Origin of the sequence: Spelaeicoccus albus (assembly GCF_013409065.1) — a bacterium.
GTDB lineage: Bacteria > Actinomycetota > Actinomycetes > Actinomycetales > Brevibacteriaceae > Spelaeicoccus > Spelaeicoccus albus.
In genome coordinates this window covers 517421-573701 of record NZ_JACBZP010000001.1, presented here as the reverse complement: position 1 = coordinate 573701, position 56281 = coordinate 517421, and the positions used below count along the sequence as shown (strand labels likewise).

The following is a 56281-nucleotide window of genomic DNA, read 5'->3' as shown; positions in this document are numbered from 1 at the left end:
ACTGCCCAGGCAAAAGAGCATGAGCGAATCCGTCGCGAACAAGGCGATGGCCAGGCCGGACAGTCCGACGCCGGCCGCCATCGTCGTTTCGAGTCCGACGAACTTGATGACGCGGCTCGCGGTGAGGCCGCCGGCCACGGCGAGCACGCCCTGCAGGCTGACGATGACACTGATGAATTCGGGCGGCTTGTGCACCCCGTACTCGATGGCGGCGAAGGCGACGGCGTTGATCATGCCGGTTGCGGCAATGCAGATGAACACCGTCAGGAGAGGCCCGCGCAAGCGGACATTCGCAGTGAGGAACCGCAGTCCGGCCGTCGTCCGGCGCCAAAACGTCTCGTCCGGATCCGGTTCCCGGGCCGGTTCGTCGACCTGCAGAGTCACGAGAACGAGTCCGGTGGCAAGGAAACACGCGGCAGTGAGCAGGACGACGGCGTCCATGCCCCACAGCGCGTACAGGCCCGCACCGATCAACGGGGAAATGATGCGCAAACCCTGATCGATGCTGCTCAGCAATCCATTGGCCGGGGCGAGCAGCCGGTCGGGAAGCATGGCACGGATCAGCCCGGATTGAGCCGCGGCAGTGAGATAACCGGTATTGGCGTAAAGGAAGATCGACACGAAGATCAGCCACAGCAAGCGGGAATCGTGCACGAGCAGGAGCGGTAGGACGATGGCGGCCGCCGCGAAGTTGTTGACCACCAACACGTTCTTGCGTGGAAAACGGTCGGCGAGCTGGCCGGTGAGCGGGGCGAACAGTGCAGGCAGGCCGAGCGCCACGAATGTCAGACCGGCGGCCGAATTGCTGCCGGTGAGGTCTTTCATCCAAATGGCCGCCGTGATGTAGAGAGCCGAGTCGCCAAAGTTGCTGACCACCCATGCCCCTGCGAGCCGGCGGAATGGACGGACGGCCAAGGCCTCACGGTTCGTGCCGACGTCGTTTTCGGCCGTCGCCGTGTCGTCCGTCATCACCGGCCACTCGTTTCATCGTGCGGGTCGATGTTCAAGACCCCGAACAGGTTGACGTGTCTGGCGCCGTCGGGTCGAAGCTCGGGATTGGCGGTACGACCGGCAAAGCGCTCGCCGAGGCGCAGCAGTTCTTCCCGCAGCTCGTACATTTCGTCCAAGGTGAGGTAATACGAGGCGCCGTAAACTGAAGCCGCTTCGACCTCCTCAATGGGCTGGCTCGGGGCAACGCGCAACCACTCGTGTATCCGCTCGGTCTGGACGCTGACGGACATCGACGCGAGTGACGACAATGCGTGCGCGGCACCCGGGGCATTGCGATCGATCACCTGCGAACGGCGGTGCGAGACGACTTTCCACGGCTTTTCGCGACCCCGGCGTTCGGCCGGCTCGATGTATCCGTGCTTGGCGAGGGTGCGCAAATGGAACGAGCAACTTGCCACTGACTCGCCGATCGCGTCGGCGCACTCGGTTGCCGTGGCCTCGGAGACGTCGTCGAGATAGCCGAGCAGCCGAAGACGGACCGGATGGGTCAGCGCGCGAATATGGACCGGGTCGGCGACGACTTGCTCGCCTTCGTGGGTCGGATAGTGAATATCGCCAGTCTGATCCTCGGCTTTGGTCATGCGCTCAAATTACATTCTAAAGAGAGTTTTAGCAAGAGATCTTTAGAATGTAAATCATCGTGTGTGCTCGGAGACGAGCACTGCGCTGGTACCGCGTTCGAGTGCTTGAAACGTATGTGCCACGTCGCCGGGATACGAAATGTAATCGCCGGGTTCGAGTTCCACTGGATCGCTGGCGATTCCGACCAGCGCACGGCCCGTGCCGAGTACGACGTGTTCGACAACTCCCTGGGCGTGAGGGTCGGCTTGCCGCGAGGCGCCCGGCTCTGCGGTGAGGCGGAAAACGTCCCGCCGTGCCAGCGGTGGGCACGCGGATAGTAGCGTGGCGCGGTATTCCGCTTGATCGGACTGTAGCTCGGGGCCGTCGCCGGCCCGGATGACTTGGACGCGCGGCTTCGGGGCGTCGAATAGCACCGAGATTTGAATGTCCAATGCGATGCAGAGTGCCCACAGCGTTTCGACACTGGGGTTGCCCCCTCCCGATTCCAGCTGTGACAGCGTGGATTTAGCCACGCCCGCCTTGCGGGCCAGCTCGGAGAGGGAGAGCCTCGCGCGTTCGCGTTCGCGGCGGAGGGCTCGGCCGATCGCATCGAGGCGGCTTTTGCTGTCGGTAGTCATGTGTCCAGTTTACCGGACGGCGCGTTCGGTTTGACGAACACTTGACGACCGTTCAATATTGTGAGGTATGCGTTCGTTATGGCGAACACTGAGTCGCCCGATATTGCGAAACATCGCGTTGGTCTGTTTGGCGGACGGCGTGGTGGGCCTCTCGTATGGGGCGATCGCAGTGAGCAAGGGCTTTGAACTCTGGGTGCCGGTGGTGTTGGCGATTGCCGTGCTGGCCGGTGCGGCCGAATTGTTGTTCGTGGGAATTGTGGCTTCCGGCGGCAGTGTCTTCGCCGCCATGGCGGCCGGACTGTTAGTCAATGCCCGCCATCTGCCGTTCGGGGTCGCCGTTCGAGACGTGATCGGCAGTGGGTGGCGCCGCGTGCTTGGAAGTCACGTCATGAACGACGAGTCGGTGGTTTTCGCGCTGAGTCAGCAACAAGCCGACAAGAGGAAAGCGGCATTCTGGATATGCGGCGTCGGCATCTTGATCTGCTGGCCGGTGGGCGCATTCGTCGGCGGGCTGATTGGCGGTTCGATCGGGGATACCGACGTATTCGGGCTCGACGCCATGTTCCCGACGGTCCTGCTCGCGCTCGTGCTGCCGTCGCTCAAAGACCGCCGTACGAGGCTTGCCGTCATTGCCGGAGCGGTGATCGCCGTGGCCACGACGCCGTTGCTGCCTGCCGGCATGCCCGTGCTGCTTTCGCTGATCGGACTGATTTTCACTGCCGGAAAGAACCGGGGATCATGAGCACGCTGACGCAATTGTTGATAGCCATCGGCGGACTCGCAATTGGAACTTTCGCGTTTCGTGTTGCCGGCCCGCTGCTGGGGAAGAACGCAAAATCGCCGGACGGCGAGGGTGAGCCGTGTGCCGGCGCCGAGGGCGAACGGCGCGGGCTCCCGCCGTGGCTCGAGGCATTGATGTCGCGCGGGGCCGTCGTCTTACTCATTGCGGTCGTCGCAAGCACGGCATTGACGGAGGAACAGGGGTTTGCCGGCATCGCCCGGCCGGCCGGAGTACTTGTCGGCGGAGTGCTCGCGTGGCTGAAGGTACCGTTCATCGTGGTGATCCTTGCGGCCGCCGCGGTCGCCGCCGGCTTGCGGTTGATGGGCGTGGCCTAGTGGTACAGGGTTATCCGGTGGCGAGGTGTCGGATGGTTGCGGCGGTGTGTTTGGCGTGGTTCAGGGCGTCGAAGTAGGTGTTGCGGATCCATCCGTCGGGGGACACGGCGGTGCCGTAGATCGCCGGCGTGCGGCCGCCGGGCGCGGGCCGGGCATAGGGGATGCCATCGATCATGGTCATGGTCCATTGTCCGGTATGGATCAGTGAATGGTGCGCCGGACAGAGAAGGGCCATGTTGTCGATGCTGGTCGGCCCACCGCGGGAGAACCAGATGACGTGGTGGGCGTCGCACCAGGATGCGGGTCTGTTGCATCCGGGGAAGGTGCATCCTTTATCGCGTGCTTCAAGTGCGCGTCGCTGGGCCGGGGTGGCAAGGCGCACACCGGTGCCGAGGTCCAGGATCGCGCCGTTGGCGTCCAGGATGATGCGTTCGAATACCGCGTCGCAGGCGGTACGGGCCACCATCCCGGCGTCAACGAGCCCGAGGCCGGGGCTGAAGGAGCGGGACGGATCGTCCGGCCCGTACCGGCATTCCGGTCCGTCCGGCGGTTCTTGTCCTGGGCTTGTTCCCGGGCTTGTTCTCGGGTTTGTTCCCGGGCGAGGGGTCCGGGTGTCGCGGTCGCGGCGGCGGGCCCGGACCTGGTCTTCGGTGGTGACGATCACGATGCGTGGCGCGCGCCGTCCGGGACGCAGGCGTCCGGCACGCGACGTGCCGGTGGCCTTTCCTGCCCGCTCGGGCAGATCGAACAGTCCAAGGTTTGGCGCGTCGTCCGGATTATTGCCATCGGTGCTTTTGGGATCGGTGTTGGCCGCTGCGGTGTCCTCGGTGGTGGGTGCTGTGTGGATTTGCAGGCGTGCTGCGGCCAGGCGGATGATCTCGGTCAATGCGTCCGCGCGGCGTTGACCGGGTTTGCGCGGATCGCGGACCGTGACTTCGCCGGTGTCGTCACTGGTCTGCGGGAGCGGGCCCGATAATGCGTCAATGATCGCGGCAAACAAGCCTCCGGCATTCGCATCGAGCTGGTAGCGGCCGTGGACCATGCCGGCCAAATCCGTGCTGATCGCAAGATCGCGCCGGTTGAACGCGTCCGGATCGAAAAGGTCATCGGTGGGCGGGGCGATTTGGCGGAGGAGCTCGTCACTGAGCTCGGCCATCTTCCGCGGACTCATGGTCGGCGCGTGGGTAGCGAAAAAACCAACCAGCACCTTGGAAACTTCGTCGTCCGCCCCGGCCAGATCGTTATCGACTGTCGTGTCCGGGCCCGCGTCGGGGTCGTTTTCACGCGCGCGCAGGAAGTGTTCGGGGATCCGGTCAAGAGCACGCACGGCGGTATCCACATGGGCCAGGCGAATCGTGCCGTCTTCAAGCATGCCGGCCATCCCGGCCAACGGGCCCGGCCGGCACGTCGGCACCAGCGCGGACGTTTCGACAGTGGACGTATACAAAGCGTGCGCGGCATCCAGATCGGCTTTCGCCCGACCCGGCGACGCCCCACACCCGGCAGTAAGAAGATTCGCCGTCGACACCGCCCCAACCCGGCTACCCGGCGCCGCCCCGCGCGCATCGACTTCGGCAACCAGCCGCAAATACGCGGCATCCGAAGCCCGACGCAACCGATCGACCTCAACCAGGTGATCCGTCAATTGCCGATCCGACAATGTCGCACACGGGGCGTCGACCAGGCCCCGCACCGACGCGCCCCACCCGGCCAACAACCCCGGCACCGAATCGTCTAAGCGAGTAGCCTCGCCCGGCCCGCCGTCGCGCGTGCAAGCACTATCAGTCACGGCCATGCCCGAATCGGTACCGGTGCCGGTGCCGGTGTCGGGCGGAGGATCGACGTGACCGGTCTTGGCAATCAGCGCATTCAGGATCGACTGCGCGTTCTCCGGCGTGATGTCGACCATGTTCCCTGTCGCCTCCCGCCCCTTCGCGGTCGTGCCGGTCGAACGAGTGGATGACCAGAATATATCGATTCGAAACGATCATCCATGTCCGCTTACTCATATCAGTATACGCTTAAAAGCAAGCAATGAACGATTATTGTTCGGATTGATTCCTATTATTTTCGTGTTTTTGTGACGCGTTTTGCGGGGTCGAATTCACTTGTTTCCCACGCCCACCACCAGCACCAGGACAGCTATCGATACGGCGGGTGTGCGGCTGATATTCAACGTTCCAGCAGGCCGAATATGCCCCAGCCGAGCATGTCGCGCTGGTATCGCGTGTAGCTCAATTGGCTGTTCGTCAGTTCGGCGCGCACCTCGTCGAACATCGGATCGTGCGGATTGTCTTCCAGCCAACGGCGCATCGTCAGCCATTTCGGTGCGACGTATCTGTCCCAGTCGTCTTCACTCGATATGAACATCTCGACGACGTCCAAATCGCACGCCGTAAAGCGCGCGACAAGTTCGTGCAGCGACGATGAGAACTCGTCAGCCGAGAATCCCATCTCGACCGACTCCTCTGCTGTGGGAGCCTTTCGCCAGAACGGTTCGCCGATCAGCATGAGCCCTTGCGTCGTCACGCTTTGCCGCAACAGCTCGATGGTCCCCTCGACGCCATTGCCGATCCAGGTGGCGCCGATGCAGCACGCGACGTCGAAACGCTGCCGGGGCGAAAAGTTGCGGGCGTCACCGTATTCGATAGTGATCCGGTCGGCCACGCCAAGTTCGCGCACCCGGTCACGCGCATCGGCCACAAAGACCTCACTGAAGTCGACACCGAGGCCGGAGATTCCGTAGTCGCGAGCCCACGTCGCCAGCATCTCGGCCTTTCCGCACGCCAGGTCGAGGACGGTCGTCGAATCATTGAGACCGATCGCTTGCCCGAGTCGATGCAGCTTCTCCGGTGAGAAGGCATTGAGGATCCGCTGGTCGGCCTCCATGATTTCGTGGATCCGTGGTATCGGCATGTCGGTTCTCCGAGCGTGTGGGAGTATTTCCCCCACACGGTATGGTCATCCGCCCGTCGCGTCCATTGATTTTGCGCGAGAAAATGCTCCGATCACCGGTGCCGGCCCACACGCGGAACGGTCGGTGCGAGGTCGCGGCAGGGTCAACGCCCGATGCCGAAGAGCGGCAACAACACGTCGTCCACGACCTCTTTCAGGAAATCGTTCGTGACGGCGTCGTGGCCAAAGAGGAACTGCTGCCGGAGTAGCGCCGGCCCGGTCTCCACCTTCCGCTCGTTCACGAGCGCCGCATCGATCTCGCCGCGTTCAACCGCGCGTTGTACGGCCGATCGGATCGTGGTCGCGGTGCGCCCCTCCGTCAGCTTCCGGAAGCGTTCCCTGCGAACCGGATCCAGCAGGGACTCGCCGATGAGCCCGCGCATCGCGGAGCCCACGCTGCCGGACAACTCCACATTGGCGGCCTTCAATGTGCGCAGCAGATCTCCGCGCAGACTGCCGGTGTCGAAGGCTTCCGGCCCGGGCATCCGGTGATAGACAGTGTCGCGGACCAGTGCGATCTTGTCCGGCCACCGGCGGTACAGCGACGCTTTGCCGGCGTGAGCACGGATCGCCACGGACTCCATGGTCATGCTTTCGTAGCCGACGTCGTCGATCTCGGCCAGCACGGCTTCGAAGATCGCGTGCTCCAGCACGGCGCCGCGCCGGCGGGGGAGCGTCCGGTGGTCAATGGTGCGTCGGCCCACCTTCGCGCTGCGCACGTCGGCGACGCGACTGCTCCCGCTCACGCCGGCCCCGCCTGTGCGTCGGTGGCGTCTTCGGCATTCACCACGAACCCGAGGTCCCCGTCAACGGTGATCCGTTCGCCGTCCACCAGCACGGACGTGCCCGACCCGGTGCCCATCACCGCCGGGATTCCGTATTCGCGGGCGACGATAGCCGCATGCGATCCGAGCCCTCCGGTGTCGACGACTACCGCGGCAGCTCGCTGGAAAAGCGGCGTCCAGGCCGGATTTGTGTATGGGCAGACCAGTATGTCGCCGGAACGCAGCTCGCCGAACTCGGACGGGGCACGAATCACCCGGACCGGTCCGGTCGCCGTGCCGCCGCTTGCGGGTGTCGCACTGAGCCGGACGCCGTCCGGAGCCGTCCGATCCGGAGAGAAGCTCAGCACGTTGATCAACGGGACGCCGGCAAAACCCGCCATGATCGCGGTGCGGCGCATCGCCAAGTCGCTCAATCGGCCTACGTCGGAGGCGGTCAATTCGTCGACGTCGTCGATGGCCTCGAGCTCGTCGAGTTTGAACAGGTACACCTCTTGCGGAGCTTCGATGACGTGCCGGGCGACAAGTCGCCGTCCGATCTCCGCAAAAACGTCTTGCAGGATCGGGAGCACTTGCGTGCCGTAGAAATGCGAATCCTCACGGAACGCCAATCCGAGCCGAGCCGCCTCGATGGTGTCCAGCACCTGCCGGCGGCGCTTGGGATTCCGCAAAGCCGGATGCCGGGCGAGCTCGGCGATGGCGGTGGCGGTCCGGTCGACGGTGTCGTCCGGCGGAGTGTCCGCAAGTACCTTGACGAGACCGAGCACGACAGTCGGATCCGACCTCCACGTCGGCTCCGACACGAGCAGCGGACTGACGGTTTCGCGGTGCCCGAACCGATCGAGCAGCGCCGTCAACGCAGTGTTGAACGCGTCGAATTCGGGGGCGCCCCGCAGTAATTTCAGGAGTTCCGCGCCCTGCAGCTCGGTGAAAGCCTTGCTCAAGCGCTCGTCATCGCGCACCATCTCGGCCAGGGCATTCAGTGCATCGTTGGCGGCCCGCGTCTGCGTGGGAGCACCGGCAACCAGGGCCGATGCCAGATCGGAACGCCGAAGCGCTGCGAGCTCGGCGCGCAGCTTGCCGGCCGGGGCGAACGAGCCGGGAAGGTAATCGATGCGCAGCTGCGTGATGACGTCCATGGCGGCGAACAACTCGCTGGGCATCGCGGTGAGGTCGCGCCACGAAAGTGCCCCGACGTCGCGCCGTCGCAGCTCGGCGACGGCCGAGAGGAATTTGGCGAATCGCGCGTCCCGCTGCCAATGTGCCGGCTTGTATCGTTTGATGCGGCGGGCCAGCGATGCCGGCGCCCCCAGCGATCGCAACGTCGGGCGCGGGACCGGAGGGATGAAACTCTCTATGACGCCGTCCGTCTCGGGGAGGAAATCGGGCATGTCGGGGAATCGCACTGCGACGCTGGCCGCCATGTCGCGCACCATTTTGACGATGCCGCGGTCCATCCACCCGGAGGCATCGAGCGGAGTCGGACGGGTCTGCAGCATTTCAAAGAAGAATGGCCCGACCTTGCGTTGGAACGCGTTCAGGTCGACCTGCTCCGGTGGCAGCGCAGTCATCGGGCGGGCCTGCACGAGCCGGACCTCGCCGTCCGCCAACGCCCATTCCATGTCCTGCGGCCGCCCGAAATGCGATTCGACGGACCGCCCGAGTTCGGCAAGCCGCGTCAGCGCCGAGTTCGGCAACTCTTGCGTCGCCGACGGTGTTCCGGCCACCTCATCGGTGCCGCCGTCGTCCAATCCGCTGATGACTGCTTCGTTGCCGCCCGCCCGCCACTCGTCGATTTGATTGTTCGAGTCCAGGACGAAGTGCTCGGGCGTGACAAGCCCGGACACCACGGATTCGCCGAGGCCGCGGCTCGCATCAACGACTATCTGACTGCGGTCGCCCGTGACGGGATTCGCGGAGAACATCACGCCGGCGAATTCGCTCGGCACCATGCGCTGGACGACTACTGCAATGCTCACATGGTCGGCCGCGACGCCCTGCCGCGCCCGGTACGAGATCGCGCGGTCCGTCCACAACGACGCCCAGCATCGTGCCACGGCGTCAATCACGTCGTCGGGGCCCTTGATGTTCAAATACGTGTCCTGCTGCCCGGCGAATGCCGCGCCGGGCAGGTCCTCGGCGGTGGCGGACGATCGAACGGCAACGGCTCCCTCGCCCAGACCGGCATAGGCGGCGCGGATGCCGTCCGCCACGGCCCCGGGCATGGCAGACGACGCGATCTCGCGGCGGAGTGCGGAACCGTCGCCGTCCGCTCCCACCCGGGTTTTGAGATCAGCTCCGATGCCGGTCTCGGTGAGCATCAGGTCGTAAGCCGCGGTGGTCACCACGAATCCTCCCGGCACCGGGAATCCGGCGCGGGTGAGCTCGCCCAAATTGGCGCCCTTGCCGCCGGCGATCGGCAGATCCTTGGCGCCGAGGCTGTCGAGCGAGGCGATAAGCGGTGGGCGGGCTTTCGTCCCGAGAGGCGAGGCGCTCGGCGACGAACGACGGGGTGTGAACTCGGGATCGTCCGCTCCGGTGTGCCGGGTGATTGTCATTCGATCCTCCAGGGAACGAAGTTAAGAAACTTTCAGTTCTTTAAAAAGCTACACCCGCCCATTAGAGAACACAACGTTTACTAAATGATTTTTCGAGGCATTGACTATTGTGGCTAATAGTATTAGCTTTAGAGCTATGACAACTAGCCAATCCAATCAATCACATGCCATTCGCTATTTGAACAGGGATGAGGGGCGCATTGCTTATGAGGTCAGCGGATCGGGGCCGCTGATTGTGGGTGTTCCGGGCATGGGCGACTTGCGTTCCACTTTTCAATACCTCATGCCGGTGCTCGTCGGTGCGGGATTTCGGGTTGCGGTGATGGACCTTCGCGGTCACGGGGACAGTGACGCGACATTCGCCTCCTACGACGATGAGGCGGCCGCTGGCGACATTGCCGCGCTGATCGCCGAGCTGGGAGGGCCGGCTGTCGTGATCGGCAATTCCATGGGTGCCGGTGCTGCCGTCCTGGCCGCCGCTGCAGCCCCGGACACGGTCAGCGGGCTGGTGTTGATCGGCCCGTTCGTCCGTGACCCGCACGTCGCGCCGCCGGTCAAAATGCTCATGCGGATCGCCATGACACCGCCGTTCGCCCGCCTGGTCTGGAATGCGTATCTGCCGTCGCTTTATGCCGGGACGAAGGGGGAGGGATTTGGCGAGCATCGACGGGCGATCATGGATTCAATGAAGCGCCGCGGACGTGCGACGGCCTTTTCGCGGACCACCGCGACCTCGCATGCGCCGGTCGAAGCCGTGATCGGTCGCGTGCAGTCGCCAACCCTCGTTGTGATGGGGAAGCTCGACCCGGACTTTCCCGATCCTTCCGTTGAAGCCGATTGGGTCGCCGACGCCGCGTCCGCCGATGCTGCGTCCGGCCAAGTCGTCATGATCGACGATGCCGGGCACTACCCGCAGTTCCAACGACCGGACCTGGTGAACCCGGCGATCATCGACTTCGTGCGTGCGGTGAGAGCCGGTGCCTAGAGCAGGTCTCACCCCGGCACGCATCGTCGACGAAGCCGCGATCCTCGCTGACGAGGTCGGCTGGGAGCAACTGACGCTCGCCGCCCTCGCCAAGCGTCTCGGCGTCCAGCTTCCGAGCCTCTATAAGCACGTGGCGGGTCTGCCGGCGCTTCGCCGCCTGTTGGCCGTGCGTGCCAAGACCGAGCTGGCCACCGTGCTCACGCGCACAGTTGCCGGCAAATCACGCCGGACGGCTCTTGGGGCATTGGCCGAAGCGTTCATGGGATGGGCCCGGCGACATCCGGGCCTCTATCCGGCGACCGTCGTTGCTCCCGTTGTCGGTGATGTCGAGGACGAGCGGGCAAGCGCGGACGCCGTCCAGGTCATTTACGCCGTGCTGGAGGGGTACGGCCTCGACGACGAGCGAAAAGTCGATGTCACCCGAAGCCTGCGCGCAGCACTGCACGGCTTCGTCGGTTTGCGCCAAGCCGGCGGATTCGCCATGGAACGCAGCGTCGATGACAGTCTCGGGTGGTTGATCGGCACGTTTGACAATGCGTGCAACTCACGATGACGGTGCCCGACTTTGCTTATCCGACGCCGAGTAGGCCGATAAGGGCTCGCTCAATCAGGTGTTCGAATGGCCGGGTGTTCGCCGTCGGAAGCCGGATGCGCAAGATACGCGTCGTCGCGGCGCCGGAGTGGTCGGCGAACTCGCCCGGCTGCGGTAGCGGGCCCTTGGCTCGTCTGCGGCAACCTACCCGCGCTGGGTCATGATGATCGGGTCGCCATCGGTGATTGCGATCGTGTGCTCCATATGCGCGGCGCGCGAACCGTCGGCGCTGCGTAGAGTCCAGCCGTCGTTATCGGTGTAGATCTTATCGGTGGTGTGCATCAGCCACGGCTCGATTGCAATGACGAGGCCCGGCTTGAGCTTCAGGCCGCGCCCGGGCCTTCCGTTGTTGGGCACGTGCGGATCGCCGTGCATGATGCGCCCGACCCCATGACCGCCGAAATCCGTGTTGACGCTGAAGCCGTTGTCCGTTGCGATCTTGCCGATGGACGCCGAGATGTCGCCGAGCTTGTTTCCGGTCCGGGCCGCCGCGATCCCGGCCGCCAACGCCTCGTCGGTCACGTCGATCATGTGCAGGTCCTCTTGACGCGGCGTGCCCACGACGAAGCTGAGTGCCGAATCGGCGACCCAGCCGTCGACGGACACCGCGAAATCAAGGCTGACCAAGTCGCCGTCCTGCAGCTGATAATCGTGCGGAAGCCCGTGCAGCGCGGCATCGTTCACCGACGTGCAAATGACCTTGCCGAACGGCGACGCTCCGAACGACGGGTGATAATCGACGTAGCAGCTGACTGCCCCGCGCTCGCGAATCATTTTTTCGGCCATCGCGTCGATCTCGAGCAGGTTCGTGCCGACGCCGACCTCGCCCTGCAACGTGGACAGGACGCGTGCGACGAACTTTCCGGCCGGGCGCATTTGTTCGACTTCGGTAGCCGTAAAGAACTCGATCACTAGCGACAACTTTCATGCGACGGGATAATCGGCGCTCCGGCGGCGGGCCGCGCGGGACGCTCTCTACGAAACTCTGCCACTTCGCCTCCGGCGTCAATGACTCGCCCCGGTATTCGCGGGCCGCGGCACGGCCGCCGCATGCCGTGCCGCCGGGATGAGTACGAGCCCCAGCGCGGCCAGGGCAAAGAAGAGGAACCCGACCGAGCGGCCGCCCCAGGCGGCCGTCATCGAGACGAGAGACGTGGTGGTGAGCGTCGTGAAAAGCGCTGCCGCGACCGATTCGGCCAACACGACGGCCGTGGCGGCCCGCGCCTGGCCGATCCCATCGTCCGTCGGCTCGACAATGCGGTTCATGATGTCGATATATCCGAACCCCATCCCGACGCCGGCAAGCAGCCAGCCGATGACGAAGATGGTTCCGGACGCCGTCCCGGACGGCAGTTGCATCGCTGTTCCTACCAGCACAAGCCCGGACAGCAGTCCTCCTATCGCTCGGGTCAGGCGAGCCGTGAACGCTGCGCCGGACGCCGCCGGACGCCGTCCGCAATGGAATCCGACGACTGCCCACCCCAGTCCTCCGGCGGCCAGGAGCACGCCGATTTGCGGGGCCGAAAATGCAAGAGTGTCGTGAGCGGCTATCGCGATCAGGCCGGATGCGCCGAAGTACACGCCGCACAGCACGAACATGGCCGCGATGGCGCCGGGGCGGCCGCGCGCCAAGCGCGCGACGCCGCTCGGCAATAGCGCGCGGACTGCGATCAGGACTGCTGTCACGCCCGCGCCGCATGCCGCGATGCGCCACCACGATGTGTCGGTGAAAAGCGAGACAAGTGTGATCCCCGCGGCTAAAAGCAGGGCCGAGGGAATCGAGAGGCCGGCAGCGTCGTCGGCCCGCACCGGCGAATGTCGCAACTGCCGGGCAATCATCCCGCGCGCCGCGAAGAGGATCGGCAGGTATGCCACGAGCGCCCATCGCCAGCCGGCCACCACCGAAATCCACGACGCATAGGCCGGACCGATGATCGACGCGAACACCCAGACCCCGGACAGCGCCGCCAGGACGATCCGACGCCAGTGTTTCGGCATCTCGGTGACGATGACTCCCATGCCGACAGTGGCAAGCGCGCCCGCGGCCAGCGCGCGTATGGCGGTGCCGACCAGGAATGTCGGCATATCCGCTGCCAGGGCGCACAATGCGGACCCGAGCGCCGTCACCGGCAGCAGCAAAGTCAACAGGGTCGACGAGCGAAAGCGCGTGAGTAATGCCCCTCCGATCGGCATCGTGATGAACGTGCCGATCTGGCTGACGGCCGTGATGATGCCGTACAAGTGCCGCCCGTCCAATTCGGCGGCCATGAGCGGTTTGACGGTTTGCGTGACGTAGGTCTGCATGCCCGCAATGAGCTCGATCACCACCATGGCGACGGCTATCCATCCGATCCTGGTGCCGACGGCGTTTCGCCAGCTGACCGGCAAATCGTGCGCTGCGGACATTGACTGCCTCTTTCTCTTACTAAAATACAAGAATGCTAGCATGATTGCAGAATTATGTCGGGGGACGTGCACCCGATAGTGTCGCGCTCATGACACCGAGCGACCTCATCATCCGCGAGCCCGTGCCCGCCGACGGGCCGGCGATCGGCGCCGTGCACGTCGATGCGTGGCAGTACGCGTACGCCGACCTGATGCCCGCCGAATTTCTTGCCGGCCTGGACGCCGAGGAGCGGGGCAAGTGGTGGCAGCGAACCCTTGGGCTGCCACCGGACGGCAATACGGTTCTCGTGGCCGAACTGGACGGTCGGATCGTCGGGTTCGTGGTATTTGGAGAGCCGCGCGACGACGTGCCGGCCGGCACGGGCGAAATCGCCGCCATCAATTTTGCGCACGATGCGTGGGGCAGCGGATACGGATCGGCGTTGTTCGCCCGCGCCGTGCAGGGGCTGAAGGCACGCGGGTTCACCGGTGCCTACCTCTGGGTGGCCGCCGGCAATAAGCGCGCCATCGGGTTCTACCGGCATCACGGGTGGAGCGACGACGGCTTCGAAGAGGCCGACGAACAACGCGGATTCACCATCCGCGAGCGCAGATTCTCGATCGAGTTCTGAGCCGGGCTTCCGGCTCAGGCAAAGCCGAAGAGCGGCGGAAATGCCACGACGACCGCGGCAGCCCAAACGCCATAGACCGGCAAATACTGCGTTTGCCAGCGTTCCAGTGCGGTGAACCGGCGCCGGTTGCGCACAAATCCGACGGAAAGCCGGGCCGCCCCGGCCAGATGGACGAGGAGCAAGAGATTCACGCCGAGGGCGGCGATCTTATTGGGGCTGAAGCCGAACTCGGCGATGCGCGCGAGCATGGCCGTCAGCATCACGGCATCGACGGCAAGGGCCAAGACCACGAGGATCAGTTGCATGACGTCGAAGAACCCGGCCCGCGAAAGTGAATCACGAGCGGAAATCGAGTAGAGCAGCAGGGCTAGCACGAGGATGAGGATCGCATCCATGAGGATGAGCAGGTCGCGGTCGACCTCGATGAGGCCCCCGGAGGCGGCGAGAACCGCCAAGAGCGTCAGAAGCATCACGATCGTCAGCGGGGTGAAGACGCGCGTGAGCACTGGAGCGATATTCTCGACGACGTTTTGTTTGGCCTCGACCAGCCATGCTGCGACGATGAAAGCGCCCGGCGCGGCGAACGGAAGAATCCAGCCCCCGATCACCGGTTCCAGATCGACGCCCACGAGTTGCAGAACCGCCGAGGTCAGTCCGATCAAGATGCCGCCGCCCAGACCCAACAGGACGAAATAGATCGCCAGCTCGCCCGTGAAACGGACGAAATCCATCCGCCGGCCGCCCGAGCGCCAGCGCCCGCCCACATAGCCCACTCCGGCCAGCAGCCAAAGCACGACCGGTGCGTGCAGGATGACGAGCAATTCGGTGGAACCGGCCGGAACGAACGGATAGACGTTGACGGCCACGGCAAGAATGACGAAGGCAATGAGCAGTGCGGTCACCACGCGAGCGCTAAATCGTCGCTTCCATGCGAAGTATGCGGTAAGGAACGGAAAGACGAGCAATCCGCAATTGCGCGCCGGTACGCCGGCGCCGGGCATCCATGTCAATCCGGCCTTGACCGCCAAGCCGGCCCCTGCGGCAAGTCCCAGCACGATGGCGGGTTCGCGCCACGCCGAGCTGCCGGCCGGCCCCGACGTTTCCGGGACCAGGGCGAGCTGCTTCCAGAGCCGATCGGAATGCTCGCGGGCGTATTCGCGCGAAATCGCGTCCATATTGCCGAGGCGCTTGATGGCGACGAGGAACGACTCCTCGTCGTCGAGACCGGAAGAGGTCAGATCGGCGATCTGGTGGCGCAAATGGTCTTCGAGTTCATCGACGTCGTCGACGGAAATGGCCTGCCGTCGCTGGACGTACCCGCGCCATCGGGCAATCTGCGTCTCCGTCTCTGTCGGCAGCGTCATCAGGCCCACCCGTGCGCGCGGGCCGGCGGGACTCGGCCGTTTTGCCACACCGCGCGCAAAGCCTCGGCCACGACGGCCCATTGGTGTTGCCGTTCGGCAAGTGCTTCCCTGCCGGCGGCAGTGATGGAGTAATGCTTGCACCGGCGTCCGACCTCCGAGACGCCCCAGGACGACGTCACGTAGTCGAACCGTTCAAGCCTGTGCAGGAGTGGGTAGAGCATGCCGTCGGTCCACTGCATCGTCCCGCCGGACAGTTCGGCCACGCGCCCCAGGATTGCGTAGCCGTGCAGGTCGCCCTCGGTGAGGATCCCCAAGACGAGCGGCGTGGCCGACGCGGCGACCAAGTCCTTGTCAAAGCGCATCCGTCCCCCTTGGGTAGTCGATCGATACCTAGTACTGCAAGGTGTTGAAGCATAGCAGTTCTAGGGGTGGTTGGGCGGATGCGACCTGAGATTCCCGGCGGATAGTGGCACACTTCTGGCATGGACGTGAATGCGGAGGCCGGCAGCGAGTTTGCACCCGAAGCCGACCTTGCATCCGATGGTCCGCCCACCGCCGAACATGCGCGCCTTGCCGCGTCGCCGGACGAGGTGGCCGCGTGGCGCCGGTGGGGACCGTACGTCTCGGCCCGCCAGTGGGGTACGGTTCGCGAGGACTATTCCGCCGACGGCAACGCCTGGACTTACTTTCCGTTCGACCAATCGCACGCGCGAGCGTACCGGTGGGGCGAAGACGGGCTCGGCGGTATTTGCGATATCACCGGAACGTTGAACTTCGCGCTGGCCGTGTGGAACGGCAACGACGATCGCATCAAGGAACGGCAGTTCGGCGTCACGGGCGGACAGGGCAACCACGGCGAAGACGTCAAAGAGTATTGGTGGCCGGTCGACGCGACGCCGACGCATTCGTGGGCCGACTGGCTCTACCGCTATCCGCAGGCGGCATATCCGTACCGGGAACTGATCGCCGAAAACGCACGCCGCACCCGCACTCAGCGCGAATTCGAGCTGTCCGACACCGGCATACTCGACGACGATCGATTCTTCGACGTGCGGCTCACGTACGCCAAGGCCGCGCCGGACGACATCCTGATCACTATCTCGGCCACGAACCGCGGCCCGGATACGGCGCCGCTCCATCTGATTCCGCACTTGTGGTTCCGCAACACGTGGGCATGGGGCGATTCGGGGCGCGACGAGAATTCGGAGAGCCCGGCCAAGCCCGAGGTGAGCATCCTGCCGGGATCGGACGGCGTCAGTGCGTTTCGAGCGCGCCACGACGAGCTTGGCGCATACGTGCTGAGTGCGGAGGGAACGCCTGCAGCGCTCGTCTGCGACAACGAGACAAACGCCGTGGCGATCTTCGGCTCCGCGGCGAATCGATCGCCGTATCCCAAGGACGCCGTCAACAAGGCGGTCGTCGAGGGAGACGACTCAATGCTCAATCCGCACGGCACGGGCACCAAGGCGGCATTTCACTACGTGTTCGACGCGGTCGAGCCCGGTGACACCGTCACGGTACGCCTCCGGCTCCGCGCCGAATCGGCGACGAGCGCCACGGGGAGCCGAGAGGCCGGCACACCGTTCGGCATCGAATTCGACGGGATCCGCAGGGAACGGGCGCGCGAAGCCGATGAATTCTACGAATGCGTCATCCCGCCGCAGACATCCCCGAACGACACGCTCGTGGCGCGCCGCGCCTTTGCCGGCCTGCTGTGGGGCAAGCAGCTGTACACGTACTCGGTGAAGCGGTGGCTCGACGGCGACCCCGGACAGCCCGCGCCGCCGCCGTCCCGCCAATCCACGAAGCCGCCCGGCCGGAATGTCCGCTGGCGCCATCTCGACCTGGCCGACGTCATCTCGATGCCGGACGCGTGGGAGTATCCGTGGTTCGCGGCCTGGGATCTGGCATTCCACTGTGTGACGCTTGCCGAGATCGACCCGGAGTTCGCCAAAGAGCAGCTGTTGCTCCTGTGCCGCGAATGGGCAATGCACCCCAACGGTCAACTGCCGGCGTATGAATGGGCGTTCGGTGACGTGAATCCGCCAGTGCACGCGTGGGCCGCCTGGAAGGTGTATTGCCTCGACGGCAAGCGCGACACCGGATTCCTGATCCGCGTCATCGGCAAATTACTTCTCAACTTCTCGTGGTGGGTCAGTCGTGAGGACGCCGACGGATCGAACCTGTTCGAGGGCGGATTCCTGGGGATGGACAACATCGGGCTGTTCAACCGGTCGGCGCCGCCTCCCGGGGGAGCGCGGCTCGAGCAGTCCGACGCGACGAGCTGGATGGCGTTCTATTGCCTCGGGATGATGCAGATCGCCGTCGAGCTGGCCCGAAAGGACCCGGCATGGCAGGACATCGCCGTGAAATTCCAGCGGCACTTCTTCGACATCGCCGCGGCCATGAACAACTTCGGCTCGCACGCGGTCTCGCTATGGGACGACGGCGATCAGTTCTTTTACGACGTGCTGGTCAAGCAGGACGGCAGTTTCCAGCGGCTCCGCGTGCGATCGATGGTCGGGCTCTTGCCCCTCGTGGCCGTGGCAAGCTTCGACAAGGAGGAATTCAACGGGTTGACCGAGCTGGCCGGCAGACTCGACTACCTGCGCCGGCGCCGGCCGGAGGCAACACGGGAATTGGTCAGCGAACAATCCGACACCATCACGTTCTCTCTGTTGGACGACGCCAAACTGCGCGCCGTGCTCGGGTGGATGTTCGACGAATCGGAGTTCTTGTCGCCCTATGGCGTGCGCGCGCTGTCGGCCGCATACGTGGACCCGTACACGGCTGACGTCGGCGGCGAACCGCTCAGCATCCGCTACAACCCGGGCGAGTCCGACACGGCGCTGTTCGGCGGCAATTCGAACTGGCGCGGGCCCGTGTGGTTCCCCGTCAACGTGCTGCTTGCCGACGCGCTGCACACGTACAGCGCTGCCGGCGCTCACTCGGTCTCGGCGCGGGCCGCACGCGATCTCGACGAACGACTCATCGGCTTGTTCCGACCCGGAGCCGACGGACGTCGTCCGGGAACACCGCGCGACCACGGCAGCGGCGAGCTGTGGACGGCCCATCCGACGTTCAGCGAATATTTCCACGGCGACACCGGGGAGGGACTCGGCGCCTCGCATCAAACCGGCTGGACGGCGTTCGTGGCGCATTTGATCTGTCGGCGCAGTTCCACCGGCAATTCGACCGGCAATTCCACCTCTGACACAGTCCGCATCACCGAATAAGGAGTTCGTGCATGTTACTCAAAGACAAGACGCTCATCGTGACCGGAGGCAATAGCGGGATCGGCGAGGCGATAGTGCTGGCCGCTGCCGCAGAGGGCGCCAACATCGTCATCGACTACATCGTGCACCCGGATGAGACCAAAGACGTGATCGCGAAGGTGGAGAAAGCCGGCGGACAAGCAGTCGGCGTCAAGGCGGACGTCAGCAAGGTCGCGGATCTGAAGGAACTGGTCGACGCCGCCGTGGCGAACTTCGGCCGCCTCGACGCAATGGTGAACAACGCGGGCATCGAGACGCGCACCTCCGTGCTCGAGACGACCGAAGAGGATTACCAAAAGGTGATCGACGTGAATCTCAAGAGCGCCTTCTTCGGCACGCAGCTGGCCGCCAAGCAGTTCATCAAACAAGGCGGCGGAGGATCGGTCGTCAACGTGTCGTCGGTGCACGAGGACTGGCCGATGCCCGGAAATATCGCCTATTGCGTGTCGAAGGGCGGCACGCGGATGCTCACGCGCACCGCCGGGGTCGAACTCGGCGAGCACAACATCCGCGTCGTCAACGTGGGGCCGGGCGCGGTCGCCACTCCGATCAACCAGTCGACAATGGACGATCCGGAGAAGATGAAGACGCTGAACGACGCGATCCCGCTCGGGCGGATGGCACAGCCGGAGGAAGTCGCCGACGTCGTCGTGTTCTTAGCATCCGACAAGGGAAAGTACGTGACGGCCACGACGCTGTTCGCCGACGGCGGCCTCATGCAGGGCAGCGTCGGGCTGTAAACGGCGGAACGGCTCTCCCCTCGCGCCGAGTGGTGGCGAACGGCTCTCCCCTCGCGCCGAGTGGTGGCGAGTGGCTGCCAAATCTGCGATTTGGCAGCCCCTCGCCACCACTCGAGAGCAGGATCAGCGGCGCAGGAACTTCTTGGCGAGCACGTTGCCGATCAGCTGCGCCACCTGTACCAGGATGATGATGAACACGACAGTGACAAGAGTGGCCGTGTAGTTGAACTGCTGGTAGCCGTACACGATCGCGAAATTGCCCAAGCCGCCGCCTCCGACGTACCCGGCCATGGCGGACATGTCCACGATGCCGATGAACATGAACGTGTAGCCGAGGATCAACGGCGCGAGCTGCTCCGGGATGAGCACCGTGAGAATGACCCGCAGTTTACCGGCGCCCATCGCCCGCGCAGCCTCGATCACCCCGGGGTCGATCGCCACGAGATTCTGCTCCACGACACGGCCGACGACGAACGACGCCATCAACACCATGGGGAAGATCACGGACGTGGTGCCGATCGACGTGCCGATGACGGCGATGGTCAGCGGCTGAGCCACGGCCAGAAAGATGATGAACGGGATGGGCCGTATCACGTTCACCAGCACGTTCAGCACGTTGAAGACTGCTGCGTTCTGCAGGATGTTGCCCTTGCGGGTGGCATAGAGCAGGACGCCGATCGCCAGACCGAAGATCCCGGCCAGCACCAACGTCGTCAACACCATGTAGATGGTCTGACCGATCGAGGTGAAGAGAGTCGGCCACAGTCCGGCCAGCCCCATTGAATTACTCACCGGACGACCCCCAATCCTGAAGATCGGTGACCGACCGCAGCGCGATCACGAGCGCCTCGACGTCGCGTTCATTGCCGCTGAGTTCGTAGGTGAGCGAGCGGAACGGCTTTTGCTGGATCTCGCTGATTCCTCCGTAGATCATTGTCGAATGCACATCGAACCGGCGCAACGTGTCCGACAGCGTCGTCCGTGAACCCGTTCCCTCTCTGATGCCGACCGACACGATCCGGCCCGGATGGCTGTGCCGCAACCGGGCGAGCGTCTCCGGCGACGGTTTGTCCTTCAGCGTCGTCTCGATAAACCGCTTGGTCTCCGACGACCGCGGATTGCTGAACACTTCGTACACGCTGCCTGACTCGAGAAGCTTGCCGCCGCTCATCACACCGACCGTATTGCAGATGCTGCGCACCACGTCCATTTCGTGAGTGATGACGACGATGGTGGTGCCGAGCTCGGTGTTGATCTTTTTCAAGAGTGCCAGCACGTCGCCGGTCGTCTCCGGGTCGAGCGCGCTTGTTGCCTCGTCCGCCAGTAGGATCTTCGGCGACGTGGCCAGTGCGCGCGCGATCCCGACGCGCTGCTTTTGTCCGCCGGAGAGTTGGCTGGGGAACTGGCGCGCCTTATCGGCGATGCCGACGAACTCGAGCAGTTCCGCCACGCGTTTGTTCCGGTCGGCGCGCGACCAGCCCGCCACCTTGAGTGGATAGCCCACGTTGCCGGCAACCGTCCGCGACGTCATCAGGTTGAACTGCTGGAAGACCATCCCGATATTCGAGCGCAGTTCGCGCAATTGCCGCTCGTTCATGATCGTGAGGTCGTCGCCGTCCACCACGACGTGTCCGGACGTCGGCAGCTCGAGTGCGTTGATCAGCCTCACCAAGGTGCTCTTGCCGGCCCCCGAATAACCGACGACGCCGATCACATCGCCCGCCGCAACCTCGAGGTTGACGTCGTCCACGGCAAGAACCTGTCCGGATTTCGAGCCGTCGAAGCGTTTGGTCACATTGCGGAAACTGACCGGGGCCGTCACCGGCGTGCTCGCGAAATCGCGGCCGACGACGATCCCGCCGGTTTACTGGCCGGCACGGATCTGCTTCTCGATCTTCTTCGTCTCGGACTGCAGCTTCTTTGCCGGGATGTTCTCGAGGACGCCGGTCTGACCCAGATCGGACTTGACGGCCTTTTCGACCTTCTTCGAATGATAGATCTTCACGAGTTTCTTGTAGGTCGGGTTGTCCTTGTCGTCGGCGCGCACCACGAAACCGTTCACGTACGGCAGTGATGCCGAGCCCTTCGGACTGACCTGGAAAATGATCTTGCTTGTCGGCACCTTCGCGCTCGTGGCGAAATTGTTGTTGATGACGGCGCCGGCCACATTGTGCAAATTGGCGGTCGTCTGCGCGGCGTCCACAGGCGTGACCTTCACCTTCGCGCTGCCGGGCACGATGTCCGCGGGCGTTGACGCAGTCGTACCGCCGTTCTTCAGCTTGATCAGCCCCGCGGACTGCAACACCAGGAGTGCCCGAGCCTCGTTCACGGCGTCGTTGGGAATGACTACTTGGCCGCCCTGGGGGATATCCTTCACCGACTTGTACTTCGTTGAATAAAGGGGCAGCGGATAGACGGCCGTCGAACCGATGAAGGCGAGGTCGTCGTGGCTCTTCACGTTGTAATTGGCGAGGTACTGGATGTGCTGGAATTCGTTGACGTCCAGTTGCTTTTGCTTGAGCGCCGGATTCGGCTGGTTGTAATCGGTGAAGTTCGTGAACTTCACGGTGATGCCCTCCGCCTTCGCCTCGTTCCGGAACACCGTCCAGTAGTGTTCGGCGCCGTCCGTCACGCCCAGGTTGACTGTCTTGTCGACTGAGGACGAATCGGTTGCCCCGCAGGCTGCCATCAAGGCGAACAAGGGTGCGATCGCCAGCCATTTCAGGGGTTTCAGTCTCATCGTCGTGTTCCTTTATCGGTGCGTGGAGCATGCGGCTCACTGGTGGGAGGCATGCGCTGCCGCGACAGGTGCACGCGGCGCGAATTCACAGTAGCGAGGGCGGAATTGCCGCATCAAAATGTGTGACGCATTGTTAAGCTGCCGCGGCTGCACCGCGAATAGTGGGAGACCCGCGCGGAGCGGGCCCGATCGGGGCAAACGTGGACGCGCAGCCCCACTTACGGCCAAGATGTAGGTACTCGTAACGAAGTCGCGTGCGTCGCAAACTGAAGGAGCACCCCGTGATCGATGTCGAAACTCAAATAGAATCCGTCAGCCGCTCGGTGGGCACCAGGGTCCTCGACACCGGGTGGGCGCGTGTCGTCGGCCTGCGGCAGAAATTCGACGTCTCGGTCGAGGAGCTCTGGGAACTGTGCACGACTGCCGAGAAGATCTCGAGGTGGTTCTTGCCGGTGAGCGGAAACCTGCGCATCGGCGGCCGATATCAACTCGAAGGCAATGCGGGCGGACGCATCGAGGCCTGTAAGCCACCCGAGCGGTTCACGGCGACCTGGGAATTCGGCGGTGAGGCCAGCTGGATCGAGCCGAAATTCGGCCGCGCCGCGGATGCGAAATCGGTGCTCGAGCTCAAACACATCGCTCACGTCGACGACGACCAATGGGCGGAATACGGGCCCGGTGCGGTCGGCATCGGCTGGGACATGAGTCTGATGGGACTGGCCAGCCATATCAAGAGCGGCGAGTCGGTGAACCCCGAATCGGGAGCCGAATGGGGCGCCTCGAGCGAGGGCAGACAGTTCATGAAGTTGAGCAGCGATGCCTGGCGTGCCGCAAGCGTCGCCTCCGGCACCGAGCCCAACGAGGCCGATGCCGCGGCCGATCGCGTCATTGCCGTTTATACGGCCGATAGTTAGCGGTCCAACGGGTGAAGAATTCCGCGCGGTTCTGAGCGTTCAGACAGGTTGACGCGATTGAATGGCAACAAGGAGTCAGACATGTACAACGTTCCAGACCTGTCCGGGCGCCGCGTCATCGTCACGGGCGCGAACAGCGGCACCGGCAAGGAGATCGCGTCGCGTCTCGCGGCCGCGTCGGCGCACGTCATCATGGCGTGCCGGACGGCGTCCAAGGCCGAGGCTGCGCGTGACGAGATCCGCGCTGCCCACCCGCAGGCGTCGCTTGACGTGCGTCATTTGGATTTGGCCGATCTCGCATCGGTGCGAAAGTTCGCGGACGAGCTGACGGCGCAGGGTGACCCGATCGACGTCCTGATCAACAATGCCGGAGTGATGGCGCCGCCCGAACGCTTCACGACCGTCGATGGTTTCGAGCTGCAATTCGAGAGCAACTTCCTGGGTCCGTTCGCCCTCACGGTGCGGTTGTTGCCGCTGTTGTTGGCCGCCGAACGGCCGCGGGTGGCGACCATGTCGAGTGGTATGGCCAACGTCGGCAAACTGCGGTTCGACGATCTGCAACGCACGCAAGGGTATAGCGCCAACCTCGCCTACGCCCAGTCGAAGCTGGCGGACCTCGTCATGTCGCAGCAACTGGCCCGCATCAGCGCCGAGCGCGGGTGGAGTTTGCGCAGTGTCGCAGCCCACCCCGGGTTCACCCGCACCAATCTGCAAAAGTCCGGGGCGAGCCTCGGACGCGACAAGCCGCGAACAAGCGCCTTCAAGATGGCCGAGCACGTCGTCCCGTGCCAAGACCCGTCCGCGGGCGCCGAACCGTTGCTGTTCGCGGCGACCGCTCCCGGCGCGGCCAACGGCGGATACTACGGGCCCGGCGGATTCATGGGTCTGACCGGCGCGACGACGTCGGCGCGCGTCGTCAAACGCGCGGAAGACCGAGCCGATGCCGCCCGGCTGTGGCAAGAGGCGGAGACGCTCACCGGAGTTGCGCTCGCCGACTTCGTCCCGGACGATGCCTGAGTAGTTTGCGCCTGAGTAGTTTGTGCCGGACGCCGTCGAAGCGGGCTGGTCGGTAAGCTGTGCGGATGGCTTTTGCGTGGGCGCCGGACGGCACGAGGATTCGGTATTGGACGTCGGGAGCGGGCACTCCGATCCTGTTGATCGCCGGGCAAGCGTTGCCGCATAGCTCGTGGGGCACCGAGGTGGACCGGCTGGCGAGCAGGCACACAGTCGTCACGTACGACCATCGCGGAGTCGGCGAGAGCGACGGCCCCGTCGACGAGCCCTATACGACGCGGGGGATGGCAGCAGACGCCGTCGCGATTCTCGACGACCTCGGGATCGACCGTGCCCATGTGTACGGGTTTTCCATGGGCGGGCGCATTGCGCAATGGCTGGCCGCCGATCACCCGGACCGGGTGGGCGCGCTTGTCCTGGGGTCGACCACGCCCGGTGACGCACACGGCGTCCGGCGTTCGCGCCGCGCGACACAAATCCTGATCGGTACGGACCGGCGGGCACTGCTCGAGTTGTTCTACACGCCCGAGTGGATCGATGCGAACGACATGCAATCGACGGCGCCGCTGGCCAAGCCGCACAACCGGCAGACCTTGGCGTTGCATTACAAGGCCAGCGAAGGACACGACGGGTGGGACGCGTTGTCGCATATTGCGGCCCCGACTTTAGTGGTGCACGGCTCGGACGACGAACTTGCGCCGGTCCGCAACGCGTCGATTGCGGCAGAGCGGATTCCGGATTCGCGGCTGGTGATTTTGGACGGCGCCCGGCACGGGTACTTCGCCGAGTTCCCGGACGTGTCCGACACCGTCCTCGACTTCATCGCCGGCCATGGACGCGGCGCGGTTACAGCGTGAGGATAGCGTGAATATCCTGGCCCGGCAGCGCTGAGCGACCATTCAACTCAGCAAGTTCAAGGACGACGCCGACACCGGCAACGACGTACTCGGCGCGCGTGAGCAGGCGCGCGGCTGCGGCGAGCGTGCCGCCGGTGGCCAGCACGTCGTCCACCAGTAGCACCCGGGTGCCGGGCGGTGCATGATCGGGTGAGATCTCGAGCGCGTCGTTGCCGTACTCGAGATCGTACGACTCGGTCAGAACCGATCCGGGCAGTTTGCCCTTTTTACGGATGGCCAAAAGCGACGTGTCGGTCGCGTAGGCGGCTGCCGCCGCCAACAGGAACCCGCGCGCCTCGACTCCGGCGACGGCATCAATCGCCCCGCACTTTGCGGTCAGCGTGTCGACGATCACGCGGAACGCGTGCGGATTTGCGAACGCCGGGGTCAGGTCGCGAAACCTGATTCCGGGTTCCGGAAAGTCGGGAACCGTGACGAGTTCGGACAGGACGAGTTCGCGAGCTGAAGCGGATTCCACCCCTCAACGGTAGGGCATGCCGGACGAATGCTTCGAGCGGCCGTCGCGAAACCGCCGCGGAATGAATTCGCGGTGCACACTGGCGGCCGTCCGATAAATCAATCGATTGGCACCGCGAGGGGCAGCAGCGCGAGATGCCATAGATTGACGGTATGGAATTTGCCGTCGACGACGAAGCAGCTTCGGAAATTGTTGGCGCCCTGCGCGCGGCCGGATGCGTATTCGCCGACGACGAGACGCGTCTGCTGATTGCCGAAGCTTCGTCGACCGCTGAGCTCGACAGGCTTGTCGCAGCACGCATCTCCGGCGAGCCGCTCGAGTACCTGCTGGGCTGGGCCGAATTCTTAGGGCTGCGCCTGACTGTTGAACGCGGAGTCTTCGTCCCTCGGCGCCGGACCGAATATCTGGCACTGGAAGCCATCCGGTGCGCTCGCTCCGCCGAAACCGCATCACCCGTGCTTGTCGATTTGTGCTGCGGCGTCGGCGCAGTGGCGGCAGCGACGATCGAGGCGGGGATCGGTGCGGAGGTGTACGCCGCGGACATCGATCCGGTAGCCGTGGGGTGTGCTCGGCACAATGTCGGTGCCCGCGGGCAAGCAGTCGAAGGCGACCTGTTCGCAGCACTTCCGGCGGAGCTGCGCGGACGTATCGACGTCATCGTCGCCAATGCGCCGTACGTGCCGACCGGCGAGATCGTCATGATGCCGTCGGAAGCGCGGAACCACGAGGCGAGAACGGCGTTGGACGGCGGGCCCGACGGGCTCGACGTCGGGCGCCGGATCGCTGCCGGGGCCCCCGACTGGTTGACGCGGGCCGGACAGCTTCTCGTCGAGACGAGTGAGCGCCAAGCCGAGACGGCGTCCGGCATCTTTGCCGCTGCAGGATTGAAGCCGCGAATCCTGCGGTCCGCCGATCACGATTCGACAATCGTGATCGGCAGTCGCTGACTGCGCGGCCGACGCCAATTGCGCAGGTATTTCCCGCCGTGCCGCTTGGTGATTATGTATCGCGGCCACCTGGAAATCACACGAATAATCGCGCCGGGAGTTCAGCGAAAAACGCGAAGAACGCAATTGGATTCGAGTAGTTGATTTCTCCGCCGGCCGGCGCACACAGTGATAATCTTCATCCAGCCGCAACACAAAAGGGGTGGCCGATATGGCCGATGAAGTGCAACAAGGATCATTCGAAGACTCGGATAAAGGCCTAAAACGAAGTCTTTCCCTCACTCAACTTCTCCTCCTCGGCGTGAGCGCCCAGATCGGATCCGGCTGGCTGTTCGGCGTGCTGGCAGCCGCCGGAGTCGCCGGTCCGGCAGCGATTTTGTCGTGGATCATCGCATCGATCCTGGTCTTCCTGATCGCCTTGACCTACCTCGAACTCGGGTCGATGCTGCCGCGTTCCGGTGCCATCGTCCGCTACACGTACCTGACCCACGGCTCCCTGTCCGGCTGGATCATCGGCTGGGCGTATTGGCTGTCGGTCGTGTCCATCCCGCCAATCGAAGCCGAAGCCGTGCTGACCTATCTGGGCGGGCGTTTTCCCGAAGCGCACTTCCTGACGACGAAGGCCGGCGTCGACGTGCTCAGCTGGCCGGTCGGAATCCTCAGCGGCGTCGTGCTGATGCTCGTTTTCTTCGTGCTCAATTTCTTTGGTGCGAAATTCCTTGCCGAGTCCAACCGATGGGTCACGATCTGGAAGATCGCGCTGCCGACCATTACCTTCATTTTCTTGTTCTTCATCTTGAACGGCAGCAATTTTCACGCGTACGGCGGATTTGCTCCGGAGGGCGCTCCGCCGATCTTCCACGCAATCGCGACCACGGGCATCATCTTTTCCCTGCTCGGCTTCCGGCAAGCCCTCGACTACGGCGGCGAATCCAAGAATCCGCAGCGCGACGTCCCGTGGGCCACATTTGGATCGATTGCGATCCCGGCAGTGATTTACACGTTGCTGCAGGTCGCCTTCATCGGTGCGATCAACTGGGCAGACATGGGCCTCAAACCCGGGCAGTGGGACAAACTCGTGAACGGCGGTTGGGCCGACGGGCCGCTTTTCCACGCGCTCGACTCGGCGAACATTGCCGCACTCGCCGCTCTTGGCACGTTCCTTCTGATCGACGCCGCCGTATCGCCTCTGGCCACCGGCTGGGTCTATCTGGGCACGGGCGCCCGCACCGGATACGGCCTGGGCGTGGCTCGCAATATCCCGCCGATCTTCCAATCCAACAACAGGTTCGGTATCCCGTGGCTCGCTTTGGTCGTCTCGGCAGTCGTCGGCTGCGTCTTCTTCGTCCCGGCTCCGAGCTGGTATCAGCTTGTCGGCTTCATCAGTTCGGCCGCCGTGCTCACGTACATCATGGGCGGGGTGAGCCTGCCGGTATTGCGCCGGACGGCGTCCGTGCTGCCGCGCCCGTTCCGCCTGCGCGGGGCGAACTTCTGGTCGGTCATCTCCTTTCTTGCCGCAGTGTTGATCCTGTATTGGGGCGGCTTCTCGACCTTGGCGAACGTTTTCACTGCCACCTTCATCGGGCTACCGATCTTCACGGCGTACTATGCGTGGCGGCGCGGCTGGATGTCGCCGATCTGGAGTGCGATAGTCAGCATCGTCTTCTTCGTGCTGTGGGTGTGGGTCGCTTATGCCGGAGGTTGGGTGCTGACCTCCAACGGCGGTCAGCGGCCCGGCGGCTGGTCGTTCATCGTGTACGACATCGTCTTCTGTGCGCTCGTGATCGCGTACTGCGTGGCCATTTGGCTGTTGAGCTCGGCGCAGGCGCGGCGGCATGTGACGGCGAACTGGTGGCTCATCTGGTTGCTGCTGGCGTCGTTCCAAATCGCGTACTTGGGCGATTACGGGCCGCTCAAGGACCCGGTTCTCATCTTCCCGTGGGGCATCGTGGCTGAGGTCGTCGTCGGGATCATCGCGTACGTCTGGGGAGTTCGTACGGGCTTTGCGACCGAGGAGATCAAGGACATCGTTGCGGGATACGAACGGGGGCTGGAAGCTGCGAAAGCCGACGGCGACTGAGCACTTCTCGCCGCCCGCCCGTCGCCCGCTGAACCGCAAAACGCGCCGCGGCGTATAGGACGCCCCGTCATGACGGGGCGTTCCTGACGCGCCGCCGCGTTTTGCGTGAGTTTGCCGCACCGAAAATCCTTGACAGCCGGCTCGGCCGACCTTAGCGTCAGCAACAGTGTTGGCTCGGGCTAGGGGAAGGACCTCCGCATGTCGGTACCGGACACCGCACGGCGCGGTGGAACCCCTCGCGCGCAAATGCACGGCGTCAACAAATACTTCGGTGACCTGCACGTACTGCAGGACATCGATCTCGAAATCGAACCGGGCGAAGTAGTAGTGGTGGTCGGCCCGTCGGGCTCCGGGAAGTCGACGCTTTGCCGCACGCTAAACCGGCTGGAGACTATCGATTCGGGCGACATCCTCGTCGATGGACGGGCGATCCCTCCGGAAGGCATCGAACTGGCGCGGCTGCGCGCAGATGTCGGAATGGTGTTTCAAAGCTTCAACTTGTTCGCGCACAAGACCATCCTGCAGAACCTGACGCTCGGCCCGATCAAAGTTCGTAAGCGTCCGCGGGCGGAAGCCGAGCGGCGGGCCCATGAGCTGTTGGACCGCGTGGGCATTGGCGAACAAGCCGGCAAACTTCCGGCCCAGTTGTCCGGCGGTCAGCAACAACGTGCAGCGATCGCCCGGGCGTTGGCCATGGATCCGTCTCTCATGCTTTTCGACGAGCCGACATCCGCGCTCGATCCGGAGATGATCACCGAGGTACTCGACGTCATGGTGGAACTCGCGAAAGAGGGAATGACGATGCTGGTCGTCACCCACGAGATGGGGTTTGCCCGGAAGGCGGCCGACCGGGTCGCGTTCATGGACGCCGGGCGAATCGTGGAAATGGCGGAGCCGGACGAATTCTTCTCCAATCCTCGAACCGAACGTGCCCAGGACTTCTTATCGAAATTGCTTTCGCATTGACGCTGTCCCCATCAGGAAAGAAGGAAGCTCATGAATTGGATCCGGAGGTCCACGCGCTCGGTGATTGTCGTCACGGTCTCGGCAGCCGTGGCAGCGTCGTTCTCGCTGGCGGGTTGCGCCGATAGCGGGTCGGCAAAGAGTCCGGGAAGCACATCGAGCTCGGGAGTCGGCAGCGACAAAGCTGCCGGTGCCGCTATCGTCAAACAGGCGCCCATCGCTAAGGCGTCGGAAATTCCGGCCGGCTCGGCCATGGCAAAGATTAAGAAGGCCGGTGTCCTCAAAGTCGGCGGCACCGCGACGAGCCCGCTGTTCTCCCTGAAGAATCCGGTGTCCGGCACGTACACGGGTTTCGATGCGGTGCTGGCAAAAATGTTCGCCAAGTACATCATCGGCAAGCCCAAAGTCGAACGCCGGCAGATCACAGTGGCGACGCGGGAAGCGGTGCTGAAGAACCACACGGTGGACGTCGTGATCGCCACTTACACGATTACGCCCGAGCGGGCCAAACAGGTCAACTTCGCGGGACCGTACTTTTCCGATGGCGACACTATCCTGGTGCGCAAGGATACGAACGACATCAAAAACGTGAAGGATCTCGAAGGTAAGAAGATCTGCACGGAAACCGCTTCGTCGGCGGTCGGGACGTTGAAGAAAAAACTGAAAAATCCGAAGCTGCTGTTGCTCGACACCAACGATGAATGCCTGCAAGCACTCGAACAGGAACGCGCCGACGCCTATGTGCTCGATGGTTCGATCGTCGGCGGCGACGCAAAGCAGAATCCCGACAAGGTCAAGGTCGTCGGCAAGCCGTTCAGCACCGAGCCATACGGGATCGGCCTGGCCAAGGACCGCCCGGAGATGCAGAAGTTCGTCAACGACTGGCTGCGGAAGATCGAGAAGGACGGGCTTTGGAAGAAGGTCTGGGACGCGACGCTGAAGGACAGCCTGTCGGGGGAGGCACCGAAGCCGCCGAAGATCACCACCGGCAAGTGAGCGAAGGGTGACGTATCTTGCCGATTTCGCCGGTGCTTTCGGGCTGACTATCAGGATCAGCGCGTTCGCATTTGCGATGGCGCTCATCCTGGGCACGATCGTGGCACTGTGCCGGGTTAGCGCGATACCGCCCTTGCGGGCGGTTGGCACGTTCTACGTCGAAGTCGTGCGCAACATACCGCTTCTGGTGCTGCTCATCTTGATCGTCTTCGCGTTGCCCGAAGCCGGCGTCAAATTCACTATCGAAAACAGCGCGATCATCGGTCTCGGCATCTATGAGGCGTCGTACGTGTGCGAAGCGGTGAGGTCGGGAATCAACTCGATTCCTCTCGGCCAGGCCGAAGCGGCACGTGCCATCGGACTGCCCACGAAAGGAGTCCTCGGACACGTCATAGTGCCGCAGGCACTCCGATCGGTGGTGCAACCGCTCGGCAACATCGCGATCGCCACTGTGTTGAACTCGTCGCTTGCCGCGGCAGTCGGCGTCGTCGAGCTGACCGGCGTCGCCAATATCCTCAGTTCCCAATCGTCGCACGTGATAGTGCTGTTCATCGGTGACGGTGCGGCGTATTTCGCACTCACCCTGGTCGTCGGCTTCTTAGCGGGACGCCTCGACAAAAAGGTGGCGATCCGACGATGACCAGCGAGCGTCTCCTCTTCGACGTGCCCGGCCCGAAGGCGCGCCGTCGAACAATCATCTGGTCGATCATCAGCGTGATCGGTATCGTCGCGGTGATTGCGGCCATGCTTGTGCAACTCGCGCGGAATGATCAGATGCAGCCGGAGCAGTGGCATCTGTTCATCGAACGCACGGCGCTGAAGTTCCTCGGCGAAGGCCTGCTCAACACCTTGAAAGCCGCATTTGCAGCAGGCCTCATCGCGCTACCGATAGCAATAATCGCCGCGGCTGCACGAATGTCCACACATCGAACTCAGCGCGCCGTCGCCACCGTGTATATCGAGGTCATGCGGGCCATCCCGGTCCTCTTGCTCATTTACGTCTTCGTGCTGCTGTTGCCGAATTACGGCATCCGGATCAGCCTCTTCTGGCAGTTGGCGATTCCGCTCGTCTTCACGAACAGTGCGGCCTTGGCCGAGATCTTCCGGTCGGGGATCAACGCACTCGAGTTCGGTCAAAGCGAGGCCGCATACGCCATCGGGCTCACGCGCGGCCAAGCCATGAGGTACGTCCTGGTGCCGCAGGCGGTGCGCCATGTCCTTCCCTCCCTGGTCAGCCAGATGATTTACCTCTTCAAGGGCACCACCCTCGGCTATGTCGTCTCGTACACGGAACTGCTGCAGCAAGGGAAGATCTACGCGGAGGCGTTCCACGTGCTGTTGCAGACATATGTCGTGATCGCGTTCATCTATGTCGTCATCAATGCGTCACTGGCCAAACTTGCGCGAGTGGTCGATGATCGACAGCGCCGCGTGCCAAGCTGACGCCGGCCTGCACCGTCTTCGCCACAAAACGCGCCGCGGCGTCGGGAACGCGCAGTCATGACGGGGCGGGCTATACGGCGCGGGGCGTTTTGCGGTGGGAAAGGGGGGGGGAGTGATTAGTGCGGCCGCCAGGCCTCTTGGTCGTCGAGCCGGGACGCCACTTGATCGGGAAGCCGGTGATCAGCCAAGTCCCGTACCGTGACTTCTTCGAAGATGTCGCGAAGGCTGCTGCGTGCCGCGATCCATACATGCTGCAAGGAAGCCGCCGAGTCGTTGTAGGTGACGGCTTCCGGGCGAAGTCCGTACACGCTGACCAACGGCCCGTCGATGGCACGGATGATATCGGCAACGCTGACGTCGGACGCCGCTTTGGCCAGCCGCCAACCGCCGGCCTGACCGCGCTGGCTGACGAGTATCCCGTCGCGGCGCAGGTCGGCCAGGATCGCCTGCAGGAATCCGTGCGGAATTTCTTGCAACTGACTCAGCTGCTCGGCACTGATCGCCGATCCGTCGGGCGCGGCAGCCAACTCGATGACGGCGCGGAGCGCATAGTCGGACTTCGCGGAGACTCGCATGCCGAAAGTCTCTCATAACAGTAGAGATTGCGGCCCGGCGTGCAATCGATCCTCCGAGTACGCGAGGTTAATGCGCCACCGTGTCGGTTGCGGCTTCGAGGCGAGCGCTCTCGTCGTCCAGAGCCTTCAACCGGCGCGCCCCACTGATCACGACGCCCAGCGCGACCATCCAGGCCACGAAGACCACGCTCGTCGCCGTCAGAACCGCGACCGTGGCGCCGCCGAGCGACGTCACGATCGTTTGCGTGTTGGTCAGCACGATGAGGCCGCCTGCGCCGACGCCGAGAACGCGTGCCGGCAGACGTTTGACAAGCCAAGCCGCAATGGGGGCCGCGATCACGCCGCCGACAAGCAGCGCCGCGGCAAAGCCGAAGTTCACGCCTTGAGTGCCGAGGCCGACCAAAAATCCGAGCGAACCGCCAATCGAGACGACGAACTCGGAGGTATCGATCGAGCCGACCACCTTGCGTGGTTCGAGCCGGCCCGATGAAAGCAGGGACGTCGTGCCGACCGGGCCCCATCCGCCGCCCCCGATGGCATCCATCAAACCGGCGACCACGCCAAGCGGGGCAAGGAAAAAGGCTGAGAGCTTGCCACGGAACTGCGGACGTCGTCCGCCGAGGACGAGGAACCGCCAGATGACGTAAATTCCGAGGGCGAGGAGCAGAGCGGCGACCCACGGCTTGACCACATCGCCGGGAAGGCTCGATAAGAACGTGGCACCGAAATACGCGCCGACGCCGCCGGGGACGGCCATGATGGCGACCGTTCGCCAATCGACGTTGCCGAGCTTGTAGTGAGAGAAGCCCGATACCAGTGTCGTGCCGAGTTCGGAGAAATGCACTGCGGCGGAGGCGGCCGCCGGCGCGATACCCGCCGCGAGGAGGAGCGTCGACGAGGTGACGCCGAACGCCATCCCGAGCGAGCCGTCGATCAATTGAGCGATCAAACCAACGATGCCGAGAACGAGAAAGTTGCGCATGGCCGGATGCTTTCGTTTGGGAACCGGGCGTCGGAGCACCCGGCGCGCGATAGTTTCGTATGTTGAGTAAATTACTAGTGTTTGAAAGCCTAGGTCGACAAATTCAGTAAGTCAACTAAATTACTCGACTTAAACGAGAATCAGTGTCCGAGATGGAACTCGGCCACCTGGACCGAATCCTCGTCGGACAAGTCGGGATAATGATCCAGAAGGCGAGCGCGCAGCGATGCGGGATCGGGGAGGTCTTCGCCGCGGGCATCCTCGGGCGTGAGCTCGCCGGCGGTCGTCGACCGGACCGTGTCGATGATGCCGTCCAGGCGTCGCAGCCCGTCACCGTCGTCGAAGACGAAAATGACGGGGCCCGGTTGAATCGGGTCATCTCGACGCACTGTGACAGTCTTGCGCCCGGAGGCGACGTCCTGAAAATAACGCGACGCAAAATGCACGACGCGCGGTCCGGTTGCGTAGCTCGTGGCTCGATACGCGAACGGAAGGAGGTCGCGGATCGGGTGGACTGCCAGGTCGCCGTCCGACGGGACTACGACATGGATGTCGGGGTGCAGGTCGAGCATGAATTGACGGCACCGCCCGCATGGAGCGATGACTCCGCGGGTGCGGTCACCGACGGCGACCATTGCCACGAGGGGCCCGGCTCCGGCCTCGGCGGCCGACGCGATGGCGACCATTTCGGCGCACGGACCGCCGGTGAAATGAAAGACGTTGACCCCGGTGTGGATGACCCCCTCGGTATCCATCGCTGCTGCAGCAACAGTGTGGATATCTCCGCCGGGCAGCGACCGGGCAACGTCGACGGCCGCGTCGACCAGCTGCTTTTCGAGTGCGCTGAGCATGTGTTCATGCTACCTGCGGTTAAACGGTGCGGCGCCGTCGCAAGAACGGATCGGTCAGCGGCGCCGGCGTGAATCCCTTGTCGGCGTCGGCCAGAGTGACGCCGGGCGGAACGATCTCGTCAATGCGATCGAGGACGTCGTCGGTGAGGGTGGCGTCGAGCGCGCCCAGTTGGGAGTCGAGCTGCTCCATCGTCCGTGGTCCGATAATGGGAGCCGTCACGGCGGGGTGCGCCATGACGAAGGCCAAGGCCAGGTGAATGAGTGACAAGCCGGATTGCTCGGCCAGCACCGCGAGATCCTCGGTTGCGTCCAGCTTGCGCTGATTGCCCGGATCGGACAGGTCGTAACGCGCCGGCATGCGCTGAGCGCGCTTGCTGTCGGGGACGTCCCGCCCTTTCCGGAATCGCCCGGAGAGCCAACCGCCGGCCAACGGGCTCCACGACAGAACACCCATGCCGTACTTCTGCGTGACCGGAAGCACTTCGGCTTCGGCTCCGCGCACCAGTATCGAATATGGTGGCTGCTCGGTTGAAAAGTGTCCGAGGGCCCGCCTCTCGGCAGTCCACTGGGCCTCGACGATTTTGTGGGCCGGGTGCGTTGAAGAGCCAAAGGCGCGGATCTTGCCCTGCGTGCGCAGGTCGGTCAGCGCGGACAGAGTCTCTTCGTCGTCCGTGCCGCGTTCCGGGCGATGCACCTGGTAGAGGTCGATCCAGTCGGTGCGAAGTCGGCGCAAACTGTTCTCCACCTCACGGATGATCCACCTGCGCGAATTGCCGGCGCGATTGACACCCCGATTGCCGTCGGCGTCTTCCATGGGGCCGTGGAACTTCGTTGCCAGGATGACGTCGTCGCGCTTTCCGTCGGCGAGGGCTTTTCCGACGATCTCTTCGGACTCGCCCTGCGAATACACGTCCGCCGTGTCGATGAAGTTGATGCCGGCGTCCAGCGCGTGGTGGATGATCGCCGTCGATTTGTCGTGGTCGGGCTCGCCCCACGCACCGAACATCATCGCCCCGAGGCAAAGCGGGCTGACTTGCATTCCGGTGCGTCCAAGGCTGCGATATTCCATGTCTTCAATCTACAAGCCTCCGGCCGAGAGTGGAGCTGTTGTCGCTTTTCCGATACGAAATGCAACAACAACTCCACTCTCGGTGGGAAGGGCGCCGGCTACTGGCCGGCCGGGGTGAAGTCCCGCGATCCGGCGAATTCCGGACGGGCCTTCGGCGCGGCGAACGGTTCGCCGCAGGCGTTCTCCACGCTGTTGTACACGATGAACACGTTCGAGCGGGCGAACGGCGTGATGTTGCTGTTCGACGCGTGCATGCAGTTCGAGTCGAACATGATCGCCCCGCCGGCTTCGCCCTCGAGCACATCGATGCCGTACTTGTCGGCAAAACCTTCAAGCGTCTTCTTGTCCGGGGTTCCCGGCCCCTGCATCTGCAGCGACTGCTTGTAATTGTCCTCGGGCGTCTTGCCGACGCACTGAACGAACTTCGTGTGCGACCCCGGCATGATCATCAGCGGACCGTTGAACGAATAGTTCCGCGTGAGTGAAATGGAAATGCTGACGGCACGCGTGCGAGGCATCCCGTCTTCGGCATGCCACGTCTCGAAATCCGAGTGCCAGGAGAACTCCTTGCCTTCGAATCCCGGCTTGAAGTTCACGCGGCTCTGGTGGATGTACACATCCGACCCGAGCAGTTGACGGGCTCGGTTCACTACTCGCGGATCGTGGGCGATCTTCTTGAATACCTCGCTGGTGTTGTGAATTTCGAAGATCGACCGAACGCCCTGCGAAGCCGGCTCGACAATCGTGCGCTCGTCGGCGCGGACGACGGGATCTTCCGACAGCCGCTCGAGCTCGTCTTTCATTTCCTGAAGCTCGGCTGGCGTCACCAATTGGTCGATCGTGAGGTAGCCGTTGTCGTTGTAATGCCGCACCGTGGCCGAATCAAGCGGACCTTCGCGGCCGCTTCCCCAAACCGTCGGATCGGGACGGTCGATCACATTCGGCCGGTCGACCGACCGGGTGGGGTATGCATCCTCGATTTGGGTAACAGTCTCAGTCACTTTTATCCTCCTCGTGATTATTGCGATGGCCCAGCACCTGCGTGGGCACCCGACAATGGCGCCCCGCGGGGGTTGAGATGGGCCCGACAGGCGGTGGCTTGCGATTCGTCGATCGCAGCCCCGACTCTTCAACTCCTACCCGATGTATTTCTACAGTCAACTCGGCAGTGCGTCGCCGGAGGCGCCGAGGCCGAGCTTATTTCGACGATGCGGGCTCCCACCGCATATCGAAAAACGGCCACGATTTCGAAGGGGTTTCGTCAATTGTGGGAAAATACCACAAGAACGGGCGGAGGCAGTCGCGGCAGCACGCGACCGCCCATTCACCGCAATCCACCGGCTCATACGCAAGAGTCGGGCGGGACGCTTTGGCGCGCCCCAGGCGATGACGACCGTAGATTTCCATACAATCGCAATCGTTCCAGTGCTCGAGCATGGCGCGTGCCTGAAATTTACATTCCGGCGACAGCCTCGACCCCCACGCATGGCGGAGCGCCGAGCACGCCGCCCCTTCCTCGCTGTCGAGCCACCGGTCGACAAGCGCGCCGTCGAAAAGGGCCGGACGCCGTGCTTCGAGCGGGAACGTGTATCCGTCGGCATGCGCATTCTCGATGAACGGGTATTCGCCACCGGTCACTATGACGGGGCCGATCGCCAATAAGGCCGTCCAGTTCGGAAATTTGGGCCGTCCGGCAGGTAGCGGCACAGATCGTTTCCGATCGAAGAACCCGGCTTCCAATACCGTCATGACGTGCCCCTCTTAAGCGGACTCGCCTACCAGTTTACTCGAGTGAGGGCCGGAGGAAGCCGAGTAGCCGAACCCGAGAGAATATTCGTCGATCGATGAGCCGGCGGCCGGCACAGTCAAAAATGTAGTAGTTATTACATCTTGAGGCGTTGCAGCGATAAACTGGATTCGTGGACTGGTTGGTGATGATCGTTCGGCTGGCGGGTGTCGCCTCCCGCGACCGGGTGGCGGTCTGGCGCCAGCTACGCAAAATTGGCGCGGCGCCGTTGTCGCAAGGCGTATGGACGGTGCCCGACACTCCGTATTTCGTCGACGCCATTCAGCGGGTGGACGACCTGGCCCGACGAGGGGCCGGAGATGTTCTCGTCGTGTCGGCGAACGGTGCGACGTCCCCCGGGAGCGAGACGCTTGACGAGGCGTTTCGGTCGTTGCGGATTGACGAGTGGGCGGAATTCGAGCGCGATTGTTCGAAATTCGAGGCCGGACTCGACAAGGGAACGCGCAATGGCAAGTTCACCCTTGCCGAGCTCGAGGAGAAAGAACAAAGCCTCGACAGGTTACGGCGTTGGTATCACGACCTGAAAAAGCGCGACGCGTTGGAACTGCCTGAAGCCGCAGACGCCGAGATCCATTTTCACCGTTGCGGTCGCCATTTCGACGACTATGCCGACAGCGTGTACGCCGGCCTGCACGCCGGGAGCGGTCGCCCGAGCGCCGCACGCGCCGCAGGGGACTGAACCCATGAATTGGCCAGGGCTCCTCGTCAGCGTCCTCTGCGGGAGCGTGCTCCTTTACGCAGTGTTCCTCCTGGCGCTGTGGAGTTACGCCCGCCATAACCCCGGCACCGTCACCATGCGGGACGCGCTACGCCTGCTCCCGGACCTCATTCGCGTCATCCGCCGCCTCGTCGTCGACCGACGGGTGCCCGTCCGCGCGCGGATCAAGCTGGCGTTGATACTTGCGTATCTCGCCTTGCCGATCGATTTGGTTCCCGACTTCATCCCATTGCTGGGCTACGCGGACGATGTCCTGGTACTTGCGTGGGGTCTGCGGGCATTGATTCGGGACGCCGGCGGCGAACCGTTACGACGGAACTGGCCAGGCACGGCGGCGGGCCTGGCGGTCATCGAGCGGCTGGCGGGACTTCCGGCGTCCGCGTCCGATGACCCCGGCCCGGGCGAATGAAACCCGTCGATCGGGCAACGACCGTGATAAAGAGTGGTGCGTGAGCACAATCGATCAGGACATGAAAAGTATCCCGGACACGATGCGGGCGGCATTCATCGAGGGGAACGGCCCCGCCGATGCGATCGAGGTCGGCAGGCTCCCCGTTCCGACGCCGGGGCCCACGGATTTGCTGGTGAAGATGGAAGCCAGCGAAGTCAACCACGTGGATCTGTTCGTCCGGTCGGGCGCCTATCAAACGAGCACGCCGTTCCCCTTCGTGATAGGCCGCGATCTGGTCGGCACTGTTGCCGCAGCGGGCCCCGGAGCTGCACACGTGCGAATCGGGGACCGCGTGTGGTGCAACAGTCTCGGGCACGACGGTCGTCAAGGGGCGTTTGCCGAGTATTCGATAGTTCCGGTCGATCGGGCGTATCGGCTGCCCGAAGGCGTCGAACCCGCGACGGCTGCAGTGATCCTGCACGCGGCGGCAACTGCTCATGTCGGCCTGTCCCGTGAAGCGGGTCTTCGGGCGGGGGAGACGATCGTCGTGCATCACGCAGGCGGCGCCGTTGGCAGTGCCGTCGTGCAAATGGCCGCCGCCCGGGGAGCTCGCGTCGTTGCCACCTGCGCTCCGCGCGATGAGGAGTGGTGCGCCGCGTGCGGTGCCGACGCGACAATCGATTACGAGCGGGCGGATTTCTCGGACCGGGTTCGAGCGACGGCGCCCCGAGGGGTGGACGTTTGGTGGGACACGAGCGGCCGCAACGACTTACGGTCCACGGTGCCGCTGCTGGCGATGGGCGGGCGCGTGATAGCGATGTCGGGTCTGCAGGGCGCCGACCCGGTCGTTCCGATCGGCGATCTCTATACCAAGGACGCGAGCTTGCGGGGCTTCGCCATCAGCAATGCGTCGATATCCGACCTCGCCGATGCCGCAAAAGCCATCAACCGGATGCTCGCGGCCGGCCGGTTGCCGGCACGAGTCGGCGCGACCTATCACTTGGCCGATGCTGCTCGGGCTCACGAGGATTTGCAAAACGGAGCAGTGTACGGGCGGATCCTCGTCCTGCCGTGACGCCGACGGATGTCAGGACGTCGTGTTGTCAGGGGTCCGTGGGTTCTCGAAACGGTGCCTTGCTGGGGTCGAGAGTATTACTCACGGCGCTCAGGGCGGCGTCGACAATTCGATAATAAGCCCATTTCCCGCGCTGCTCGCGCGTGACGAGCCCGGCGTCCGTCAGCAGTTTCATGTGGTGCGAGACTGTCGGCTGGGACAGCGCGACAGGTGCCGTGAGATCGCAAATGCAGGCTTCGCCGGTGGGTGCTGCCGAGATGAGCGATAGCAGACGCACCCGGGTCGGGTCGCTCAATGCCTTGAAGACGTGCGCCAGGCGTTCCGCCGCGGCGATGTCGAGCGCCCCGGCGGTGACACGCGAGCAGCAAACGCCGATCTCGTTGCGTGTGGCGGGCGATGTGGCGGTCATGTCCTCATTCTGTCATACGTATTGACAGTCGTCGATGTGTCGAGCACTGTTGATGCATAGACGATGATCGATACGTTCCGGAAGGTGTCATGCCACAGCAAGACGAAACAGCAGCGCCGAACGGCGCCGCGGAAGCGGTGATCGGCCATTTGTCGCGGCTCGACCGGTACCTGCCGGTCTGGATTGTGACGGCAATGGCTGCCGGTCTGCTCATCGGCCGGGCATGGCCGGGATTCACCGATGGACTCGACTCGTTCACGATCGGCTCGGTATCGGTTCCGATCGCGATCGGACTGCTGGTCATGATGTACCCGGTGCTGGCAAAGGTTCGTTACAGCGAAACCTCTCGTATCGGCGGCGACCGCAAACTTTTGGTGGCCTCCCTGGTGATGAACTGGCTGGTGGGGCCGGCACTGATGTTCGCCCTGGCGTGGCTGTTGCTTCCGGACCTGCCCGAATATCGGACGGGTCTGGTCATCGTCGGCTTGGCCCGGTGCATCGCGATGGTCCTCATCTGGAACGACCTAGCCTGTGGCGATCGCGAAGCCGCAGCGGTGCTCGTGGCAATCAACTCGGTCTTCCAAGTCCTTGCGTTCGCCGCTCTGGGCTGGTTCTACCTCCAGACGCTGCCGGGCTGGCTCGGCTTGCCGACGACGAGCGCCAACTTCTCGATCATCGCCATCACCACGAGCGTTCTCGTCTTTCTCGGAATCCCACTGATCGCCGGGTTCGTGACGAGGCAGATCGGCGAACGCGCGAAAGGTCGCGACTGGTACGAATCGAAGTTCCTGCCAAGGCTCGGCCCGTGGGCGCTCTATGGCCTGCTCTTCACGATCGTGCTGCTGTTCGCGCTGCAAGGTGACGCCATCATCAGCAATCCGCTGGACGTCGCGCGCATCGCCGTGCCGTTGCTCGCGTATTTCGCTCTCACTTTTACGATCGGCATGGTGCTCGGCCACCGGCTGCGACTCGGATACGCAAAGACTGCCACGCTGGCGTTCACCGCGGCAGGCAACAATTTCGAACTCGCCATTGCGGTGGCCATCGGCACGTTCGGCATCACCTCGGGCCAGGCACTCGCCGGCGTCGTCGGCCCCCTGATCGAGGTCCCGGTGCTGGTCGCGCTCGTCTACGTTGCACTCTGGGCCGGACGCCGCTTCTTTCCGACAGACGCGAAGGAGAAACAACATGTCTGAATCCGCCGGGCAAGCACTCCCGGTCGTCGTGATCGGCGCCGGCCCCATCGGCTTGGCGGCCGCGGCGAACTTGATCAATCGCGGACTGGAACCTCTGGTGGTCGAAGCCGGGCCCACGGCCGGCACCGGCGTTCGCCAGTGGGGTCATATTCGATTGTTCTCGCCGTGGTCACAGCTCATCGACCCGGAAGCGGAGAAACTACTCGCGCCGACCGGCTGGACGGCCCCGGACCCCGACGGCTATCCGACCGGAGCGGAGTGGGTGTCCCACTATCTGCAACCGCTGGCCGACGTGCTGGGTGACCACGTCCGCTATGGCGCCCGGGTGACGGGTGTTGCCAGGCAAGGCCGAGATTTGGTGGTCGATGCCGGGCGCGAAAGCGAACCATTCACGGTCCATGTTGCTACCGGAGCGGGTGTGGACCGCATAGCCGCTCGAGCAGTGATCGACGTGTCCGGCACCTGGGATTCGCCGAACCCGCTTGGCGCCGATGGACTGCCCGCGGCGCGCGAGTCGCTCCACGCGAGGCGGATCACGTATCGCGTTCCAGACCTGGCCGACCCCACGATTCGCGCCCGGTACGCCGGCAAACACGTTGCCGTTGCCGGGACGGGGGCGTCGGCGAAGACGGTCCTCGTCGCACTTGCTCAGCTTGCCGAAGACGATCCAGAGACCACCGTGACGTGGCTAGTGCGCCGGCCTAGTACGTCGAACGCATTTGGTGGCGGCGAGAACGACCAACTGGCCGCGCGGGGCGCCCTGGGTGAACGCGCCCATGCGGCCGTCGAGTCGTCCCGAGTACGAACACTGACGGGGTTCCGCACCCAGGGCGTGGCCGAGGGCCCGGACGGCAAACTGCGGTTAGAGTCGTTCGACGGCCAAACCGTCGAGGGTGTCAACGAGATTGTGGCGGTGACCGGGTTCCGTCCGGACCTTTCCATGCTGACCGAAGTCCGGCTGGACTTGGATCCGATCTTGCAAGCGCCGCGACAGCTGGCGCCATTGATCGATCCGAACGTGCACTCCTGTGGAACCGTCTACCCGCACGGCGCCCGCGAACTCGCCCAGCCCGAGCCCGGGTTCTACATGGCAGGGATGAAGAGCTATGGACGGGCGACATCGTTCCTGGCCATGACGGGCTTTGAACAAGTCAGGTCGATAGCCGCGGAAATCGACGGCGACCACGATGCTGCCGCGCATGTGGAACTCACGCTCCCGGAGACCGGTGTCTGCGGCGGTTCCGGGGTCGAATCTATCGGGAGACGCATGCGCGAGCCGAAACCGTTCGAGATCTACGAGTTGGGCGTGCTGCTGCACGGGACCAAAGCCGACCTTGCCGTGGGCGACCTATTGGTACCCGGGCACGCTTCGAATTTTGAAGAGGGCCGAACGGCGAACAACGTGTACGTGACGGCCACCCTGGATGCCGCAACTTGGGGCGCCGAACTTGCCGTAGGCGACGGGCGGGGCCGGATTTACATCGTGGAACCGCTTGGCACAGTCGAAGACGATCCGAACGTCACGGACAAAAAGTTCCCCGGCAACCCGACTCGGTCGTACCGCACTCGCCGGCCCGTCAAGATTGTCGGCGAACTGCAAAACTGGACCGGCCACTCGCCGGAGCAGCTGAAAACCATGCGAGAAGGACTTGAGGATTTGAAGCGCCAAGGCCGCGCGGTCATCTTCGATTGATCGAGGCTGTGACTATCCTGGAATCGATGGAGACTGAGGAATCACCCCGCCTGTTGCTGGTAGAGGACGATCTCGTGATCGGCGAGGCAACCAAACTCAACTTGGAGCGGCACAGGTACGACGTCACCTGGGTCGTCGACGGGCTGGACGCGTGGGAGGCGTACCGTGCGCCGCACGGCAAGCCGTTCGACCTGGTGCTCAGCGACATCATGCTTCCGGGCATGGACGGCGTGACGCTCTGCCGCCGCGTCCGCGAACGCGCAAACACTCCGTACGTGCTGATTTCGGCGCGTACTGACGCGATCGACATCGTGAGCGGGCTCGAGGCCGGCGCCGACGACTACGTCACGAAGCCGTTCGACATCCAGGTGCTGCTGGCCAGGCTGCGCAGCGTGCTCCGTCGTGCCGAACCTCCGGAACCGGAGTCCGCCGCCGGCGCGGCCGTCACCGAAACATTTGGCGACGTGACGTTGGATCGGGCGGCATTGCAAGTGCGCCGGGACGGGCGGCTTCTGGCGTTGACTCCGACCGAGATGCGGCTCTTCCTCGAGCTGGTCGACGCTCACGGTGCTGTTGTCTCGTCGCGTACGTTGCTCTCCCGAGTCTGGGAGTACGACGAGTGGGCCGACGACAGTCACGTCGTGACAGTGCACGTCCAACGATTGCGCGCCAAGATCGGAGCAGAGCGCATCGAGACGGTCCGCGGCTTTGGCTACAAGCTGGCTCGCTGATCGTGGCAGCTCGGGTTCGCACGGGTCTTCGCGTTCGAATTGCCGTCACCATCGCGGTGATCGTGCTGGCGGCAGTCGTCGTGCTCGGCGCCGCGGTCCACTATCTGGTCGTGGCCAATAGGGTCTCCGATGCGCGTGCGGCCGCGGCCGGGCGGATCGAGGCCGCCGTCGAGATCTACCAATCGACGGGGCTACTGAGCTTTGACGCGAAAGCCGATGACGGCGCGCTGCCCGATGAGCTGCGTGCGGCGGTTCGTCGGGACGGCGCGCACGGAACCTTGGTACGCGGACAACGGGTGCGAACCGTGTGGGCGGCCGGGCGTGCCGGCGACACGGTGCTGAGCACCAAGCGGACTTTCAAAGCGGTGGACGGCGACGTGCGGGCAGTCGATCGTGCGCTCATCGTTGCCGGCGGCATCACGGTGTTGCTGGCGATGTTAGTGGGGGCACTTTCAGCCAACCAGCTGGCGCGCCGTCTCCGGGTGGCGGCCCGCACGGCCCGCGGCATGGCGGCCGGCGGCGACCCGATCTCGTTGCGGCGGGTGGTGGGCCGCCGTCGCGACGAGGTAGGAGATCTCGCGGACGCCGTCGACACTCTGGCCGATCGGCTCGCCTCCAGGCTCAACGCGGAACAACGGTTCAGCGCCGACGTCGCCCACGACTTGCGCACGCCCGTGACCGGCCTGATGACGGCTGCCGCTTTGCTCGACGACTCGCGCCCGGCACAGCTGGTCCGGGACCGTTCGGAAGCGCTACGCCGCCTGGTCGAGGACCTTCTCGAGGTGTCCCGCCTGGACAGGGGCGCCGAGAAGGCCGAGTTTGAACAAATCGAACTGGGCGAGACGGTCGAGCACATCGTCGCCCGGGGCGAAGCCTCGGGCGAATACCCCGACGGTGCCGTCACTGTCGGTGCCGACGACAGCGGGACGGTCTTCACCGATCCGCGCCGCCTCGAACGAATAGTGAGCAATTTGATCCGCAACGCCGTTTTGCACGGCCGTTCACCGGTCGAAGTCGCCGTGCGGAATCGGACGGTCGTGGTGCGCGATCACGGTCCCGGATTCGACGAGACGATCTTGTCGGAGGGCCCCAGACGGTTCCGGAGCGCCCGCCACGGCGGGGCGGACGGCAACGGTCTGGGACTCGTGATCGCCGCCGGACAGGCCGAAGTGCTGGGCGCGTCGCTCTCGTTCAGCAACCATCCCGACGGGGGCGCTCGAATAGCACTGCTGCTTCCGGACGACGGGGCCGAGCCGGCAAATCGGTAACCACCTCACAGCCGGGTCACGAACTGCACAAGCAATTGAGATCCGACCGTGAATCGACCGTGCGGCACCCGAGATTTGGCGTCGCTACCGTTGTCGGCATGATGACAAATACACCCAAGCCCGAAAGCCGGCGATCCATGCGATCGTCCATGCCGTTGGCGACGCTCGGCGCCGTCCTCCTGACCGTCATGCTGGTCGGATGCAGCGCCAACGGCCTCAAGACTTCGCAGGGGAGCAGCGGCCCTTCGTCGGTGAACCTGCCGTCGCCCGGTGCCACCGCGACGTCCAGCCCGTCGCCGTCCAGTCCGGACGCGTCCATCTCGTCCGCGCCAAGTCCGAGCGCGCCGAGCCCGTCCGCGACCTCCCCCGATACCTCGGATCGCTCCACGACCGACCCGGGCGCGTCGTCCAGTGCGCCCGCGTCCCCGTCGTCGCGGCACGGATCGACGAGCAGATGTCGCTCGAACCGTCTCAATGTCGGCACCCGGGTGCCTGAAGGCGGCGGTACCGCCGGCAGCCGCTACATCTTGTTGACCTTCCGAAACGAAGCGTCGTCCGCCTGTGTTCTCGACGGGCACCCCGGAGTGTCGTTCGTCGGCAAGGGCAACGGCACCCAACTCGGAGATCCGGCGCAGCGGATGTCGAGCTCCACCAAGCGGGTGGTGCTCAAGCCGGGCGGCACCACCACGGCATTGGTCCGGATCGGTGAGGCCGGTAACTACGACGCGAAGGAATGCGCGCCGACGACCGCCGACGGTTTGCGGGTCTACCCGCCCGGCTCGCGCACCTCGGTGTACGTACCGTTCAAGGTCGAAGCCTGCCAGCGCTCCCTGGAATCGGGTCCGCAGATGAGCGTGTCCGCCGTCGGCCGCTCGCACTGATCGCTCACGCGAGGCGGTGCGGAATTTTCCGGAGACAAAGATCGGCAAGGGAGAAGAATGTTGTCAGCTCATCATGGATTGCTTGCTTTAGTACTCACAGTCCCCATCGTTGCCGGCGGCATCGGTGCCGCACCGGCCGTGGCGACGCGCCCCGGCCTCGTCAGCGCCCGCTCGGCGGCACGTGCACCGGGTCCACGGGCAGAACTGGAGAAGATGACGCTCGCTCAGCGGGTTGGACAACTGCTCATGGTCGGCACGCCGGCCGGCCACCTTTCCAATGCGGCGAAGAAGGCGGTGACGAAATATCACGCCGGTTCGATCTACTTGGAAGGGCGCGACAGGCACAGCATCGCCGCGCACAAACACGGTGCGCGGAATATACAAAAACTCGCCACCAAGGCTGCGACGGCAAACTCACCGATGTATATCGCCGTCGATCAAGAAGGGGGTGAGGTGCAAGTCCTCCAGGGCAAGGGGTTCAGCGATATGCCCACGGCACTCCATCAAGGCACCTGGTACAACTTCACGATCAAGTCGCATGCCAAGACGTGGGGAAGCCAGTTGCGTCGGGCAGGCGTCAACCTCAACCTCGCTCCGGTGATGGACACCGTCAGCAAACACCTGAACCGGAAGAACAAGCCGATCGGCTATTATCACCGCGAATTCGGGCATCCGCCGCACAAGGTCGCGATGAAGGGCACGGCGTTCGCCAACGGCATGCGCGCGGCCGGCGAACAGGTCGCCATCAAACACTTCCCGGGCCTTGGACGCGTGCGGCGCAATACCGACACATCGTCCGGCGTCCGCGATCGCGTGACCACGCGGCACGGCTCCACCGTGAAGCCGTTCGAGGTGGGCGTGAAGGCCGGCGCGCAATTCGTGATGATCTCCAGCGCCTACTACAACAAGATCGATAAAAAGCATCCCGGTGTGTTCTCGTACACGATCATGCACACGATGTTGCGAGAAGACCTGAACTTCACGGGCGTAGAGATCAGCGACGACCTCGGCAGGGCCAAGCAAGTGGCCAAGTGGTCGCCGGGTGAGCGGGCAGTTGATTTCATCAAGGCCGGCGGCAACATGATCCTCACGGCGAAACCGAGCCAGGCAAAGCCGATGACGGCAGCGTTGATCCACCGGGCGAAGATGCGCCCGCACTTCCGGTCCAAGATCAACACGTCGGCGTTAAAGGTGCTGGCCGCCAAGCACCGCGCCGGCCTGGACCCGTGATCGCCTGCGTCGGATCACCGCGGCGGTGACCTCGATTCAGGCGAGTGCGCCGGCAGTCAGATAGCTAGGGCAACCAAAAAACGCGAAACCATGTTGTAGGCGGCTACCGTCGCGACGGCCTCGACGGTTTGCTGCTCGCCGAAAAGGTCCTTCAGATTTTCGACGACGGCCGCGTCAACTCGGACCTGCCTCGTGGACTGATCGGTGAGAGTCAGCAGCGCGTGTTCCTTTTCGTTGAACAGCTCGGCGATCTCCGATTGCTTCAACGCCTCGCTCTTTTCATCGGTGCCGCCGGCGTCCAAGTAAGCGGGGTAGTGCACGCCCCATTCGAAGTCGGCACCGTTGAGTGCGGCAACGCGGAGCATGATCAATTCACGAAGTTCCAGGTCGAGGACGAACTCGGCACGAACGCGGCCCAGCAAGCCGTTCCATCCCGTCGCCAACGGCGCGCTGCGTAACAGCACGCGGTCGATACCGATGAGTTCGCCATTTGGTCTGCGCCCCTGCATCCCGGCCAGAAGATCAGCAGGCGGAGCGGGGAAGTCCTCTTCACTCCACGGCGTGACACGTACGGTACTCATGAGTTCTCCTTTGCTTCTGCGATGACGGTTTTCGGCCTCGAGCGGCCATTAGACGGCGCAGCGCGCCGACCGCGCGGTGCGGGTGATGAGCAGCAGTATCGCCAGCGGCACCATCACGACGATCGCGCACAGAGACAGAATTGTGTAATTGGTGGCGGCCAGCAGCGGCCCGGCGATGAACGCAGCAGTGGCGCCGAGCAGATTCGCCATTGCGTCCGAGCTTCCTTGCGCCGACGCTCTGGACTGCGCCGAAATGACGCCGCTGAACAAAGCAGAGCCCGTGACATTGACGAATGACCAGCCCAGCCCCAACAGGATCAGCGATACGGCGATCCACATGCGATCGTGAGCGAACAGTATCCCGCTCACGAGCGAGGTAAGAAAGATCACCAGGCCCACCCCCATCGTCAACTTGTGACCCAAGCGGTCCGCCATCACGCCCACGACGGGTGAGAGCCCGTACATTCCCGCAATGTGCAGGCTGATCGTCATTCCCACGATAGTGACCGATCCGCCGATATCGGTGACGTGGACAGGCGCCATGGTCATCATCGAGACCATCACGACCTGTGCCGTCAGGATCGCGACAAGGGCGAGCGCAGCCGGGCGATTGCCCGACAGCTCGGAAAAAACGATTCGCATTCCGCTGCCGCGCCGCCGACCGATAGCCGAATTCTCGGACGCCGGGATGTTCGCCGTTGGAGCCGATGCGGCCTTGTGCAATTCCAGCAGCGGGTCGGGTCGCAACAGCCCGAAGATGAGACAGCCGGCGAGCGCCAGGCAGATCCCCGCGATCAAGAACGCTGCGGCGAAAACGGTCAGTCCCGTCGCCGCGTGCACAAGCTCCCCGGGCACGCCGAGATTGGGCCCCAGAACATTGCCGATCGTTCCAATCCAGACCACTAAGGCAAGCGCCCGGGCCTTGTGATGCGGCTGCGCCATGTCGGTCGCGGCGAATCGGGATTGCAATGACACTGCAGACCCCGCCCCGATCAGCAACAGGCCGCCGAAGAGCGGCACGACCAGGCTCCATTGGGCGGCGGCGACCAACACGATGGATCCGAGGGCGGCAGTCCACCAGCCGACCGACAAAGCGCTTCGGCGTCCGAATCTCTGGGCCAGGGCCCCGAGCGGCAGCCCGAAGATCGCGGCCCCCAGCGTGCTTGCCGTGCGGGCAAGCCCCGCCCACGCTTCGCTGTGCGTGACCTGCCCGGCCAAAAGCACGCCAATGGACGGTGCGATGCCGACTCCGACAGTGCCGACGACCTGACTGACGGCCAAAACCGTCAGCGTCCGCCGCTGCACCCGATGCGTCGTCAGCGCATTGCGCTCGTCAGTGAGTTTCCTCAACCGCTCTGCCTGGTGCACGGGTGTCTTTCTCCATCTGCTTCGATCGGCGCGCCGAAGTGCGCGGGACGCCAACCGACTTTATGTTGGCGAATCGGCCGATTCCACCGCGCTGCGCGCACGCAGGCATAACGGAACGTTATAGCCTTTGCGGTTGGACGTCCTCGTGGCTCTCCGGACGGCTAGTCGTCGGCTTCGCGGTCGGCGATATCTCCAGCCCATAACAACTGCTTATCGCTGGAATTGTGCTCACTCTCGGCACGTGGGTCGCCGGACTCCTAAGCTGGAAGCATGGGCAATCACAGAAGCGGGGCGCACCGCGTATGAAGGGATCGGCAATCAGAATCCGCGGGGGCGCATCGCAGATTCGACGGGAAGCCGTCGACGTGCCGGACCCGGGCCCCGGCGAAGTCCGCGTGCGTGTCATGGCCTGCGGGATGTGCGGTAACGATATTCAGACTATTGACGGCGCCGACCCCGACTCCGTGCTCACGCCGGGGCATGAAATTGCGGGCGTTGTCGATGCGATCGGACCCGGCGTTCAAGGGTGGCGACCGGGCGGCCGGGTAGGCGTGGGCTGGTTCGGCGGAAGCTGCGGAGAGTGCGATTTTTGCCGAAGCGGGGACGTCGTGCACTGCGCACAGCGCCGTACTCCCGGTATTTCTTATCCGGGCGGATGGGCCGACATGGTCATCGTGCCGGCCGCCGCGCTGTTTTCCATCCCCGACGAGCTGAGCTTCACGCAGGCGGCCCCCATGGGATGCGCCGGAGTGACAACTTTCAACGCCGTGCGCTGGGCACACCTGCCTGTCGGACGGCGCGTCGCCGTGCTTGGGGTGGGCGGCCTTGGGCACTTGGCCGTACAGTTCGCGGCCAAAATGGGGTACGAGGTCATCGCGATGGCACGCGGAGCGGACCGTGAAGGCGATGTCTTGTCGCTGGGCGCGCACCACTTCATCGACACCGGCACCGAAGATCCGGGCGAGGCCTTGCGTGCTGCCGGAGGAGCAGATCTGATTCTCAATACCGCACCGAGTGCTGCCGTCGGGGAAAGCCTGCTGGCGGGGCTGCGCGTGTATGGCCAAATCACCTTTATCGGGTCGGACCCGTCAGCCGTCAGTATTCCGGTGAGCAAATTGATGGGGATGGGAGTGAAAATCACCGGCCAGCTCACCGGGTCTCCGCGCGACATCGAAGAGGCTATGCGTTTCGCTCTTGTCACCGGCATACGTCCCGTGACTCGGGTGTACGCCTTGGACGACGCGGCCGACGCGATTGCTCGGCTACGCGAAGGGACTGTGCGATACCGGAACGTGCTCACCGATGAACCTGCGCTCGCCGGCTGATGGCGCAGGCGCCCGCTTGAGCGCAGTAATAAGCTGTTGTTATGGCGGATCGAATGAACCTGGAAGCGTTCCGGTATGTCCGGGAGGTAGCGGAATGCGGGTCATTCAGCGCTGCTGCCCGCGCGTATGGAGTGACCCAGCCGGCGCTGTCGAACGGTGTTGCCAAGCTGGAAGAGTATCTGGGTAACGAGCTCTTTGCTCGGTCGCCGCGCGGCGTTACGCTCACGGACTTCGGCGAGGCCATCTTGCCCCGCATCGAAAGTGCGCTGGACGCCGTCGACGGCATCACGATCGAGATGAACCGATGGCGTCCGTCAGCCGACGATGTTTTGCGGGTGGGAGTTTCCCCTCTGATCAATTCGGCGCTGGTCGGCCGCGCGTATGAAGCGGCAAAGGCGGCCGAATCCGGCGGCTGGTCAAAACAGCTCGTGCTTCGGGAGGCCGATTTAGCCTACCTGCGAAGTGCGCTCGTCAGCGGCGAGATCGACGTGATGGTTGTCCCCTCGGTCGAGCCGCTGGGCCGATTCGAGCACCGTGTGGTGGATTCGGAAAGGATGGTGTACATCGAACCGACCGCGCCGCGGTCGGACGACGACGCAACTATCCCGCTTCCGGAAATCACCGGCCACGAAATGATCCTCGTGCCCGATACCTGCGGGCTGACGAAGTTCACCCGCGACTTGTTCGCGGACAATGGGCTGCCCCTGCACGAGTATTCCGGTGCGGCTTCCGGCTACCGGGTATTGGAGGACTGGGCCCAGCTGGGACTTGGGGCGGCCCTGCTGCCGGAATCGAAGCTTTCCTCTCCGGAATCTCCGCATCGGTATATGACCGACGACGAGGGATTGACGGTGGAGATCTTTTACGAAGCCGTTTGGAACCCGACCGCGACCACCGCGCCCCAAGTCCGCGAACTCGTCGAACAAATGGCAGCGGTGTAGTCGGGCTTGGTATCGAAAATGCATTCGTGACCGCGTGCACGCTATAACCAACGGGTATATCCCTATGCCCATCGCGGACCTACCGTACGGGAAGACGCCTGCCTAGAGTCGGAAAACAACCAGCGCTCGCGCATGGGACCCGGCGACTCAGCCGGCGCTGCCACCCGACCAGTAGTACGACAAACGAAAGGCGGCCAGACATGGCATTCCTCCAGATCACCTTGCAGGTAGAAGACAAGAACCGAGAGGCGGCTGCGGCCGTGTATCAGAAATACCGCGACCCGTTCCTCGAGAACATCGCGGGAGCGACGAGCAAGGACCTCCTGATTCGCGCAGAGGACGTGCAAGTACTGCACGGATTCGACACCTGCGACAATGCTCAGGCGTACCTGTCCAGCGAGCTTTTCACCAACGACGTCGTACGCGAGCTCTTGCCCTTGCTCCAGGCCGATCCGGAGATCCGAATCTACGACGTCGCCTGATCGGTGGCGGTTCCCGGCGCGCCGCCGCCGGGAACAAAACGCCCCTCCCATGAGTTGAGTCATACAGACGCAAGTTTGATCAGCCGGATTTTGACAATCTGGCGAACTGGTGCAGACTTGAGTGCAGGAAGCTCAATCGAACCCCTCAGGGAGGAATCACATGGGACGTGCAGTAGGAATTGACCTGGGAACCACCAACTCGGTGGTATCGGTCCTCGAAGGCGGCGAACCCGTCGTCATCGCCAACGCGGAAGGAAGTCGGACCACCCCGTCCGTCGTCGCTTTCGCCAAGTCCGGCGAATCGCTCGTCGGCGAAATCGCCAAACGTCAGGCGGTCACCAACGTCGATCGCACGATCGCCAGCGTCAAGCGCCACATGGGCACCGACTGGTCGGTCGAGGTCGATGACAAGAAGTTCACGGCGCAGGAAATTTCCGCACGTATTCTGCAAAAGCTGAAGACGGACGCCGAATCGTACCTCGGCGAGGACGTGACCGACGCGGTCGTCACGGTTCCGGCCTACTTCAATGACGCCGAGCGCCAGTCCACCAAGGAAGCCGGCGAAATCGCCGGCCTCAACGTGCTGCGCATCATCAACGAGCCCACCGCCGCAGCTTTGGCTTACGGCTTGGAAAAGGGCAAGGAAGACGAACTCATCCTGGTCTTCGACCTCGGCGGCGGCACGTTCGACGTCTCGCTGCTGGAAGTCGGCAAGGATGAGGACGAGTTCTCGACAATTCAGGTCCGCGCCACCTCCGGCGACAACAGGCTGGGCGGCGACGACTGGGATCAGCGCATCGTCGACTGGTTGGTCGAGCGCGCCAAGGGATCGGGTGTCGACTTGTCCAAGGACAAGCGCGCCATGCAGCGTCTGAAGGAAGCCGCCGAGCAGGCCAAGAAGGAACTGTCGTCGGCGACGTCCACGAACATTTCGCTGCAGTACCTCTCCGTGACGGAAGACGGCCCCGTCCATTTGGACGAGTCGCTGTCCCGCGCGAAGTTCCAGGACATGACGTCGGATCTGCTGGACCGGACCAAGAAGCCGTTCCACGCCGTCATGAGCGACGCCGGCGTCAAGGTGTCCGATATCGATCACGTCATTCTGGTCGGCGGCTCGACGCGTATGCCCGCCGTCAGCGAGGTCGTCACCGAACTCACCGGTGGCAAGGAGCCCAACAAGGGCGTCAACCCGGATGAGGTCGTCGCCGTCGGCGCTGCCGTGCAGGCCGGCGTTCTCAAGGGCGACCGCAAGGACGTGCTGCTCATCGACGTCACCCCGCTTTCCCTCGGTCTGGAGACCAAGGGCGGCGTGATGACCAAGCTCATCGAGCGCAACACGGCTATCCCGACCAAGCGCAGCGAAACGTTCACGACGGCCGATGACAATCAGCCGTCCGTGTCGATCCAGGTGTTCCAGGGTGAGCGCGAATTCACCCGCGATAACAAGCCGCTGGGCACATTTGAGCTGACCGGCATCGCCCCGGCTCCGCGCGGAGTGCCGCAGGTCGAGGTGACCTTCGATATCGACGCCAACGGCATCGTGCACGTGTCCGCTAAGGACAAGGGCACCGGCACCGAGCAGTCGATGACCATCACCGGCGGATCCGCTCTGCCGAAGGAGGACATCGACCGGATGGTCCGCGAAGCCGAAGAGCACGCCGAAGAAGACAAGCAGCGCCGCGAAGAGGCCGAAACTCGCAACAACGCCGAACAGCTTGCCTACTCCACGGACAAGATGCTCAAGGACAACGGCGACAAGCTGCCGGACGACATCAAGACCGACGTTCAGGCCGACGTCGACGCTTTGAAGAAGGCGCTGGAAGGCGATGACCAGGACGCGGTGAAGTCGGCTTTCGACAAGCTCACCGCCAGCCAGCAGAAGATCGGCGAAGCGGTGTATGCCGCGCAGCAGAGCGCGGCGGGCGCCGAAGGTGCCGACGGCACCGCCGGTGACGGCGCATCGGAGAGCTCTTCCAACGCGGATGAAGACGTCGTCGATGCCGAGGTTGTCGATGAGGACGAGGAGAAGAAGTAATGACGAGCGATCCGAACGCCAATTCGGGCGAGAATAACCCGGAGCGGGAGTTCGACGGCGAGGAGCCGGTCGTTCGCGACAAGCGCCGTATCAATCCGGAAACCGGCGAGCTGCGGGAGCCCGCAGCCGCCGGGCCGGAGCCCGCGGCGGACGCCGGGCTAGACGTGCCTGACGACATCTCGTCGTTGGATGATACTCCGGCTCCGGCCGAAGGCACCGAAATCGAGGACGAGAACGCCAAGCTCGCCGCGGACCGGCTTGATGACCTTCAGCGTTTGCAGGCCGAATTCGTCAACTACAAGAAGCGGGTTGACCGCGACCGGCCGCTGGCACAGGAAGCGGGCGTGACAAGCGTGGCGAACGTGCTCATGCCGGTACTCGACGAAGTCGAACTGGCTCGCCAGCACGGCGACTTGACCGGGCCGTTCGAAGCGCATGCCACGAAGCTGTACGCTGCGTTGGAAAAAGTGGGTATTACCCAATTCGGCGCCAAGGGTGAGGAATTCGATCCCACGGTGCACGAAGCGCTGATGCAGCACACGGACGCCGAGGTCGAAACCGACACCGTCGACCAGGTGCTCCAGCCCGGTTACAAGGTCGGCGAGCGAGTACTGCGAGCCGCCCGGGTATCCGTGGCGCAACCCGAATGACGGGCGGCCGGTCGCGGCGCCGTTTCAACACGCACGCCGTGACCGGCCGACTTGTCACTCTCAGGGCACACAATTGAATGAGAGACCAACTGAATACGAAGATTGAAGGAAGGAGGCGCCCATGAATACCGGACCGCAGAACAGCTGGTTCGACAAGGATTTCTACGCCGTCCTCGGCGTCTCCAAGGACGCGTCTGCCGACGAGATCAAAAAGACGTACCGCAAGCTTGCCCGCAAGTATCATCCGGACAACAACCCGGGCGATACGAAGGCCGAAGACAAATTCAAGGAGATCGGCGAAGCGTACGCCGTCCTGTCGGATAAGGAACAGCGCGAACAATACGATTCGGTGCGCGCCATGGCCGGCGGCACCCGGTTCTCGGCCGGCGCCGGCGGCCCCTCGCAAGGCGGCGGCGGTGCCGGGTTCGAAGACCTCTTCGGCGGACTGTTCAACGGCGGACACACCCGGACGCGCACAACCGGTACGGGAGACGTGCCGCCCGACCTGGCCGATCTGCTCAACAATATGGGCGGTGCCGGCGGCATGGGCGGCTATGGCGGGTATTCGCCCGGCCCCGCTAAGGGGCGCGACATCACGGCAAAGACCACGCTCTCCTTCACGGAAGCCGTCGAAGGCACCACCGTGAAGCTCACCGGCCCGAACGGTTTCAAGGTGTCGATGCGCACGCCGATCGGCGTCAAGAACGGTCAAAAGATCCGCTTGCGCGGCAAGGGGCAGAAATCGCCCAGCGGCGGCGAGCCGGGCGACCTCGTCGTGACGGTCACCGTCGACGAGCACCCCGTCTTCGAGCGCGACGGCAACAATCTGCGCATCACCGTTCCCGTCACCTTTGACGAAGCCGCACTCGGCGCCGAGATCAAGGTGCCGACGCTTGCCGGCATGCCGGTGCGAGTCAAAGTACCGGCGGGCACGCCGTCCGGACGGGTGCTTCGCGTCAAGGGGCGCGGGGTGAAAACGAAAGCCCGCACGGGCGACCTGCTCGTGCTGATCGAGGTGGTTGTGCCGAAACGGCTGGGCGACAAGGCTCGCCAAGCGGTTGAGGACTTCGCCGCCGCCACTGCGTCCGATGAAGATCCGCGCGGCGAATTGTTGGCGAGGGCGAAAGCGAGCTGATCATGCGTCCGAACGAGAATGCCGCGGTCTACGTCATTTCGGTGGCCGCCGAACTGGCTGGAATGCATCCGCAAACATTGCGGCAGTACGACAGGCTCGGCCTCGTCACGCCCGATCGAACGGCCGGCCGCGGACGCCGGTACTCGGCCCGCGATATCGTCCGGCTCCAAGAAGTCCAGCGACTCAGCCAAGAAGACGGCGTCAACCTGGCCGGCATCAAGCGCATCATGGCGTTGGAGCACCAGGTCGAGGTTCTGCAGGCCAAGGCGCGCGAACTCGCCGAGGAGCTCGAACGGGTCAAGATTGCCCGTGACGCCGGACGGCGGGTGTTTGCCGCCGGCGAGTCGGCCGGCGATATCGTGTCGCTGGCCAGGGGCGAACGCCCCTCGCCGCGCAGCAGTGCTCTGGTGCTGTGGCAACCGGCATGGCCGCGTCGCCGCTGATGTGATCTGTTTCACTCATTAAGGTTAGCCTGCCCTTATTGCGATATCCTCTGAAGCGGGTCGGCACGGTGTCGGCTCGGTAGGAGGGAAAAGCCTTGTCGATGAACCGCAACTCCGTCCGCCCCGCCGCCGCGGCCCGAATCGTGGCCCGTCACGCGGTGACCCGGCGCGGCGCACTGGCCCTGGCGGCGTCCGCGATCGGCGGAGCAACGCTGGCCGGCTGCGGGCAATCGTCAAAACACGGCAAGAACAGCGGCGCATCGACGTCGTCGTCCGGCGCGTTCCCGCTCACCATGAGCGATGACCGCGGCACCGTGACCATCAAGAAAGAGCCGAAGCGGATCGCGGCGCTCGGATACGGCGACCAGGACACGCTCGTG

58 protein-coding genes and 1 pseudogene (2 of these 59 cut by a window edge) are annotated in these 56281 nt (G+C 64.0%); 34 read left to right on the top strand and 25 right to left on the bottom strand.

Annotated elements, in window-relative coordinates; all coding sequences use genetic code 11:
- The 3 genes in view from BJY26_RS02760 to BJY26_RS02750 are tightly spaced (at most 54 nt apart) and all read right to left on the bottom strand, a layout consistent with a single transcriptional unit that may run on beyond the window.
- A protein-coding gene (locus tag BJY26_RS02760; RefSeq protein WP_237249202.1) for an MFS transporter crosses the window boundary here: on the bottom strand, positions 1-969 show its 5' portion. 285 nt of this gene lie to the left of the window's left edge; the window shows 969 of its 1254 coding nt (coding positions 1-969); it begins with the start codon at positions 967-969; its stop codon lies beyond the left edge, outside the window.
- Entirely contained in the window at positions 969-1592 is a 624-nt protein-coding gene (locus BJY26_RS02755) for an ArsR/SmtB family transcription factor (RefSeq protein WP_179425451.1), read from the bottom strand. The genes BJY26_RS02760 and BJY26_RS02755 overlap by 1 nt, the downstream gene beginning before the upstream one ends.
- A gap of 54 nt (positions 1593-1646) precedes the next feature.
- Positions 1647-2210: a helix-turn-helix domain-containing protein gene (locus tag BJY26_RS02750; RefSeq protein WP_179425449.1), complete on the bottom strand. Its 564-nt coding sequence runs from the start codon at positions 2208-2210 to the stop codon at positions 1647-1649.
- 67 nt (positions 2211-2277) lie between these two features.
- Between BJY26_RS02750 and BJY26_RS02745 the strand changes: the two genes are divergently transcribed.
- Together BJY26_RS02745 and BJY26_RS02740 are read left to right on the top strand one after the other, a co-directional pair.
- A complete protein-coding gene (locus BJY26_RS02745) occupies positions 2278-2952 on the top strand; it encodes an AzlC family ABC transporter permease (RefSeq protein WP_179425447.1) in 675 nt (224 codons plus the stop codon).
- On the top strand, positions 2949-3326 hold the full coding sequence (locus tag BJY26_RS02740) for an AzlD domain-containing protein (protein WP_179425445.1): 378 nt from the start codon (positions 2949-2951) through the stop codon (positions 3324-3326). The genes BJY26_RS02745 and BJY26_RS02740 overlap by 4 nt, the downstream gene beginning before the upstream one ends.
- Before the next feature lie 10 nt (positions 3327-3336).
- Here BJY26_RS02740 and BJY26_RS02735 read toward each other — a convergent pair whose 3' ends face one another.
- The 4 genes from BJY26_RS02735 to BJY26_RS02720 all read right to left on the bottom strand — a co-directional run bounded on the left by BJY26_RS02735 (position 3337) and on the right by BJY26_RS02720 (position 9621).
- Positions 3337-5235 carry an HNH endonuclease signature motif containing protein gene (locus BJY26_RS02735; RefSeq protein WP_179425443.1) on the bottom strand — a complete coding sequence of 633 codons (1899 nt, stop codon included), beginning with the start codon at positions 5233-5235 and terminating at the stop codon, positions 3337-3339.
- A gap of 263 nt (positions 5236-5498) precedes the next feature.
- Positions 5499-6242, bottom strand: coding sequence for an SAM-dependent methyltransferase (locus BJY26_RS02730; RefSeq protein WP_179425441.1), 744 nt, complete (start codon positions 6240-6242; stop codon positions 5499-5501).
- 143 nt (positions 6243-6385) lie between these two features.
- Entirely contained in the window at positions 6386-7027 is a 642-nt protein-coding gene (locus BJY26_RS02725) for a TetR/AcrR family transcriptional regulator (RefSeq protein WP_218852227.1), read from the bottom strand.
- Positions 7024-9621: a PEP/pyruvate-binding domain-containing protein gene (locus tag BJY26_RS02720; protein WP_179425440.1), complete on the bottom strand. Its 2598-nt coding sequence runs from the start codon at positions 9619-9621 to the stop codon at positions 7024-7026. The genes BJY26_RS02725 and BJY26_RS02720 overlap by 4 nt, the downstream gene beginning before the upstream one ends.
- Before the next feature lie 136 nt (positions 9622-9757).
- On the opposite strand from BJY26_RS02720, the gene BJY26_RS02715 reads away from it, so the two are divergent.
- Positions 9758-10606 carry an alpha/beta fold hydrolase gene (locus BJY26_RS02715; protein ID WP_179425439.1) on the top strand — a complete coding sequence of 283 codons (849 nt, stop codon included), beginning with the start codon at positions 9758-9760 and terminating at the stop codon, positions 10604-10606.
- Positions 10599-11159, top strand: coding sequence for a TetR/AcrR family transcriptional regulator (locus BJY26_RS19490; protein ID WP_179425438.1), 561 nt, complete (start codon positions 10599-10601; stop codon positions 11157-11159). Before BJY26_RS02715 ends, BJY26_RS19490 begins: the two co-directional genes overlap by 8 nt.
- Before the next feature lie 183 nt (positions 11160-11342).
- Here the strand turns inward: BJY26_RS19490 and map are convergent, their stop codons facing one another.
- Positions 11343-12110 carry a type I methionyl aminopeptidase gene (gene map, locus BJY26_RS02705; RefSeq protein WP_179425437.1) on the bottom strand — a complete coding sequence of 256 codons (768 nt, stop codon included), beginning with the start codon at positions 12108-12110 and terminating at the stop codon, positions 11343-11345.
- Positions 12111-12203: 93 nt separating this feature from the next.
- Positions 12204-13604: an MFS transporter gene (locus tag BJY26_RS02700; RefSeq protein WP_179425436.1), complete on the bottom strand. Its 1401-nt coding sequence runs from the start codon at positions 13602-13604 to the stop codon at positions 12204-12206.
- A gap of 89 nt (positions 13605-13693) precedes the next feature.
- On the opposite strand from BJY26_RS02700, the gene BJY26_RS02695 reads away from it, so the two are divergent.
- Positions 13694-14215, top strand: coding sequence for a GNAT family N-acetyltransferase (locus tag BJY26_RS02695; RefSeq protein WP_179425435.1), 522 nt, complete (start codon positions 13694-13696; stop codon positions 14213-14215).
- Between the two features lie 14 nt (positions 14216-14229).
- On the opposite strand, the gene BJY26_RS02690 is transcribed toward BJY26_RS02695, so the two are convergent.
- Positions 14230-15579, bottom strand: coding sequence for a permease prefix domain 1-containing protein (locus tag BJY26_RS02690; RefSeq protein WP_179425434.1), 1350 nt, complete (start codon positions 15577-15579; stop codon positions 14230-14232).
- Positions 15579-15941, bottom strand: a complete 363-nt coding sequence (locus BJY26_RS02685) for a PadR family transcriptional regulator (RefSeq protein ID WP_179425432.1) — start codon at positions 15939-15941, stop codon at positions 15579-15581. Before BJY26_RS02685 ends, BJY26_RS02690 begins: the two co-directional genes overlap by 1 nt.
- Before the next feature lie 120 nt (positions 15942-16061).
- Between BJY26_RS02685 and BJY26_RS02680 the strand changes: the two genes are divergently transcribed.
- Together BJY26_RS02680 and BJY26_RS02675 are read left to right on the top strand one after the other, a co-directional pair.
- Positions 16062-18815 carry an MGH1-like glycoside hydrolase domain-containing protein gene (locus BJY26_RS02680; RefSeq protein ID WP_218852225.1) on the top strand — a complete coding sequence of 918 codons (2754 nt, stop codon included), beginning with the start codon at positions 16062-16064 and terminating at the stop codon, positions 18813-18815.
- A gap of 11 nt (positions 18816-18826) precedes the next feature.
- Positions 18827-19594 carry a glucose 1-dehydrogenase gene (locus tag BJY26_RS02675; RefSeq protein WP_179425430.1) on the top strand — a complete coding sequence of 256 codons (768 nt, stop codon included), beginning with the start codon at positions 18827-18829 and terminating at the stop codon, positions 19592-19594.
- 123 nt (positions 19595-19717) lie between these two features.
- Here the strand turns inward: BJY26_RS02675 and BJY26_RS02670 are convergent, their stop codons facing one another.
- The 3 genes from BJY26_RS02670 to BJY26_RS02660 all read right to left on the bottom strand — a co-directional run bounded on the left by BJY26_RS02670 (position 19718) and on the right by BJY26_RS02660 (position 22334).
- A complete protein-coding gene (locus tag BJY26_RS02670; protein ID WP_179429735.1) occupies positions 19718-20374 on the bottom strand; it encodes a methionine ABC transporter permease in 657 nt (218 codons plus the stop codon).
- Positions 20375-20378: 4 nt separating this feature from the next.
- Complete coding sequence (locus BJY26_RS02665; protein ID WP_237248817.1) at positions 20379-21389, bottom strand: methionine ABC transporter ATP-binding protein; 1011 nt, start codon at positions 21387-21389, stop codon at positions 20379-20381.
- A gap of 69 nt (positions 21390-21458) precedes the next feature.
- Positions 21459-22334 (bottom strand): MetQ/NlpA family ABC transporter substrate-binding protein, encoded by an 876-nt coding sequence (locus BJY26_RS02660; RefSeq protein ID WP_179425426.1) that lies wholly within the window; start codon positions 22332-22334, stop codon positions 21459-21461.
- A gap of 254 nt (positions 22335-22588) precedes the next feature.
- Here BJY26_RS02660 and BJY26_RS02655 point away from each other — a divergent pair, with 254 nt between their 5' ends.
- The 3 genes from BJY26_RS02655 to BJY26_RS02645 all read left to right on the top strand — a co-directional run bounded on the left by BJY26_RS02655 (position 22589) and on the right by BJY26_RS02645 (position 25119).
- Positions 22589-23248, top strand: a complete 660-nt coding sequence (locus BJY26_RS02655) for an SRPBCC domain-containing protein (RefSeq protein WP_218852224.1) — start codon at positions 22589-22591, stop codon at positions 23246-23248.
- 81 nt (positions 23249-23329) lie between these two features.
- A complete protein-coding gene (locus tag BJY26_RS02650; protein WP_179425424.1) occupies positions 23330-24265 on the top strand; it encodes an SDR family oxidoreductase in 936 nt (311 codons plus the stop codon).
- Positions 24266-24330: 65 nt separating this feature from the next.
- On the top strand, positions 24331-25119 hold the full coding sequence (locus BJY26_RS02645) for an alpha/beta fold hydrolase (protein ID WP_179425422.1): 789 nt from the start codon (positions 24331-24333) through the stop codon (positions 25117-25119).
- Here the strand turns inward: BJY26_RS02645 and BJY26_RS02640 are convergent.
- A complete protein-coding gene (locus BJY26_RS02640; protein WP_179425420.1) occupies positions 25109-25636 on the bottom strand; it encodes an adenine phosphoribosyltransferase in 528 nt (175 codons plus the stop codon). The two genes, BJY26_RS02645 and BJY26_RS02640, sit on opposite strands and share 11 nt — an antisense overlap.
- Before the next feature lie 152 nt (positions 25637-25788).
- On the opposite strand from BJY26_RS02640, the gene BJY26_RS02635 reads away from it, so the two are divergent.
- The 6 genes from BJY26_RS02635 (at position 25789) to BJY26_RS02610 (ending at position 32065) form a co-directional block, all read left to right on the top strand.
- On the top strand, positions 25789-26583 hold the full coding sequence (locus BJY26_RS02635; protein WP_179425418.1) for a putative protein N(5)-glutamine methyltransferase: 795 nt from the start codon (positions 25789-25791) through the stop codon (positions 26581-26583).
- Between the two features lie 211 nt (positions 26584-26794).
- Complete coding sequence (locus BJY26_RS02630; protein ID WP_244953884.1) at positions 26795-28663, top strand: APC family permease; 1869 nt, start codon at positions 26795-26797, stop codon at positions 28661-28663.
- 198 nt (positions 28664-28861) lie between these two features.
- Entirely contained in the window at positions 28862-29629 is a 768-nt protein-coding gene (locus tag BJY26_RS02625) for an amino acid ABC transporter ATP-binding protein (RefSeq protein WP_179425416.1), read from the top strand.
- Between the two features lie 30 nt (positions 29630-29659).
- Complete coding sequence (locus tag BJY26_RS02620) at positions 29660-30622, top strand: glutamate ABC transporter substrate-binding protein (protein WP_179425415.1); 963 nt, start codon at positions 29660-29662, stop codon at positions 30620-30622.
- Between the two features lie 7 nt (positions 30623-30629).
- Positions 30630-31262, top strand: coding sequence for an amino acid ABC transporter permease (locus BJY26_RS02615; RefSeq protein ID WP_179425414.1), 633 nt, complete (start codon positions 30630-30632; stop codon positions 31260-31262).
- A complete protein-coding gene (locus BJY26_RS02610; protein WP_179425413.1) occupies positions 31259-32065 on the top strand; it encodes an amino acid ABC transporter permease in 807 nt (268 codons plus the stop codon). Before BJY26_RS02615 ends, BJY26_RS02610 begins: the two co-directional genes overlap by 4 nt.
- A gap of 116 nt (positions 32066-32181) precedes the next feature.
- Here BJY26_RS02610 and BJY26_RS02605 read toward each other — a convergent pair whose 3' ends face one another.
- The 6 genes from BJY26_RS02605 to BJY26_RS02580 form a co-directional block, all read right to left on the bottom strand.
- Positions 32182-32640: an RrF2 family transcriptional regulator gene (locus tag BJY26_RS02605; RefSeq protein WP_179425412.1), complete on the bottom strand. Its 459-nt coding sequence runs from the start codon at positions 32638-32640 to the stop codon at positions 32182-32184.
- Positions 32641-32707: 67 nt separating this feature from the next.
- The gene (locus BJY26_RS02600; protein ID WP_179425411.1) at positions 32708-33622 is read right to left on the bottom strand and encodes a sulfite exporter TauE/SafE family protein; all 915 of its coding nucleotides are present in this window, start codon (positions 33620-33622) and stop codon (positions 32708-32710) included.
- Between the two features lie 140 nt (positions 33623-33762).
- Positions 33763-34473 (bottom strand): ASCH domain-containing protein, encoded by a 711-nt coding sequence (locus BJY26_RS02595; RefSeq protein ID WP_179425409.1) that lies wholly within the window; start codon positions 34471-34473, stop codon positions 33763-33765.
- A gap of 19 nt (positions 34474-34492) precedes the next feature.
- The gene (locus BJY26_RS02590) at positions 34493-35542 is read right to left on the bottom strand and encodes an aldo/keto reductase (RefSeq protein WP_179425407.1); all 1050 of its coding nucleotides are present in this window, start codon (positions 35540-35542) and stop codon (positions 34493-34495) included.
- Positions 35543-35640: 98 nt separating this feature from the next.
- On the bottom strand, positions 35641-36543 hold the full coding sequence (gene thpD, locus BJY26_RS02585; RefSeq protein ID WP_179425405.1) for an ectoine hydroxylase: 903 nt from the start codon (positions 36541-36543) through the stop codon (positions 35641-35643).
- A 196-nt stretch (positions 36544-36739) separates the two neighbouring features.
- Entirely contained in the window at positions 36740-37291 is a 552-nt protein-coding gene (locus BJY26_RS02580) for a hypothetical protein (RefSeq protein ID WP_179425403.1), read from the bottom strand.
- A gap of 170 nt (positions 37292-37461) precedes the next feature.
- Between BJY26_RS02580 and BJY26_RS02575 the strand changes: the two genes are divergently transcribed.
- The 3 genes from BJY26_RS02575 to BJY26_RS02565 are packed head-to-tail and all read left to right on the top strand — an operon-like array spanning position 37462 to position 39533.
- Positions 37462-38028 carry a Chromate resistance protein ChrB gene (locus tag BJY26_RS02575; RefSeq protein ID WP_179425401.1) on the top strand — a complete coding sequence of 189 codons (567 nt, stop codon included), beginning with the start codon at positions 37462-37464 and terminating at the stop codon, positions 38026-38028.
- Positions 38029-38032: 4 nt separating this feature from the next.
- Positions 38033-38476 (top strand): YkvA family protein, encoded by a 444-nt coding sequence (locus BJY26_RS02570; protein ID WP_179425399.1) that lies wholly within the window; start codon positions 38033-38035, stop codon positions 38474-38476.
- A 40-nt stretch (positions 38477-38516) separates the two neighbouring features.
- Positions 38517-39533, top strand: a complete 1017-nt coding sequence (locus BJY26_RS02565) for an NADPH:quinone reductase (protein WP_218852222.1) — start codon at positions 38517-38519, stop codon at positions 39531-39533.
- A 28-nt stretch (positions 39534-39561) separates the two neighbouring features.
- Here BJY26_RS02565 and BJY26_RS02560 read toward each other — a convergent pair whose 3' ends face one another.
- Positions 39562-39942 carry an ArsR/SmtB family transcription factor gene (locus tag BJY26_RS02560; protein ID WP_179425397.1) on the bottom strand — a complete coding sequence of 127 codons (381 nt, stop codon included), beginning with the start codon at positions 39940-39942 and terminating at the stop codon, positions 39562-39564.
- Positions 39943-40031: 89 nt separating this feature from the next.
- On the opposite strand from BJY26_RS02560, the gene arsB reads away from it, so the two are divergent.
- The 5 genes and pseudogenes from arsB (at position 40032) to BJY26_RS19485 (ending at position 44830) form a co-directional block, all read left to right on the top strand.
- Positions 40032-41138, top strand: a complete 1107-nt coding sequence (gene arsB / locus BJY26_RS02555) for an ACR3 family arsenite efflux transporter (protein WP_218852220.1) — start codon at positions 40032-40034, stop codon at positions 41136-41138.
- A pseudogene (locus BJY26_RS19680) lies at positions 41131-42036 on the top strand (NAD(P)-binding domain-containing protein); the annotation flags it as partial. The gene arsB and the pseudogene BJY26_RS19680, both read left to right, overlap by 8 nt.
- A gap of 369 nt (positions 42037-42405) precedes the next feature.
- Positions 42406-42831: an NAD(+)--rifampin ADP-ribosyltransferase gene (gene arr / locus BJY26_RS19675; RefSeq protein ID WP_372465332.1), complete on the top strand. Its 426-nt coding sequence runs from the start codon at positions 42406-42408 to the stop codon at positions 42829-42831.
- A gap of 8 nt (positions 42832-42839) precedes the next feature.
- Positions 42840-43562, top strand: coding sequence for a response regulator (locus BJY26_RS02545; RefSeq protein ID WP_308191221.1), 723 nt, complete (start codon positions 42840-42842; stop codon positions 43560-43562).
- 2 nt (positions 43563-43564) lie between these two features.
- The gene (locus BJY26_RS19485) at positions 43565-44830 is read left to right on the top strand and encodes a HAMP domain-containing sensor histidine kinase (RefSeq protein WP_179425393.1); all 1266 of its coding nucleotides are present in this window, start codon (positions 43565-43567) and stop codon (positions 44828-44830) included.
- A gap of 16 nt (positions 44831-44846) precedes the next feature.
- On the opposite strand, the gene BJY26_RS02535 is transcribed toward BJY26_RS19485, so the two are convergent.
- Entirely contained in the window at positions 44847-45314 is a 468-nt protein-coding gene (locus tag BJY26_RS02535) for a hypothetical protein (RefSeq protein WP_179425391.1), read from the bottom strand.
- A 4-nt stretch (positions 45315-45318) separates the two neighbouring features.
- Here BJY26_RS02535 and BJY26_RS02530 point away from each other — a divergent pair, with 4 nt between their 5' ends.
- Together BJY26_RS02530 and BJY26_RS02525 are read left to right on the top strand one after the other, a co-directional pair.
- The gene (locus BJY26_RS02530) at positions 45319-45711 is read left to right on the top strand and encodes a DUF4232 domain-containing protein (protein WP_179425389.1); all 393 of its coding nucleotides are present in this window, start codon (positions 45319-45321) and stop codon (positions 45709-45711) included.
- A 57-nt stretch (positions 45712-45768) separates the two neighbouring features.
- Positions 45769-46941, top strand: coding sequence for a glycoside hydrolase family 3 N-terminal domain-containing protein (locus BJY26_RS02525; protein ID WP_179425387.1), 1173 nt, complete (start codon positions 45769-45771; stop codon positions 46939-46941).
- Between the two features lie 56 nt (positions 46942-46997).
- Here BJY26_RS02525 and BJY26_RS02520 read toward each other — a convergent pair whose 3' ends face one another.
- Entirely contained in the window at positions 46998-47522 is a 525-nt protein-coding gene (locus BJY26_RS02520; protein ID WP_179425385.1) for a carboxymuconolactone decarboxylase family protein, read from the bottom strand.
- 48 nt (positions 47523-47570) lie between these two features.
- Complete coding sequence (locus BJY26_RS02515) at positions 47571-48872, bottom strand: MFS transporter (RefSeq protein WP_237248818.1); 1302 nt, start codon at positions 48870-48872, stop codon at positions 47571-47573.
- 320 nt (positions 48873-49192) lie between these two features.
- Here BJY26_RS02515 and BJY26_RS02510 point away from each other — a divergent pair, with 320 nt between their 5' ends.
- The 8 genes from BJY26_RS02510 to BJY26_RS02475 all read left to right on the top strand — a co-directional run.
- Positions 49193-50215, top strand: a complete 1023-nt coding sequence (locus BJY26_RS02510; protein ID WP_179425383.1) for an alcohol dehydrogenase catalytic domain-containing protein — start codon at positions 49193-49195, stop codon at positions 50213-50215.
- Between the two features lie 41 nt (positions 50216-50256).
- Positions 50257-51156, top strand: a complete 900-nt coding sequence (locus BJY26_RS02505; protein WP_179425381.1) for a LysR family transcriptional regulator — start codon at positions 50257-50259, stop codon at positions 51154-51156.
- A gap of 200 nt (positions 51157-51356) precedes the next feature.
- Complete coding sequence (locus BJY26_RS02500) at positions 51357-51638, top strand: hypothetical protein (protein ID WP_179425379.1); 282 nt, start codon at positions 51357-51359, stop codon at positions 51636-51638.
- Positions 51639-51798: 160 nt separating this feature from the next.
- Positions 51799-53673, top strand: a complete 1875-nt coding sequence (dnaK, locus tag BJY26_RS02495) for a molecular chaperone DnaK (protein WP_179425377.1) — start codon at positions 51799-51801, stop codon at positions 53671-53673.
- Positions 53673-54323, top strand: coding sequence for a nucleotide exchange factor GrpE (locus BJY26_RS02490; RefSeq protein ID WP_179425375.1), 651 nt, complete (start codon positions 53673-53675; stop codon positions 54321-54323). Before dnaK ends, BJY26_RS02490 begins: the two co-directional genes overlap by 1 nt.
- A gap of 121 nt (positions 54324-54444) precedes the next feature.
- The gene (locus BJY26_RS02485; RefSeq protein WP_179425373.1) at positions 54445-55458 is read left to right on the top strand and encodes a DnaJ C-terminal domain-containing protein; all 1014 of its coding nucleotides are present in this window, start codon (positions 54445-54447) and stop codon (positions 55456-55458) included.
- A gap of 2 nt (positions 55459-55460) precedes the next feature.
- Entirely contained in the window at positions 55461-55901 is a 441-nt protein-coding gene (locus BJY26_RS02480) for a heat shock protein transcriptional repressor HspR (RefSeq protein ID WP_179425371.1), read from the top strand.
- Positions 55902-56002: 101 nt separating this feature from the next.
- A protein-coding gene (locus tag BJY26_RS02475) for an ABC transporter substrate-binding protein (protein WP_179425369.1) crosses the window boundary here: on the top strand, positions 56003-56281 show its beginning. 771 nt of this gene lie beyond the right edge of the window; 279 of the gene's 1050 nt are visible here — the first part of the coding sequence; the start codon lies at positions 56003-56005; the stop codon falls past the right edge of the window.

Coding starts and splice junctions, on each gene's coding strand:
- BJY26_RS02755 (WP_179425451.1), bottom strand. CDS start 1,592: ATGACCAAAGCCGAGGATCAGACTGGCGATATTCACTATCCGACCCAC.
- BJY26_RS02750 (WP_179425449.1), bottom strand. CDS start 2,210: ATGACTACCGACAGCAAAAGCCGCCTCGATGCGATCGGCCGAGCCCTC.
- BJY26_RS02745 (WP_179425447.1), top strand. CDS start 2,278: ATGCGTTCGTTATGGCGAACACTGAGTCGCCCGATATTGCGAAACATC.
- BJY26_RS02740 (WP_179425445.1), top strand. CDS start 2,949: ATGAGCACGCTGACGCAATTGTTGATAGCCATCGGCGGACTCGCAATT.
- BJY26_RS02735 (WP_179425443.1), bottom strand. CDS start 5,235: ATGGTCGACATCACGCCGGAGAACGCGCAGTCGATCCTGAATGCGCTG.
- BJY26_RS02730 (WP_179425441.1), bottom strand. CDS start 6,242: ATGCCGATACCACGGATCCACGAAATCATGGAGGCCGACCAGCGGATC.
- BJY26_RS02720 (WP_179425440.1), bottom strand. CDS start 9,621: ATGACAATCACCCGGCACACCGGAGCGGACGATCCCGAGTTCACACCC.
- BJY26_RS02715 (WP_179425439.1), top strand. CDS start 9,758: ATGACAACTAGCCAATCCAATCAATCACATGCCATTCGCTATTTGAAC.
- BJY26_RS02700 (WP_179425436.1), bottom strand. CDS start 13,604: ATGTCCGCAGCGCACGATTTGCCGGTCAGCTGGCGAAACGCCGTCGGC.
- BJY26_RS02695 (WP_179425435.1), top strand. CDS start 13,694: ATGACACCGAGCGACCTCATCATCCGCGAGCCCGTGCCCGCCGACGGG.
- BJY26_RS02690 (WP_179425434.1), bottom strand. CDS start 15,579: ATGACGCTGCCGACAGAGACGGAGACGCAGATTGCCCGATGGCGCGGG.
- BJY26_RS02685 (WP_179425432.1), bottom strand. CDS start 15,941: ATGCGCTTTGACAAGGACTTGGTCGCCGCGTCGGCCACGCCGCTCGTC.
- BJY26_RS02680 (WP_218852225.1), top strand. CDS start 16,062: ATGGACGTGAATGCGGAGGCCGGCAGCGAGTTTGCACCCGAAGCCGAC.
- BJY26_RS02675 (WP_179425430.1), top strand. CDS start 18,827: ATGTTACTCAAAGACAAGACGCTCATCGTGACCGGAGGCAATAGCGGG.
- BJY26_RS02670 (WP_179429735.1), bottom strand. CDS start 20,374: ATGGGGCTGGCCGGACTGTGGCCGACTCTCTTCACCTCGATCGGTCAG.
- BJY26_RS02660 (WP_179425426.1), bottom strand. CDS start 22,334: ATGAGACTGAAACCCCTGAAATGGCTGGCGATCGCACCCTTGTTCGCC.
- BJY26_RS02650 (WP_179425424.1), top strand. CDS start 23,330: ATGTACAACGTTCCAGACCTGTCCGGGCGCCGCGTCATCGTCACGGGC.
- BJY26_RS02645 (WP_179425422.1), top strand. CDS start 24,331: ATGGCTTTTGCGTGGGCGCCGGACGGCACGAGGATTCGGTATTGGACG.
- BJY26_RS02635 (WP_179425418.1), top strand. CDS start 25,789: ATGGAATTTGCCGTCGACGACGAAGCAGCTTCGGAAATTGTTGGCGCC.
- BJY26_RS02630 (WP_244953884.1), top strand. CDS start 26,795: ATGGCCGATGAAGTGCAACAAGGATCATTCGAAGACTCGGATAAAGGC.
- BJY26_RS02625 (WP_179425416.1), top strand. CDS start 28,862: ATGTCGGTACCGGACACCGCACGGCGCGGTGGAACCCCTCGCGCGCAA.
- BJY26_RS02620 (WP_179425415.1), top strand. CDS start 29,660: ATGAATTGGATCCGGAGGTCCACGCGCTCGGTGATTGTCGTCACGGTC.
- BJY26_RS02610 (WP_179425413.1), top strand. CDS start 31,259: ATGACCAGCGAGCGTCTCCTCTTCGACGTGCCCGGCCCGAAGGCGCGC.
- BJY26_RS02605 (WP_179425412.1), bottom strand. CDS start 32,640: ATGCGAGTCTCCGCGAAGTCCGACTATGCGCTCCGCGCCGTCATCGAG.
- BJY26_RS02600 (WP_179425411.1), bottom strand. CDS start 33,622: ATGCGCAACTTTCTCGTTCTCGGCATCGTTGGTTTGATCGCTCAATTG.
- BJY26_RS02595 (WP_179425409.1), bottom strand. CDS start 34,473: ATGCTCAGCGCACTCGAAAAGCAGCTGGTCGACGCGGCCGTCGACGTT.
- BJY26_RS02590 (WP_179425407.1), bottom strand. CDS start 35,542: ATGGAATATCGCAGCCTTGGACGCACCGGAATGCAAGTCAGCCCGCTT.
- BJY26_RS02580 (WP_179425403.1), bottom strand. CDS start 37,291: ATGACGGTATTGGAAGCCGGGTTCTTCGATCGGAAACGATCTGTGCCG.
- BJY26_RS02570 (WP_179425399.1), top strand. CDS start 38,033: ATGAATTGGCCAGGGCTCCTCGTCAGCGTCCTCTGCGGGAGCGTGCTC.
- BJY26_RS02560 (WP_179425397.1), bottom strand. CDS start 39,942: ATGACCGCCACATCGCCCGCCACACGCAACGAGATCGGCGTTTGCTGC.
- arsB (WP_218852220.1), top strand. CDS start 40,032: ATGCCACAGCAAGACGAAACAGCAGCGCCGAACGGCGCCGCGGAAGCG.
- arr (WP_372465332.1), top strand. CDS start 42,406: ATGCGCGAGCCGAAACCGTTCGAGATCTACGAGTTGGGCGTGCTGCTG.
- BJY26_RS02525 (WP_179425387.1), top strand. CDS start 45,769: ATGTTGTCAGCTCATCATGGATTGCTTGCTTTAGTACTCACAGTCCCC.
- BJY26_RS02520 (WP_179425385.1), bottom strand. CDS start 47,522: ATGAGTACCGTACGTGTCACGCCGTGGAGTGAAGAGGACTTCCCCGCT.
- BJY26_RS02510 (WP_179425383.1), top strand. CDS start 49,193: ATGAAGGGATCGGCAATCAGAATCCGCGGGGGCGCATCGCAGATTCGA.
- BJY26_RS02505 (WP_179425381.1), top strand. CDS start 50,257: ATGGCGGATCGAATGAACCTGGAAGCGTTCCGGTATGTCCGGGAGGTA.
- BJY26_RS02500 (WP_179425379.1), top strand. CDS start 51,357: ATGGCATTCCTCCAGATCACCTTGCAGGTAGAAGACAAGAACCGAGAG.
- dnaK (WP_179425377.1), top strand. CDS start 51,799: ATGGGACGTGCAGTAGGAATTGACCTGGGAACCACCAACTCGGTGGTA.
- BJY26_RS02490 (WP_179425375.1), top strand. CDS start 53,673: ATGACGAGCGATCCGAACGCCAATTCGGGCGAGAATAACCCGGAGCGG.
- BJY26_RS02485 (WP_179425373.1), top strand. CDS start 54,445: ATGAATACCGGACCGCAGAACAGCTGGTTCGACAAGGATTTCTACGCC.
- BJY26_RS02480 (WP_179425371.1), top strand. CDS start 55,461: ATGCGTCCGAACGAGAATGCCGCGGTCTACGTCATTTCGGTGGCCGCC.